At 65.6% G+C, this 54,252-nt stretch carries 64 protein-coding genes and 1 riboswitch (1 of these 65 only partly in view); of the genes, 40 read left to right on the forward strand and 24 right to left on the reverse strand.

The genetic code is table 11. The annotated features are described in order from the left end of the window. From FHT32_RS06195 to FHT32_RS06220, 6 genes are all read right to left on the reverse strand, one after another. A protein-coding gene (locus FHT32_RS06195) for a hypothetical protein (RefSeq protein ID WP_176663771.1) crosses the window boundary here: on the reverse strand, positions 1–215 show its 5' portion. The gene continues 28 nt to the left of window position 1, outside the view; only the first 215 of its 243 coding nucleotides appear in the window; the start codon lies at positions 213–215; the stop codon falls past the left edge of the window. Positions 216–223: 8 nt separating this feature from the next. Beyond that, a complete protein-coding gene (locus tag FHT32_RS06200) occupies positions 224–511 on the reverse strand; it encodes a hypothetical protein (RefSeq protein ID WP_176663772.1) in 288 nt (95 codons plus the stop codon). Further along, complete coding sequence (locus tag FHT32_RS06205; RefSeq protein WP_176663773.1) at positions 508–726, reverse strand: hypothetical protein; 219 nt, start codon at positions 724–726, stop codon at positions 508–510. Before FHT32_RS06205 ends, FHT32_RS06200 begins: the two co-directional genes overlap by 4 nt. Next, positions 723–998 carry a hypothetical protein gene (locus tag FHT32_RS06210; RefSeq protein WP_176663774.1) on the reverse strand — a complete coding sequence of 92 codons (276 nt, stop codon included), beginning with the start codon at positions 996–998 and terminating at the stop codon, positions 723–725. Before FHT32_RS06210 ends, FHT32_RS06205 begins: the two co-directional genes overlap by 4 nt. Before the next feature lie 26 nt (positions 999–1,024). Next, on the reverse strand, positions 1,025–1,420 hold the full coding sequence (locus FHT32_RS06215; RefSeq protein ID WP_176663775.1) for a hypothetical protein: 396 nt from the start codon (positions 1,418–1,420) through the stop codon (positions 1,025–1,027). A 116-nt stretch (positions 1,421–1,536) separates the two neighbouring features. Further along, positions 1,537–2,151: a hypothetical protein gene (locus tag FHT32_RS06220; protein ID WP_176663626.1), complete on the reverse strand. Its 615-nt coding sequence runs from the start codon at positions 2,149–2,151 to the stop codon at positions 1,537–1,539. Here FHT32_RS06220 and FHT32_RS35390 point away from each other — a divergent pair. From FHT32_RS35390 to FHT32_RS06245, 5 genes are all read left to right on the forward strand, one after another. Then, positions 2,144–2,338, forward strand: a complete 195-nt coding sequence (locus FHT32_RS35390; RefSeq protein ID WP_371132153.1) for a helix-turn-helix domain-containing protein — start codon at positions 2,144–2,146, stop codon at positions 2,336–2,338. The two genes, FHT32_RS06220 and FHT32_RS35390, sit on opposite strands and share 8 nt — an antisense overlap. 201 nt (positions 2,339–2,539) lie before the next feature. Continuing rightward, positions 2,540–3,010: a phage regulatory CII family protein gene (locus tag FHT32_RS06230; protein ID WP_256098898.1), complete on the forward strand. Its 471-nt coding sequence runs from the start codon at positions 2,540–2,542 to the stop codon at positions 3,008–3,010. A 302-nt stretch (positions 3,011–3,312) separates the two neighbouring features. After that, positions 3,313–5,976 carry a VapE domain-containing protein gene (locus tag FHT32_RS06235; protein ID WP_176663777.1) on the forward strand — a complete coding sequence of 888 codons (2,664 nt, stop codon included), beginning with the start codon at positions 3,313–3,315 and terminating at the stop codon, positions 5,974–5,976. Positions 5,977–6,395: 419 nt separating this feature from the next. Further along, complete coding sequence (locus FHT32_RS06240) at positions 6,396–6,860, forward strand: hypothetical protein (RefSeq protein WP_176663778.1); 465 nt, start codon at positions 6,396–6,398, stop codon at positions 6,858–6,860. Then, the gene (locus tag FHT32_RS06245) at positions 6,847–7,251 is read left to right on the forward strand and encodes an antiterminator Q family protein (RefSeq protein WP_176663779.1); all 405 of its coding nucleotides are present in this window, start codon (positions 6,847–6,849) and stop codon (positions 7,249–7,251) included. The genes FHT32_RS06240 and FHT32_RS06245 overlap by 14 nt, the downstream gene beginning before the upstream one ends. A 114-nt stretch (positions 7,252–7,365) precedes the next feature. Here the strand turns inward: FHT32_RS06245 and FHT32_RS06250 are convergent, their stop codons facing one another. Continuing rightward, positions 7,366–7,536: a hypothetical protein gene (locus FHT32_RS06250; protein WP_176663780.1), complete on the reverse strand. Its 171-nt coding sequence runs from the start codon at positions 7,534–7,536 to the stop codon at positions 7,366–7,368. On the opposite strand from FHT32_RS06250, the gene FHT32_RS06255 reads away from it, so the two are divergent. The 30 genes from FHT32_RS06255 to FHT32_RS06400 all read left to right on the forward strand — a co-directional run bounded on the left by FHT32_RS06255 (position 7,535) and on the right by FHT32_RS06400 (position 32,246). Continuing rightward, positions 7,535–8,098 (forward strand): phage tail protein, encoded by a 564-nt coding sequence (locus FHT32_RS06255; protein ID WP_176663781.1) that lies wholly within the window; start codon positions 7,535–7,537, stop codon positions 8,096–8,098. The genes FHT32_RS06250 and FHT32_RS06255 overlap by 2 nt on opposite strands. 151 nt (positions 8,099–8,249) lie before the next feature. Then, on the forward strand, positions 8,250–8,876 hold the full coding sequence (locus FHT32_RS06260; protein ID WP_176663782.1) for a DUF1441 family protein: 627 nt from the start codon (positions 8,250–8,252) through the stop codon (positions 8,874–8,876). A 2-nt stretch (positions 8,877–8,878) separates the two neighbouring features. Further along, positions 8,879–10,885, forward strand: coding sequence for a phage terminase large subunit family protein (locus FHT32_RS06265; protein WP_176663783.1), 2,007 nt, complete (start codon positions 8,879–8,881; stop codon positions 10,883–10,885). A gap of 12 nt (positions 10,886–10,897) precedes the next feature. Beyond that, positions 10,898–11,218 (forward strand): gpW family head-tail joining protein, encoded by a 321-nt coding sequence (gene gpW, locus FHT32_RS06270; protein ID WP_176663784.1) that lies wholly within the window; start codon positions 10,898–10,900, stop codon positions 11,216–11,218. Positions 11,219–11,225: 7 nt separating this feature from the next. Continuing rightward, positions 11,226–12,893, forward strand: coding sequence for a phage portal protein (locus tag FHT32_RS06275; protein ID WP_176663785.1), 1,668 nt, complete (start codon positions 11,226–11,228; stop codon positions 12,891–12,893). Positions 12,894–12,895: 2 nt separating this feature from the next. Continuing rightward, positions 12,896–14,227: a S49 family peptidase gene (locus tag FHT32_RS06280; protein ID WP_176663786.1), complete on the forward strand. Its 1,332-nt coding sequence runs from the start codon at positions 12,896–12,898 to the stop codon at positions 14,225–14,227. Positions 14,228–14,267: 40 nt separating this feature from the next. Then, positions 14,268–14,654, forward strand: a complete 387-nt coding sequence (locus FHT32_RS06285) for a hypothetical protein (RefSeq protein ID WP_176663787.1) — start codon at positions 14,268–14,270, stop codon at positions 14,652–14,654. A gap of 111 nt (positions 14,655–14,765) precedes the next feature. After that, on the forward strand, positions 14,766–15,791 hold the full coding sequence (locus FHT32_RS06290) for a major capsid protein (protein ID WP_176663788.1): 1,026 nt from the start codon (positions 14,766–14,768) through the stop codon (positions 15,789–15,791). A 3-nt stretch (positions 15,792–15,794) separates the two neighbouring features. Next, positions 15,795–16,160: a hypothetical protein gene (locus FHT32_RS06295; protein WP_176663789.1), complete on the forward strand. Its 366-nt coding sequence runs from the start codon at positions 15,795–15,797 to the stop codon at positions 16,158–16,160. A gap of 8 nt (positions 16,161–16,168) precedes the next feature. Beyond that, complete coding sequence (locus tag FHT32_RS06300) at positions 16,169–16,561, forward strand: hypothetical protein (RefSeq protein ID WP_176663790.1); 393 nt, start codon at positions 16,169–16,171, stop codon at positions 16,559–16,561. Continuing rightward, complete coding sequence (locus tag FHT32_RS06305) at positions 16,558–16,908, forward strand: hypothetical protein (RefSeq protein WP_176663791.1); 351 nt, start codon at positions 16,558–16,560, stop codon at positions 16,906–16,908. The genes FHT32_RS06300 and FHT32_RS06305 overlap by 4 nt, the downstream gene beginning before the upstream one ends. Beyond that, entirely contained in the window at positions 16,905–17,537 is a 633-nt protein-coding gene (locus FHT32_RS06310; RefSeq protein ID WP_176663792.1) for a hypothetical protein, read from the forward strand. The genes FHT32_RS06305 and FHT32_RS06310 overlap by 4 nt, the downstream gene beginning before the upstream one ends. A 9-nt stretch (positions 17,538–17,546) precedes the next feature. Next, positions 17,547–17,708, forward strand: coding sequence for a hypothetical protein (locus FHT32_RS06315; RefSeq protein ID WP_176663793.1), 162 nt, complete (start codon positions 17,547–17,549; stop codon positions 17,706–17,708). A gap of 37 nt (positions 17,709–17,745) precedes the next feature. After that, positions 17,746–18,018, forward strand: a complete 273-nt coding sequence (locus FHT32_RS06320; RefSeq protein ID WP_176663794.1) for a hypothetical protein — start codon at positions 17,746–17,748, stop codon at positions 18,016–18,018. A 93-nt stretch (positions 18,019–18,111) separates the two neighbouring features. Further along, positions 18,112–19,677, forward strand: coding sequence for a phage tail sheath C-terminal domain-containing protein (locus FHT32_RS06325; protein WP_176663795.1), 1,566 nt, complete (start codon positions 18,112–18,114; stop codon positions 19,675–19,677). A 40-nt stretch (positions 19,678–19,717) separates the two neighbouring features. Continuing rightward, positions 19,718–20,086, forward strand: a complete 369-nt coding sequence (locus FHT32_RS06330; RefSeq protein WP_176663796.1) for a phage tail tube protein — start codon at positions 19,718–19,720, stop codon at positions 20,084–20,086. Positions 20,087–20,099: 13 nt separating this feature from the next. Further along, entirely contained in the window at positions 20,100–20,564 is a 465-nt protein-coding gene (locus FHT32_RS06335) for a hypothetical protein (RefSeq protein ID WP_176663797.1), read from the forward strand. Between the two features lie 154 nt (positions 20,565–20,718). Then, the gene (locus tag FHT32_RS06340) at positions 20,719–22,716 is read left to right on the forward strand and encodes a hypothetical protein (protein WP_176663798.1); all 1,998 of its coding nucleotides are present in this window, start codon (positions 20,719–20,721) and stop codon (positions 22,714–22,716) included. Beyond that, complete coding sequence (locus tag FHT32_RS06345; protein ID WP_176663799.1) at positions 22,713–23,966, forward strand: DNA circularization protein; 1,254 nt, start codon at positions 22,713–22,715, stop codon at positions 23,964–23,966. The genes FHT32_RS06340 and FHT32_RS06345 overlap by 4 nt, the downstream gene beginning before the upstream one ends. Further along, entirely contained in the window at positions 23,963–25,204 is a 1,242-nt protein-coding gene (locus FHT32_RS06350) for a phage baseplate assembly protein (protein ID WP_176663800.1), read from the forward strand. Before FHT32_RS06345 ends, FHT32_RS06350 begins: the two co-directional genes overlap by 4 nt. Next, positions 25,204–25,947 carry a phage baseplate assembly protein gene (locus FHT32_RS06355; protein WP_176663801.1) on the forward strand — a complete coding sequence of 248 codons (744 nt, stop codon included), beginning with the start codon at positions 25,204–25,206 and terminating at the stop codon, positions 25,945–25,947. Before FHT32_RS06350 ends, FHT32_RS06355 begins: the two co-directional genes overlap by 1 nt. Next, on the forward strand, positions 25,947–26,444 hold the full coding sequence (locus tag FHT32_RS06360; RefSeq protein ID WP_176663802.1) for a phage GP46 family protein: 498 nt from the start codon (positions 25,947–25,949) through the stop codon (positions 26,442–26,444). The genes FHT32_RS06355 and FHT32_RS06360 overlap by 1 nt, the downstream gene beginning before the upstream one ends. A gap of 28 nt (positions 26,445–26,472) precedes the next feature. Further along, complete coding sequence (locus FHT32_RS06365) at positions 26,473–27,540, forward strand: baseplate J/gp47 family protein (RefSeq protein WP_176663803.1); 1,068 nt, start codon at positions 26,473–26,475, stop codon at positions 27,538–27,540. A gap of 2 nt (positions 27,541–27,542) precedes the next feature. Beyond that, positions 27,543–28,355, forward strand: coding sequence for a hypothetical protein (locus FHT32_RS06370; protein ID WP_176663804.1), 813 nt, complete (start codon positions 27,543–27,545; stop codon positions 28,353–28,355). Between the two features lie 63 nt (positions 28,356–28,418). Continuing rightward, on the forward strand, positions 28,419–29,651 hold the full coding sequence (locus FHT32_RS35295; protein ID WP_176663805.1) for a hypothetical protein: 1,233 nt from the start codon (positions 28,419–28,421) through the stop codon (positions 29,649–29,651). Between the two features lie 13 nt (positions 29,652–29,664). Next, on the forward strand, positions 29,665–30,240 hold the full coding sequence (locus FHT32_RS06380; protein WP_176663806.1) for a hypothetical protein: 576 nt from the start codon (positions 29,665–29,667) through the stop codon (positions 30,238–30,240). A gap of 62 nt (positions 30,241–30,302) precedes the next feature. Continuing rightward, on the forward strand, positions 30,303–30,722 hold the full coding sequence (locus FHT32_RS06385) for a hypothetical protein (RefSeq protein ID WP_176663807.1): 420 nt from the start codon (positions 30,303–30,305) through the stop codon (positions 30,720–30,722). After that, entirely contained in the window at positions 30,719–31,123 is a 405-nt protein-coding gene (locus FHT32_RS06390; RefSeq protein ID WP_176663808.1) for a hypothetical protein, read from the forward strand. The genes FHT32_RS06385 and FHT32_RS06390 overlap by 4 nt, the downstream gene beginning before the upstream one ends. Continuing rightward, positions 31,120–31,701, forward strand: coding sequence for a glycoside hydrolase family 19 protein (locus FHT32_RS06395; protein ID WP_176663809.1), 582 nt, complete (start codon positions 31,120–31,122; stop codon positions 31,699–31,701). The genes FHT32_RS06390 and FHT32_RS06395 overlap by 4 nt, the downstream gene beginning before the upstream one ends. After that, positions 31,698–32,246 (forward strand): hypothetical protein, encoded by a 549-nt coding sequence (locus FHT32_RS06400; protein ID WP_176663810.1) that lies wholly within the window; start codon positions 31,698–31,700, stop codon positions 32,244–32,246. Before FHT32_RS06395 ends, FHT32_RS06400 begins: the two co-directional genes overlap by 4 nt. A 62-nt stretch (positions 32,247–32,308) precedes the next feature. Here the strand turns inward: FHT32_RS06400 and FHT32_RS06405 are convergent, their stop codons facing one another. The 4 genes from FHT32_RS06405 to FHT32_RS06420 all read right to left on the reverse strand — a co-directional run bounded on the left by FHT32_RS06405 (position 32,309) and on the right by FHT32_RS06420 (position 35,095). Further along, the gene (locus FHT32_RS06405; protein ID WP_176663811.1) at positions 32,309–33,412 is read right to left on the reverse strand and encodes an acyltransferase; all 1,104 of its coding nucleotides are present in this window, start codon (positions 33,410–33,412) and stop codon (positions 32,309–32,311) included. Between the two features lie 12 nt (positions 33,413–33,424). Beyond that, positions 33,425–33,691 (reverse strand): hypothetical protein, encoded by a 267-nt coding sequence (locus FHT32_RS06410; RefSeq protein ID WP_176663812.1) that lies wholly within the window; start codon positions 33,689–33,691, stop codon positions 33,425–33,427. A 110-nt stretch (positions 33,692–33,801) separates the two neighbouring features. Next, complete coding sequence (locus FHT32_RS06415; protein ID WP_176663813.1) at positions 33,802–34,542, reverse strand: SOS response-associated peptidase; 741 nt, start codon at positions 34,540–34,542, stop codon at positions 33,802–33,804. A gap of 25 nt (positions 34,543–34,567) precedes the next feature. Further along, positions 34,568–35,095, reverse strand: a complete 528-nt coding sequence (locus FHT32_RS06420; protein ID WP_176663814.1) for a hypothetical protein — start codon at positions 35,093–35,095, stop codon at positions 34,568–34,570. Positions 35,096–35,123: 28 nt separating this feature from the next. Between FHT32_RS06420 and FHT32_RS06425 the strand changes: the two genes are divergently transcribed. Next, positions 35,124–35,324, forward strand: coding sequence for a hypothetical protein (locus FHT32_RS06425; RefSeq protein WP_176663815.1), 201 nt, complete (start codon positions 35,124–35,126; stop codon positions 35,322–35,324). A gap of 120 nt (positions 35,325–35,444) precedes the next feature. Continuing rightward, positions 35,445–35,924: a hypothetical protein gene (locus FHT32_RS06430; protein WP_176663816.1), complete on the forward strand. Its 480-nt coding sequence runs from the start codon at positions 35,445–35,447 to the stop codon at positions 35,922–35,924. A 28-nt stretch (positions 35,925–35,952) separates the two neighbouring features. Here the strand turns inward: FHT32_RS06430 and FHT32_RS06435 are convergent, their stop codons facing one another. Then, positions 35,953–37,560 (reverse strand): recombinase family protein, encoded by a 1,608-nt coding sequence (locus tag FHT32_RS06435; protein WP_176663817.1) that lies wholly within the window; start codon positions 37,558–37,560, stop codon positions 35,953–35,955. Next, a riboswitch (TPP riboswitch) is annotated at positions 37,559–37,662 on the reverse strand. (Overlaps the previous gene by 2 nt.) A gap of 627 nt (positions 37,663–38,289) precedes the next feature. Here FHT32_RS06435 and FHT32_RS06440 point away from each other — a divergent pair. Together FHT32_RS06440 and FHT32_RS06445 are read left to right on the forward strand one after the other, a co-directional pair. Further along, on the forward strand, positions 38,290–39,285 hold the full coding sequence (locus FHT32_RS06440) for a hypothetical protein (RefSeq protein ID WP_176663818.1): 996 nt from the start codon (positions 38,290–38,292) through the stop codon (positions 39,283–39,285). Between the two features lie 188 nt (positions 39,286–39,473). Next, the gene (locus FHT32_RS06445) at positions 39,474–41,372 is read left to right on the forward strand and encodes an adenylate/guanylate cyclase domain-containing protein (protein ID WP_256098899.1); all 1,899 of its coding nucleotides are present in this window, start codon (positions 39,474–39,476) and stop codon (positions 41,370–41,372) included. On the opposite strand, the gene FHT32_RS06450 is transcribed toward FHT32_RS06445, so the two are convergent. Then, positions 41,359–42,102, reverse strand: a complete 744-nt coding sequence (locus FHT32_RS06450; protein ID WP_256098900.1) for a TetR/AcrR family transcriptional regulator — start codon at positions 42,100–42,102, stop codon at positions 41,359–41,361. The genes FHT32_RS06445 and FHT32_RS06450 overlap by 14 nt on opposite strands. A 112-nt stretch (positions 42,103–42,214) precedes the next feature. On the opposite strand from FHT32_RS06450, the gene FHT32_RS06455 reads away from it, so the two are divergent. Next, positions 42,215–43,522: an aspartate aminotransferase family protein gene (locus FHT32_RS06455; RefSeq protein WP_176663820.1), complete on the forward strand. Its 1,308-nt coding sequence runs from the start codon at positions 42,215–42,217 to the stop codon at positions 43,520–43,522. Here the strand turns inward: FHT32_RS06455 and FHT32_RS06460 are convergent, their stop codons facing one another. The 11 genes from FHT32_RS06460 to gsiC all read right to left on the reverse strand — a co-directional run bounded on the left by FHT32_RS06460 (position 43,523) and on the right by gsiC (position 54,196). Next, complete coding sequence (locus FHT32_RS06460; protein WP_371132138.1) at positions 43,523–44,605, reverse strand: NAD(P)/FAD-dependent oxidoreductase; 1,083 nt, start codon at positions 44,603–44,605, stop codon at positions 43,523–43,525. After that, positions 44,563–44,892 (reverse strand): ferredoxin FdxA, encoded by a 330-nt coding sequence (fdxA, locus tag FHT32_RS06465; protein WP_176663821.1) that lies wholly within the window; start codon positions 44,890–44,892, stop codon positions 44,563–44,565. Before fdxA ends, FHT32_RS06460 begins: the two co-directional genes overlap by 43 nt. A gap of 44 nt (positions 44,893–44,936) precedes the next feature. Beyond that, complete coding sequence (locus FHT32_RS06470; protein ID WP_176663822.1) at positions 44,937–46,274, reverse strand: sulfate adenylyltransferase subunit 1; 1,338 nt, start codon at positions 46,272–46,274, stop codon at positions 44,937–44,939. Further along, on the reverse strand, positions 46,274–47,215 hold the full coding sequence (gene cysD, locus FHT32_RS06475; protein ID WP_176663823.1) for a sulfate adenylyltransferase subunit CysD: 942 nt from the start codon (positions 47,213–47,215) through the stop codon (positions 46,274–46,276). Before cysD ends, FHT32_RS06470 begins: the two co-directional genes overlap by 1 nt. Positions 47,216–47,261: 46 nt before the next feature. Next, complete coding sequence (locus FHT32_RS06480; protein WP_176663824.1) at positions 47,262–47,882, reverse strand: phosphoadenosine phosphosulfate reductase family protein; 621 nt, start codon at positions 47,880–47,882, stop codon at positions 47,262–47,264. A gap of 10 nt (positions 47,883–47,892) precedes the next feature. Next, positions 47,893–48,297 (reverse strand): DUF934 domain-containing protein, encoded by a 405-nt coding sequence (locus FHT32_RS06485; RefSeq protein ID WP_019652940.1) that lies wholly within the window; start codon positions 48,295–48,297, stop codon positions 47,893–47,895. Continuing rightward, positions 48,294–50,072 carry a nitrite/sulfite reductase gene (locus tag FHT32_RS06490; RefSeq protein ID WP_176663825.1) on the reverse strand — a complete coding sequence of 593 codons (1,779 nt, stop codon included), beginning with the start codon at positions 50,070–50,072 and terminating at the stop codon, positions 48,294–48,296. The genes FHT32_RS06485 and FHT32_RS06490 overlap by 4 nt, the downstream gene beginning before the upstream one ends. A 277-nt stretch (positions 50,073–50,349) precedes the next feature. Then, positions 50,350–51,168 (reverse strand): M55 family metallopeptidase, encoded by an 819-nt coding sequence (locus FHT32_RS06495; RefSeq protein ID WP_176663826.1) that lies wholly within the window; start codon positions 51,166–51,168, stop codon positions 50,350–50,352. An 18-nt stretch (positions 51,169–51,186) separates the two neighbouring features. Further along, entirely contained in the window at positions 51,187–52,314 is a 1,128-nt protein-coding gene (locus FHT32_RS06500) for a P1 family peptidase (protein ID WP_176663827.1), read from the reverse strand. Positions 52,315–52,332: 18 nt separating this feature from the next. Beyond that, the gene (gene gsiD, locus FHT32_RS06505) at positions 52,333–53,208 is read right to left on the reverse strand and encodes a glutathione ABC transporter permease GsiD (protein WP_371132154.1); all 876 of its coding nucleotides are present in this window, start codon (positions 53,206–53,208) and stop codon (positions 52,333–52,335) included. Between the two features lie 67 nt (positions 53,209–53,275). Then, positions 53,276–54,196 (reverse strand): glutathione ABC transporter permease GsiC, encoded by a 921-nt coding sequence (gsiC, locus tag FHT32_RS06510; protein WP_176663829.1) that lies wholly within the window; start codon positions 54,194–54,196, stop codon positions 53,276–53,278. Positions 54,197–54,252: the final 56 nt, after the last annotated feature.

Below are 54,252 nucleotides of genomic sequence, written 5' to 3' on the forward strand. Positions count from 1 at the left end.
CAGACGATCAGCCCGATGAGAATGAGCTCGACCACAAAGACCATCAGGAAGGTGATGCGTGTCCGGGTGCGGTCGGCGCGGTCCTCCTGCCCTTCGGCATAGGCGCGCCTTGCGATCCGGTCCCCCTCGCTTCCCGGGTAGGACTGGCCGCAATAGCCTGCGTGCCACGCGCGGGCGAGTGCCTGGACCGTGTAGCCGCCGCTGGGCTTCGGCACGTGCCCTATCACGTTGCACCGCCTTCCTGGGCCTTGGCGAGGGCGGCCAACAAGTCTTCGCGCCTGATCCATCCTGCATCGTTCGGCGTCACGTCGCGGTGCATGGTCACGCCGAACGCAAGACAGACGGGGCGATAAGTCGGCAGGCTCTGAAGCGCGGCCAGTAGCCCAAACGAAGCGGGCGTGCAATGTGGGCAGTCTTCAGTTTCGAAGATGCCGTGCCAGAACTGCTGGCACTTGAGGCACTGGATCAGATCCACCTTCGCCCCCGGCGTGTGCTGAGCGGCGGCGGTCATGCTGCGGCTCCGTTCCTCTTCGCAGCGATCAGGGCGCGAAGACGCTTGGCTTCGGCCTGGCCGGCCTTGATCAAGGCTTCACAGGCCTGGAGACGGCCTTGGTGCGTGTACGCAACGGCCAGCGCGGTGTTTGCCTCGTCGATGGTGGCGAGACGAAGGCAAAAGCCCTCGCACTCGTCGCACTGGCGGCCCGGGGTGTGATTTGTGACGCTCACGGCGCATCGCCTCCGAAGCCGCTGAGGGTGGCGCGGGCTTCTTCCACGAGTGATGCCAGCATGCCTGCGCCGATCGCTCCCGCCATCGGGTTGAGCCGCGCTACGCGTCGAGCGAGGGCCAGTGCGCGCGCCGCTGCACTGGCCTCGAGCTCGCGGAGTTTCGTGGTGTCGACCTGGACGGTGGTGTAGTCGGACGCATAAGGACGGCGGACACGCACCGAGGTCGTGGACTGGCCAACGCTGGGCCTCTTGACCTCGATGGAGAGCAGCACGTCTCGGCTCAGGAGCGTGGTGCTTCTCATACAAGCACCTCAACCAGGTTGCCGAAGTCGTCCACGACCCCGAGTCCGGATGTGCGCCAAAGGCGCCCGGTGTCGTCGTAGCGGCGAGCGCTCCAGTAGTAGCGGCCCTTTACATCTTCGCCGTGCCGTCGATCGGTGAGGAAAGCGAGCTCATCGCTGTGGCCGTGATACGCGATCGTGTATTCGCCGTGCGGGTGGGCAAAGACCCGGCCGATGTTCGGCACGAGCAGCACCTGCAGGCCATCCGCATTGGCACGGCGCAGTTGTCCGAGCAACGGCTTGACGCATTGCTCGGGATCGTCCTCGAAAGCTTCGAGGAAGCCGATGCACCTGGCGAGCAGAGTGCCGATCGGCACGGGCGCCGCTGGTGCGGCGGGGAAGGGAATGACCATTTCGGCCTCCGTCTGTGATGACGGGGCCGATTATGCAAAGATGCCTAAGTCAAGTCAAAGCAAATTTGCATAAGATCAGTCGTTGCATCGGTTCAACGACGCGGCATCGTAGAAATTTAGCCTCCGCTGGAACTGGAGGATCGTGGCTGAAGGTCGTTTCCCGGCTCTCCCAGCAGGCGATCAATGCGATCGGCTGCGCGCGGGGCGTCTTCTGGCGTCATGGCCATGTCTGCCAAGAGGGAGGCGACAGCTTTTCGTGCAGGAAGGTCGAAGGGTGTCAATGCCTTGCCGAGCTGAAGCACCAGCTCGTGGACAGATAGAGGGCGGGCAGTCGTTCGTATGGGCGTCGGGGCGGGCGATGCTGCTCCTACTCCCCCTTGGCCCGACTCCGCGTTCAAGAATCCGCGAGCAATAGCAACGGCTTCCGCGGCCTCGTCATCGAGGAACGCCTCGACCTTGACGCCGTAGTGCTTGGCCACAGGCTCTAGGGTGGCCCAGCGCGGGTTCTGGGTGCGTCCGTCGATGAAGCGAGCAATTTGCGACTGCAGAGTCCGAGCGCCGAGCGTGTCCGCGAGAGAGTTCGGATTCTCTCCCGCTGCACTCATCAACGCCTTCAGAAGCTGCCTGCCGTTCATGAAACGACTATGCAGCATTGAGTAATGCGAAATCGCGTCAGTGGTTAGGCAAACATGCATAATGCTGGCCATGAGCAAGACCACGGAAATGATCAAGCGGCTTCGGCACCGAGGGCTTTCCGGTTCCGAGATTGCCCGTAGGGCTGGCGTCTCCCAGTCGCGAATCTCGCGCTGGGAGAACGGAGCAGTTCCTGCAGCTGCCGACGATGTCTGGAAGCTGCAGGAGCTCGAGAGGTCTTTGGAGGCGTCCTCTTCGGACGAGAGGGCAGAGGCGACAACGTGAGCCGACGCGCCTCCCAGTTTTCCCCCGCCGCCGCAGACGTCGGCGCGCTTTCCCTTTCGGCAATCCCTCCTCCTTCGCCGCGCGCGGGAAGGCGCGCGGTGTTGGGTGCGCCGAGGCGGCGGGGTCTTTGTGTTTTTGTCATGGCGGCAGTCTCCCGCGCCGCAGCATGACTGTCAGTAACTACGAAAGAGAGCCGTCGTAATGGCCATGGATGTGAAGGTCGCCGCGTTCAACGTGGCGCATGACTACGAAGGCGGCGTGGTGCAGCTTGCACCCCTGATCGGGAAGAATCACAACACGCTCAATGCCGAGGTGGCGGGCGTCGGAAGCGCCAAGCTCGGCCTGCTCGACGCAGTGAAGATAACGCTGCGCACCCGGGACTTCCGCATCCTGGACGCATTCAATGCGACCTGCGGACGCATGTCGATCCCGCTACCGGAGATGCTGGACGTCGAGGGTGACGACTGCATGCGCGCGCTGGCCGACTCGTCGCGGGAGTACAGCGAGCTCGTGTCGACCACCTGCTCGTCCCTGGCGGATGACGGATGGGTCTCCGACAACGAGCTGAAGAAGCTGCAGACAGAAGCGGGGCAGGCGATCAGCGCCATCAACGCGCTTATGGCCGCGGCGACCAGGCGCAACCAGGCGGGGAAACCGCGGAGTGCGACATGAGGCCAGTGGGGGAAGTCCGTGAGGCCCTTTGGAATGCGGCGGTCGTCCTGACGACGCCCGAGCGCGCACCAACGCTCCTCGAGCTGGCTCATCACGCACGTGTCGGTTATTCGGCCGCGCGTCGCACGGTTGACAACATGCGCAGGGCAGGGGTGCTTGAGCCCGTGCGTGATCGAGAGGTCGACTACCGGCACAAGCCGGTGAAGGAATACAGCCCGTGCGGTCGGCACGCTGCGGCCTCCCGCTCATCGTGCTCTTTGCGCGACGCGATCGCATCCTGGCCAGCGGCGGCGGTCTAGAAGATGGCCGACCAATCGAAGAAGCTGCCTGATATCAATTTCGGGGCGCTGGGTAGGGCGCTGCTCGCCCGCGCGGCAGATCTGGTTGCACAGTGGCTGCCGGGTGGCACTCGCAAAGGCGATGAGTACGTCTGTGGTTCGCTCGCGGGGGGAAGTGGCAACAGCTGCTCGGTCAACCTGACGACCGGCGCGTGGGCCGACTTTGCCGGCGATGACCGCGACCGAGGCGGGGATCTGATCAGCCTGTATGCAGCGATCCACATGCTCGACAACGGGCAGGCTGCGCTGCAGCTCGCGCGATCCGAAGGACTTGAGGACGTGGCCGGCATCGTCGCGCGCAGAGGGGGCGAAGCGCCTCCGCCGCCACCTCGGCCGCCGGCGCCGGCGCCGCGGCCAAAAGAGTCCGAGAAATGGACCACGGTCATTCCCGTGCCGGCCGTCGCGCCGCAACCGACGTTCTGGCATTACGAGCGCAAGGTGGAGGACATCATCCACAAGGCGGCGTACTACGTCGGCGAGCACCTGCTGGGTTTCGTCGTTCGCTTTCGCACAAGCGGCGGCGGCAAAGAGACCCTGCCGTATACCTGGTGCACGAGCTCGCGCGATGGCGGGTCGAAGTGGCACTGGCGCCAGTGGGATGTACCTCGACCGCTGTACTACCCTGGCCGTCAGCATCCCGAAGGGCGCACCGTCATCTTGGTCGAGGGGGAGATAAAGGCCGAAGTGCTGCAGGCGCTGCTCGATCGACATGCCCCCGGTGTGTACTGCGTCGTCAGTTGGCCGGGCGGTAGCAAGGCCTGGAAAAAGGCGTCGTGGGTATATCTCAAGGGCTGCACGGTCGTGCTGTGGCCCGACTGTGATGCGAAGCGCGAGTTGCCGACACCGAAGGAGCGCCAGGCCTGCGCCGACGATGCGGCCCTGGAGGAGCTCAAGGCGTCCAAGCCGCTGCTGCCGGCAAGAAAGCAGCCGGGCATGTCTGCGATGCTGGGTATCGGCGTCCACCTGCGCGATGCCCATCAGGCGGCGGTTTCCATCCTTCCCATTCCGGAGCCTGGCGAGGTGGAGGATGGCTGGGACTGTCGCGATGCCATCGAGGTCGACGGCTGGGACGGAACCCGCGTGCTCGAGTTCTTCGCGCGTGCGCAGCCGTTGCCGGACCTGGTCGACGACACGCCCTCGCCGACGTCCCCGCCGATCGACGAGAAGGCGTCGGCAAGTGGCGGGCGCGATGAAGAAGCTGCAGAAGACCAGGGCGAAGACGCATTCCAGGGCTACCTGGACTTCATCTGCAAGCAGGCCAAGTGCAAGACGTGGGAGCTGGGCGTCAACCGCCATATGGTGATCGCCGCGCTGAGAAAAGCGCCGGCATTGGCCGGCGTCGTGGGATACGACGATCTCCGCAGCACGCCGAGCACGCAGCGGCCGTGGCCTTGGCGCCAGGATGCCGCGCCGATGACCGATGCCGATGATCTTCGGCTCGGCGACTGGTTGACGCAGAAGTACAGGATCAAGGCGGCCTCGCGTGGGGCGCTGTCCGAAGCGATCGAGACGGTCGCCGACGAGAACCACTTCCACCCGTTTCGCGACTGGGTGCAGACGCAAAAGTGGGACGAGAAGCCGCGCACCCGGAAGTGGTTGATCCATGTTCTCGGGCGCGATGTCGCCGCGCTGCCGGAGAGGGAGCGGATCTACCTCGAGATGGTCGGTCACTTCATCCTACTGGGTCATGTGGCCCGGGTGATGCGGCCTGGCTGCAAGTTCGACTATTCGATCGTGCTCGAGGGCAAGACCGGCATGGGCAAGTCGACCTTGCCGGAGACGCTGGTGGGCGAGGCCTTCTTCAGCGACACCCATTTCGACATCGGCGCCGGCAAGGATGGCTTCGAGCAGCTGAGCGGGATCATCGCCTACGAGCTCTCCGAGATGACCGCATTTCGGCGGGCTGACAGCGAGTCGGTGAAGCAGTTCTTCAGCACGCGCAAGGACCGGTACCGCGGCGCCTACGGGCGCTACGTCACCGACCACCCTCGCCAGTGCGTGATCTGGTGTACGACGAACAAGAGGCAATACCTCTACGACTTGACCGGCAACCGACGCTTCTGGCCCGTGTGGGTCTATCAGCCGCTGAACATCGAGTGGCTGCGAAAGTGGCGAGGCCAACTCTTTGCGGAAGCCCTGGTCATGCTGCAGGCCGGCGAGCGAATCTTCCCGACGCACGAGGAGGAGCGGCTGTACTTCAAGCCCGAGCAGGAAAAGCGCCTGGTGGAAACCTCGGTGCAGTCCAAGCTCTACGACTTGCTGACACGCGAGGGCGCCGCGCGCACGGAAGGACGCTTGACGAGCGAGCTCAGCCAGCACACCACCTTCGTGACCATCGCGCAGATGACCGCGGCCCTGGGCGCAGACCCGGCGAAGTCGACGGCGCTGCTGGAGACCCAGATCCGCGACTGGCTCGTGGAAAACGGTTGGCAGCGCGCGCGTGCGGGCAAGCCTGCAGTGCCGGGCGGATCTCGCCCTTGGGGGTACGCAAGGCCGGAGGTCTGGCCACCGGTCGACGAGGACGAAGAGTCGGGGGGCAATGGTCCCTCTGGCAATGACGATGAACGGGGAGATCCGCCTGCACCGGCGGACGATCCCTATGGAGGCCGTGACGATGCGCCTTTCTGACCAGCGATCGCTGTGGGCAACAGCGGAAAAGGTCATGGCGCAAGAAACACGCCGTGAGGCACCAGCTGCGGGAGGCGAGATTCGCGGCAGCAGGTGCGCAGCGGTAGTGGGGAAGTCACTGCATGCGCCGATGACGTAGTCCTGCTCATCTGAAGCGTGGCCGGAGGCTGGGCGATCGCGCTGCACGTGTGCAGCGACGTCCACGCGTCCAGCCTTCGCATGGAGCGCATGGTGCTGCCGGTTCCTGGGGAACTGCCAGTTCAGGCCGCTGCATTGTCTTTCGGGTCTCGCGCGCCCTCAATGCGGCGCGCAGGCAGGTGTGCACACGTCTGCACGCTCGCGCGCGGGGCCTTGTGTGTGTGTTTCTCTCAGTAGAAATCAATGGACGGATGGACGTCCGGTGAAATGGAGAGCCAGCCATGACCACAGAAAAGCAGATTGATCCGGCGGTGGAACAGATCCGGACCATCAAGCGTCAGATGCCCTCGGTCTATGCCGCGATCCAGGCAAAGGCGGCAGAGATCGGCGGCCTCGCCTATGAGTTGGTCCGTCGTGGCGCTCGTGGAGAGCTGGGTTGCTTCTATGCGTGCGAGAAGGACATCAAGGTCGGCACGTACTGGCATGTAGCGCTGACCACCGACGTAGCGCTGCTGGTCGAGCGATACGGCATGTCATTCGTCTGCATGTGGGGCGAGTCGGCGATAGCGCCGCGCTTGCCCGAGGACCCTCCGACTGTCCAGGTCCAGAACGCCGAAGTGGTCGGGGCGTCAATCCCGCGGCGCAATGCCGAGTTCCGAGTTTTCATCGACGGTGTTCATGCGGAAGACCGCGCGCAGGGAGGTCCGCGAATGAAAGGGCGTGAGGTTGCCGATGGCGCGGATTGAATGGGTGAAGGCCCGGTTGGAGAACTGGGCGATGTGGAAGGCGCGAGGGGAGGCTGGCGGCCTCGGCTGGTCATCGCAGTCAGCGTTCCTCAACGAGCCCGCCGGCGGCTACCGGCAATCCAGGATACCGATCGACGAGGTCGACGCATCCGTGACCGACCAGGCCGTCGAGTCGTTGAAGGATGCCAGGCCGAGCCTGTACCAGGTCCTTCAATGTGTCCATGCGCGTGGCATCGGAGTCAAGGCGACGGCACGAGCGCTCGAGTGCAGCGAGTCGAATGTAAAAGCGCTGCTCGATGCGGCCGATCGGGAGCTCGGTGTGTGGTTCACCGAGCGTGCGGCCAGGCAGGCGGCGGCGCGCGATGCCCTGCGAGGGGGTTTTACGACATGACTCTTTTTGATAGATTTCTGTCAGGTCCTAAAAATGGGTCACGCGATGGCATTCCAAGGTTTCTCGCAGCGTTTGACGTTGGCCCGCAAGGTCTCCAGTGCAAAGTCCGCACGGTCATCGCCGCTCACGCAAGAACAGAAGGACCGAAAAAAGCGGCTGGATCGTGAGCGTGCTGATCGATTGCTTGCCGAGAATCTTGCACAGCGTGCACTGATCGAGTCCAAGCGCTCGTAAGGCTGATGCCACCACCAACCCGCCGCAGGCAACTGAGGCGGGTTTTTTCATGCTCAAGATCGACATCGACACCAAGCAGTTCGCTGTCCTCGGGAGCAAGCTGGCACGGTTCGGCGAGCAGGCACGAGCCAAGGCCATCGGGCGCGGGCTTTCCAAGGTGATGAAGCAGGCGCAGACGCAGGCCAAGCGTGAGATCACGTCGGAGTACAACGTGAGGTCGGGCGAGGTTGGCAAGCGGCTCGGTGTCCGGCTGCAGGCTAAGGGTCTGCAGGCGGTGTTGTTCGCGAAGGCCCGTGCGCGCAACCGCATTCCGCTGATGGAATTCGCGGCCAAGGCAACGAAGAAGAACGGCGTGCGGTTCAAGGTTCGCAAGACGGCAGGTCGTGGTCAGTTGCGCCACGCCTTCATCGCCACGATGAAGAGCGGGAAGACAGGCGTCTTCATGCGCGTGCCTGGTACGCGGAAGATCAAGCAGGTTGTCGGCGTCGACATCACGCACATGTTCGCCGGTAAGCGCGTCCGGCCGGCGGTGATGAAGAGCATCAACGACAACGTGGCCCGGGTCGTGACCCATGAGATGGAGTTCGAACTCCGACGCCTCGGGTTCCGGTGACGTTGCACCCCCGCAACGTTGTGAAAAAGGTACTCCCGGGCCCCCTCCGAAAACTGCGGGCACGAAAACGACCCGCGAAAAAAACGAAATTATCTGTGGCGCCTGAAGCGGGTTTCGTTTCGGGCTGTTGGCCTGTGGGCCGGAGGTTGTGATGGAAGAACTGCTCGGCACTGCGGACTGGCGCGTGTCGGTGGCGCAGCTCGCGTTGTTCCTCGAGCTCACCGAGCGGCGCGTGCAGCAGCTGGCCGCCGACGGCGTGATCCCGCCAGGTGAGGACGGGCAGTATCTTTTCCTTGCGAGCGTGAAGGGCTACCTGCAACTCATCCAGCAGGCCGCCGCCGGCAAGGCCGTCAGCGATGAGGCCAAGGAGAAGCAGCGTGCGCAGATCGACCTGCTGCAGACGCAACGGGACTCGGCGCAGCTGGTGCTCGATGAGAAGCGCGGTGCGCTGATTCCTGTCGAGTCGGTGCGCGCCGCGACAGTGAAGCTGGTGAAGGTGCTGACTGAAGGCGCTGACACGCTACCGGATCTGCTCGAGCGTAAGAGCGGCATTCCCGGGAACGTCGTCGTCGCGGTCGGCGAAGTCGTCGATCAATGGCGCACCCGGCTCTTCAAGCGCGCGACGGAAGTGCTTGGAGGCGAAGTCATTGCGGATCAACTGCCTGCCGTGCAGACGTCTGCAGATCGGCCCGATGAGCTCGAGGCGGAGCCGCCGAAGAAGAAGATCGGCCGGCCTCGCAAGAAGCGGGGCGACGCCTTCACGCCGCCATTGCTCTGATCATGGCGAAGGGGTTTGCCAGCGCAGAGGAGGTGATGCGCGACGCGGTCGCGTTGCTGCAGCCGCCTCGGCGCATCAAGGTGAGCGAGAGCGCAGCGCAGTTCCTGCACGTGGGAGCGGCCGGTGGCGACGACGCGCTGTGGGATCCCGCGCTGACGCCGTACATGCCGGCGCCGATGGACCGGCTCGCGGATCGTAGTGTGGAAGCCGTTGTGTTCGCCGGGCCTGCGCAGTCGGGAAAGACGGACGGGCTGCTGCTGGGCTGGATGGCTCACAGCATCGTGTCCGATCCGTGCGACATGATGATCGTGCAGACCACGCGAGAGCAGGCGCGCGACTTCAGCAAGCGTCGGGTCGAGCGTTCGCTGAGGGCCTCGCCGAACCTGCGCGCGCAGGTAGGAGCGGGCCACCAGGACAACGTGCTCGACAAGCAATTCCGCAACGGCGCGATGCTGAACATTGGCTGGCCGACCGCGAACCAGCTCTCGGGTAAGCCGATTCGGCATGTGGCTGCGACGGACTACGACCGCATCCCGCTGAACATCGACAAGCAAGGCGACTGCTTCGGGCTCCTGAAGACTCGGACGAAGAGCTTCATGAGCCGTGGCAGGACGTTGATCGAGTCCTCGCCCGGCCACGAGGTGCTTGACCCGGAATGGAAGCCGCGGGGCCATGGCGCGCCGCCGACCCATGGGGTCCTCGGGCTTTACAACCTGGGCGACCGGCATCGCTGGTATTGGCCATGCCTGCACTGCGGGGCAGAGTTTTTGGCCGAGTGGGACAACCTCAAATGGGACACCACGATCGATGATCCGGTCGTGGCCAGCCGGACGGCGCACATGCGTTGCCCGGAGTGCGAGGGCGTGATGGGGCCCGAGCACAAGGAGACGATGAACCGGCGCGGGCGGTGGCGCAGTGAAGCGGAGGTATTCGGCGACAGCTACCAAAGCAAGATCGCCAGCTACTGGATGCAAGGGCCGGCCGCCGCTTTCCAGAGCTGGGAGAGTCTGGTCTACAACTACCTGGCTGCCCTGAAGGACTTCGAGCTCACGGGCAACCAGGAGAAGCTGAAGGCGACGACCAACACCGACCAGGGGCGGCCTTACACGGTGCTGAGCGCCAAGGGCGACGGGCTGGATGCGGTGCTGCTCAAGCAACGGGCCGACAACTATGCGCCGCAGCGCCACGTACCGGCCGAGGCGCGCTTCGTGACCACGGCGGTCGACGTGCAGAAGCACCGGTTCGTGGTCCAGGTGCATGCGTGGGGCGTCGAGGGGCAGTGCTGGATCATCGATCGCTTCAACCTGACGTCGAGCGATCGCATCGGTGATGGCGGCGAGCGGTTGAAGATCTCGCCGTTCACGCACGCCGAGGACTGGGCCGCGCTCGACAAGCTGCTGGACGACGAGTATCCAGTGGCCGGCAACGAGGACATCAAGGTCCAGAGCCGGATGATCGTCTGCGACTCCGGTGGCCAGGACCAGGCGACCAACAACGCGTACGCGTACGCGCTGCGGCTCAAGCGCCAGTCTCGTGCTGACCGGTTCGCGCTCATCAAGGGGGCGAGCTCGCGTACTGCGCAACGGATCGTCAAGGGCAAGCCCGGTGATGACCGGATCAAGGTGCCGCTGTACATCATCAATCCGAACATCTTCAAGGATGAAGTGGCGGCGAGTCTGGCGCGCGAAGAGCCGGGCCCGAATTCCATCAACTTGCCTGATTGGGTCGGCGAATGGTTCTTCCGCGAGCTGACGGCGGAGACGCGGACCGCGACGGGCTGGGTGAAGAAGCGCAAGGGCGACAACAACGAGGGCTTCGACCTGTGCGGCTACAACCGCGTCGCTTACACGCTGGTGGGCGGCGAAAAGATCAACTGGGCCAAGCCTCCCGAGTGGGCCGGGCGTGCTCTCGGCGAGCGGATGGCGGAGAAGGACACCGTCGGCAAGACCGGCAATGACAAGTACCTGCAATGGCTGCGCGAGCGTGGCCGACGCATCAACGGCGAGTAACCACGAAAGACCATGACGAACTGCAACCCCTGTGATCAGGCTGCGGCCGCGCCCTCGGCCTCGCCGTGCGTGACGCCGACGTGTGCGGAGATGCTGTGCGCGGCCGTGAACGCCTACAACGCGCTGATGTCCGGGCGCGAGGTGGTCGAGGTCCAGTTCGGCGAGGAGCGGGTCAAGTACAACCCGAAGTCGATGCCGAACCTGCTAGACCACATCCGGCGTCTGAACATCGCCTGCCCGAGCGCTGCGGCGTCTGCGGTGCTGGGCCTGGGCGGTGGCGGCCCGCTGTCCGTGTCCTTCGGCCCGCGAAACCGTCGCTGCTGCGGCTGCTGAGATCGCCATGCTCGACACGCAAAGCGGCATCCGGATCCTGGACGCCGAAGGGAGACCCATGCCCAGCGCGGCCAGCTACAAGGCCAGCGACAGCATCAGCCGCGAGCTCGGTTCCTGGCAGCCGCCGCTGCAGAGCGCCGACCGGTCGATGCTGCCGGAGAAGGCGAGGGCTGAAGGTCGTGCGAAGGACCTTGTGCGCAACAACGGCTACGCGCGCGGTGCGGTCCAGAACCAGAAGGACCGCATCGTCGGTGCCAGCTACAAGCTCCAGCTGCAGCCGGTCTACAAGCTGCTGGGCATCACTGCGAAAGTCGCTGCCGCGTGGGCCAGCCAGGTCGAGGTTGCTTTCCATGCGTGGGCCGACGATCCGGATTGCTGGATCGATGCTCAGCGCAAGCGCACCTTCAGCCAGTTTGTGCGGGAGATGTCCGGGACCGAGATGGTGCAGGGCGAGGGCTTCCTCGTGCGCCAATGGCGGCCGTCCCCGTCGGGCTACGCCACTTGTTTCACCACGGTGGAGCCGGAGCGGGTGTCCACGCCTGGCGTCCAGGGGCTCCTGAACAACCAGGAAGAGGTGCTGCCCAACGGCAACCGCGTGCGCGCCGGTGTGGAGCTCGATGCCTGGGGCGCCGCTGTGGCGTACCACATCCGCACGAAGCACCAGCAGGACTTCGGCTACCTCGCGTCGACCGCGGTCGGGCAGTGGGATCGCGTGACCAAGCTGAACGAGTTCGGTTGGCGCCAGGTCATCCACCTCTTCGAGGTCGAGCAGGCCGATCAGACTCGTGGCTTCAGCGCGATGGCCAGCACGCTACAGAAGCTCAAGATGATGGACATGCAGGAGGATCTGGAGCTGCAGCTGTCCCAGCTCGGCACGGCCTTCGCCATGTACATCAAGACGCCGCTCGGCCGTCAGCGCGCCAAGGAAATCATGGGCGCCGACGACGAAGAGGGGATGATGAAGTTCACCCAGATGTGCATGGCGGCGCAGGAGGCTTTCTACGGCAGCGCTGGCGTGAACATCAACGGCGTGAAGCTGCCGACCCTCTATCCCGACGACGAGATCGGCGTGCTGCAGCCGCACAACCAGGCGGCAAACCACGAGCAGTTCAAGGAAGGCCTGATGCGCCAGAACGCGCGCGGCTGGGGCATGAGCTTCGAAGAGGCCAGCGGCGACTTCAGCAAGACCAGCTACAGCAGCGCTCGTGCCGCGATGCAGATCGCCTGGGCGTACGTCCTGGCCAAACGCGCCGCCATCGCCGACAAGGCCGCGACGCTGATGTTCCGGCTGTGGTTCGACGAAGCCATCGTGCGCGGCACGATCGCGCCGCCGCCGGGCGTGAAGTACTGGCCGGACAACAGCACGCAGATGGGCCAGATCTTCGCGTGGCTCACGAGCTGCACCTGGATCGGCGCCGGCAAGATCGTGCTGGACGAGTTCAAGCAGGCGAAGGCCAACGAGGTCGGCCTAGCCACTCACCAGGTCGCGCTGGATGACATCCTCGCCGAGAACGGCAACGACCTCGAGCGGCTGCTCGACGGCCATGTCCGTACACGCGAGATGTTCGAAGAGCGTGGCTTGCCGCTGCCCGAATACCTCGGGGGCGCACCGAAGACCGCTCGCACGCCCGAGCAGAACGCGGCCGACGACGCAGCGGCGGCACAACAGGACTGACCATGAAGCATGCCCATATCGCGGCCCGCGCGCTCAATCGCCCGCTGCTGCTGGAGCCCGGCTATGCCCGGATCTTCTTCTCGGCCCTCGGCGGCCGCCTCAACTTCGCCGGCCTCGTCGACGCGAAGGGGGAGGCCCTCGATCAGAAGGGGATGGCCGCCCTGTGCGAGAGCTACCTGCCGCGTGCCGTCGATCCCTGGAGCGGGGCAGACGTCACCGACCAGAGCTATGCGGTGGTCGACGGCGTGGCGGTGATCCCGGTGCAGGGCTCCCTGATGCACAAGAGCGGCTACATCGGCACCCGCTCGGGCGCCATGGGCTATGACGGCATCCAGGCGCAGATCGTGAGCGCGCTCGCAAACCCGCGCGTCAAGGGGATTCTGCTGGACATCGACAGCCCCGGTGGCGAGGTCGCTGGCGTGCGAGATCTCGCTCGGCTCATCAACGCGGCGTGGAAGCCGATCTGGGCCCACGCGAACGAGACCGCCGCGAGCGCTGCGTACTGGCTCGGCAGTGCGGCCCAGCGGCTGATCCTGTCCGAAACGGCGGAGGTCGGCAGCATTGGCGTGCTGATGGCGCATGCCGACTACAGCGCCATGCTCGACGAAGAGGGCATCAAGGTCACGCTTCTGTACGCCGGAGCGCACAAGGTCGATGGCAACCCGTACGAGGCGCTGCCGGAGTCGGTCCGTAACGCGTTCCAGGCGGATATCGAAGAACTTCGCTCCCAGTTTGCAGAGGCAGTCGCCGGCAACCGGGGCATCTCCACAGCGCAGGTGCTTTCCACCGAAGCCCAGCTGTACCGCGGCCGCGACGCCGTCGAGATCGGACTGGCCGACGAGGTCATGTCGTTCGACGACGCGCTCGGCGCATTTTCCGCAACCCTCGCCAAACAAGGCGGATTCTCGAAAGGCAAATCCATGTCGAATGGCTCGAACGCCTCGCCCAGTGCTGGCGAGATCTCCAACGAACAGCTCGCCCAGGCGCGCGAAGCCGGCCGTGCCGAAGGCCACGCTGCAGGCCTGCGTGAAGGCGCGACCGCGGAGCGCACGCGAATCGGCGCGATCCTCGGCTGCGACGCGGCAAAGGGCCGCGAGGCCACCGCGCGCGAGTTCGCCCTCGGCACCGACATGGCTGCCGATACGGCCGCGAAGCTGTTGGCTACGGTCCCCGCAGTCGATCCTGCCGCGGCGGCTGCTGCCGCCACGCTCGAACAGATGGGCAATGTCCAGCTCGTGCGCCCCGACGCCTCCGGCCAGGGCGGCGGTGGCGGTGACAAGCCGACGCTCGCCCAGCGCGTCGCGAGCGCCCGCCAAGCGCAGACCCTGGCCTGATCCGACAGGTCCACCCTCCCACAACTTCAGGAGCACTACCATGCAATCTTGCTGCAATGCCGCGGGCGTGACCCGCGACGTCTTCACGCCGGACGACCTCATCGTCGGCGACCATGTGCAAACCACCGAGGCGCTGCTGACGGGCGGCGTTGCGTACGCGCGTGGTGACCTGCTCGGCGTCGACGCCACCAACACCGTCAGCCTGGTGGCGGATCCGGCCAACGCCAAGTACATCATGCCGTTCACGCTCACGGCAGCCGAGGCCACCGCTCACGCGGCGACCGGCAACCAGCTGCAGTTCTACAGCCAAGGCGAGTTCGCGCAAGACCGCGTGAAGCTCGCCGGCGTGGCGCTGACCGCCCCGCAGATCGTCGCCGCCAAGGCCGCGCTCGGCCCGCAGAAGATCGAGCTGCGCCGCGTGCTGTAAGGCGCGCTTCTCCTTCGTCATCGCTCGCTCGTCGAGCTCGGGGCCCGCCAGAGAGCGGGCTTTTTCATTTTCGGCTTGCTAACCCGCAGGCCATTCACTTTGGACTGAGCCATGGACATCTATACCCCCCAGGAGCTGCTGGACGTCATTGACCTGACCTATCGGCCGACCACGTTCCTCACGAACACCTTCTTCCCGGAAGTGCAGACCTTCGATACCCCCGCCATCAGTTTCGATCGTCTCAGCGGGGCGCGCCGCCTCGCGCCGTTCGTGTCTCCCTGCGTAGAAGGTCGCCCCATCCGTCGTCGCGGCTTTTCGACCGATAGCTTCTCGCCGGCCTACGTGAAGCCCAAGATGGCGCTGACCCCGTGCAACGTCACCACGCGGCGGCCTGGCGAGCGCATCGGCGGATCGCTGTCGCTCGCTCAGCGCCGAGACCTCCAGCTTGCCGCAGACCTGCAGGAGCTGATCGACATCATCGACAACCGCCTCGAGTGGATGGCAGCGCAGGCGCTCGTCTACGGATACGTCGACGTGGCGGGCGATGACTATCCGCTGGTGCGAGTCGACTTTCAGCGCAGCGCTGGCCACAGCGTGGTGCTGGCTGGCGCAAATCTGTGGAGTGCTGCCACCGGCAAGCCGGTCAGCAATCTCGACAGCTGGTCGGGCACGGTGGCGCAGGACCAAGGTGGTTCCGTCACGGACGTGCTGCTCGGCGCCAATGTGTGGGCGCCGCTGTCCCAGAACCCCGAATTCAAGGACCTGTACAAGAACGTCCAGCCCATCGGCGGCCCGCTGCCGAGTCTGCTGCCTGGCGTGCTGGACAACGACCAGAAGGTCTACCGTGGCATGTTCGGCCAATACCGTCTGTGGTCCTACAACGCGACCTACACCGATCCGAACGGCGTGACGCAGTTCTACCTCCCGCCGGATGAAGTTCAGCTCGTTGCGAAGCAGACGATGCGCGGTGTACAGGCCTTCGGGGCAATTCAGGACCTGCAAAGCCTGGCGGCCGTGAAGTACTTCGCCAAGATGTGGCCGCAGGAAGACCCCAGCGTCATCTACACGATGGTCCAGTCGGCGCCCCTGCTGGTGCCGCGGGTCACGAACTCCACTTTCCGTGCAAAGGTGCTGTAAGCCATGACCGATACCACCAACAACACCACGGGCGCCGGTGAGGGCGCAGACGAAGCCGGTGCCGGCACCGGCGCTGGCGGCAGCGCGGGAGCAGCCGCGACCAACGCAACCGCGATTCCCACGGGTGCCGGTGCTGGCGCTGGTGGCAGCGCCGGCGCCAAGGAGCCCGGCCGCGGCCGCGGCGGCGCGCGGGCGAAGCGGGGGCAGCGGGCCAAGGCCCTCGGCGTCGTGCAACTCGAGCGCAACGGCAAGGTCGTCGAGATCCCGCCTGGCGAGGAGTTCGACGCCTCCGCCGAGGAGCTCGATCCGTTGGTCGACGCGCGGTTCGCCGTGCGCGTCGGCGCCGACGACGACGAAGCCGCAGAGTAGGCGCGGCCATGAGCGACAGCTACCTGCGAAACCTGCACCTCGAGCTGGTGCAGGGCGACGACTACCTCGCGGCCGATGGTCGCGCGTTGCAGTTCGTCGGCGCGGGCGTCTGCTGGCCGGCGGCTGTGACCGACGTGCTGCTCAGCGTGTGGAACCCCGTTGCCGACTGCGGTCTGGTCGGCAACGGGAGTGCTCCGCTGGCGGTGGTCTCGGTGGCTGGCGTCTTCACGCCGGCAGGCACCAGCGCCGCCATCGTCGCGGTCGATCTGCCCCGCGCGGAAACGCTCAAGCTGTCGGCTGGCGTGCGCCGCTACACCTTCGAGGTGGTGGGGAAGCCGCCGAGCAACAGCATGCGCACGCTGGCCCGCGGCTTCGTCACCGTGCTTGCGAGCCAGTCATGAACTGGGAGCAGATCAAGCAGGAGGCGGCCGCCGTCGTCCAGGCGGAGTTCGGCGAGCCGATCCGTTTCCAGTACTTGGAGGGCCATTTGGTCGACATCTGCGCGAAGTTCACGATGGCGACCACCGACGTCAGCATGGGCGGGCAGGTGCCGATCTCCAGCCGGCAGCCCATGTGCAACATTCGCAAGGGCGTGCTGGAGCGCAAGCCGCGCCAGGGGGACCTGGTCATCCGGCGCAACGTCACGTACGAGGTGAAGGCCGCCGAGGTGAAGCTCGACGCCTCCTTTGACGTGCTGCTGCTGGCCGTCGACGCACGGCACGCTGCGCGCATGAGGGATCGCACGTGACGCACCCGCGCACACTCATTCGCGAGCACATGGCCCGCGAGCTCGTGCGCCGGGGCGCCTGGGCCGACTCGGTGTTCGTCAGCCGTTCAACGCCGTTTTCCGACGAGGACCACTTCCCGAACGTGTGCGTCTACACGGACGGCGAGCGCACGCGCAACGCGCTCGGGCAGCAGCTGCTCGAGCAGGAGCTCGCGCTGCTGATCGAGGTCCGGATCGCGCGCACGCCTGATGCGCATCAGCCCTGGCGCCACGTCGACGGGCTGCCTTCGCACCCGGCCCAGACCACTGCGGCCGATCGCGAGCTCGACGAGTGCTGTGAGGCGATCGAATCGATCGTCTTCGGCCAGTTCAGCAACACGTCTGTCGTGGTCGAAGGTCAGAAGATCACGATCGACGAGATCTCCGAGGTCAACACCGAGATCGCGCGAAGCTCAGAGGGCGAGGTGCCCTATGTGCTTGCGCAGATCGAGTTCAAGCTGGTCTATCGCGCCTGCTACCCGGTGCCCAACGTGAACACCTGCCCGCTCGAGAAGGTTCTGGGCGAGCTGCGGCATCGCGTGTGCGGCGTCGAAGGGCAGGGCATTCACGCGAACGCGTATACCCCCCAACCGCCGCAAGGCGCCTGCTGAAAGAAGCTCATGGCCTGTTCTACCTGCACTGCCGTCCGCCAGCTCGTCAACGTGCCGCTGCGCCGTTTCGGACTGCCGACCTTCAACACGCCGGCGCCGGCGCCCGCACCACGCGTGCAGACGTCTGCACAGCGTCCGGCCAACCCGGCCTGGCCAACGCGCAAGGACTGACCTGGCGCCGATCTTTCGTCCACTTCAAGGAAATGCCATGTACCTGCTGAAAGCCCTGCGACCCGGCGTCAAGGACGCCCTGACCGGAGATCCGATTCCCGAGGACGGCGTCCGTCGCGAAGTGCTGCTGCCGCCCGATCACTACGCCGAGCGCACCGGAGATCTCTCGATCGAGGAGCTCGCGCCCGAGTCTGCGGCGTCTGCCGCCCCCGAGTCGGCCGCGGCCGAGGTGCCCTCGAGCACGTCCCAGGATGCGCCCGAAGCGCGCTCCGGCCGCGCTGGCAGGGCTGCGGCTGCATCTGTCGGCTAGTCCCGATCTCGCCTCGTTCCAGGCCCGCCTCTGAGCGGGCCTTTTTGTTTCCACCCGCCCGCGCACCGTGGGCTTTGAGCCAAGGAAGGCCCTATGTCCCTCACTCTCCAGCAAATCCCGAGCACGGTCGGTGTGCCCGGCACCTACGTCGAGTTCGACGGTACCGGCGCCCGCACCACGCAGGCCGGTAAGCCCTACCGGATCTTCGTCTATGGCCAGATGGACAAGGCCAAGACCGTCCCGTATCCGAACGGGTCGACCGCACAGCCGAACGTCCCGATCCAGGTCAACAGTGCGCCGCAAGCGAGCCAGCTCTTCGGGCCCGGCTCGATCCTGTCGCATATGGCGCGCGACCTGTTCAAGACCAACAGCATCAACGAGGTCTGGTTCTGCCCGCAGTACGACGATGCGGCAGGCGTCGCCAGGGTCGTGACGGCCGACTATGCGGTGCCGTACGCGACGCCTGCGGCTCAGGCGGGCGTCGAGCGGATCTACATCGGCGACCTGGAGTACCGGGTGCCCGTGGCCGTCGGCGCGACGGCGGCGTCGATCGCTGCAGCTCTCGCGGCGGTCATCAACGCAGACCAGGCCGCGCTCTTCACGGCGACCGCGCCGGCGGCCGTTCTGACGCTCACGGCAAAGAACAAGGGCGAGCTGGCCAACGACGTGCAGATCGTGGCGCAGTACAACCCGGGCGACGTCAGCCCTGCCGGCACCTTCGTCACTTTCACCACGGCGACGGCGGGCGTGCAGAACCCCAGCATCGCTGCCGGCATCGCCAGTGCATCGACCATGTACATGACGCACGTGACGGTGCCGTACAACGACGCGACAAACGCTGCTCTGATCCTCGCCGAAGCGCAGGACCGTTGGGCTCCGCTTCCCGGGCCCACCAGCCTCGGCAACGGTCAAGACGACTTCGAGATCTTCGGCGCGTTTCGCGGGACCGAGGCGCAGATCGGCACCTTCATGGCAACTCGCAACAGCGAGTACCGCACGACGATGGCGGTCGAACCTGGCCAGGTGATCAATGGCATCCAGTACGGTGGCCTCATGTCCAGTGCATGGCAAGTTGCCGTCGTGTACTGCGCTATCAGCGCTGCGCTGGCCAGCGCAGTCGCAAACAACCCGCACCAGAACGTGGTGCTGAACTGCCTCAAGCCTGCGCCTATGCCGTGCCGGTTCATGTGGAATGTGCGCAATCGGCTCATCCTGAACACGGGCAACGCCACCTACAAGTGCAACGATGCCGACCAGGTGATGCTGGAGACCGCCATCACCGAACGCACCACCACCGATACGGGCGTGGCCACCGATGCCGAGCGTCGCGTCGAAACGCAGCTCGCCAAGAGCTACCTACGCTGGAGTGTGCGCACCATGCTCGACACCACGTATCCGCGCAACCGTCTGGCCGACGACGGCACGGCAGGCCTGCCGCCTGACGTGGCCACCCCCAAGATGATCAAGGGCTCGATCCTGGCCCTGTGCCAGAACGTCTGGGTGCCGCTGGGCATCGTCGAGAACTTCGATCAGTTCAAGGCCACGCTCGTCGTCGAGCGAAGCATCGAGGACTGCAACACGATCAAGTTCCAGGCCATGCCGGACATCGTGAACATCCTGACGGTCAAGGCCGGCAGGCTGTCCTACATCGTCTGCTGAGCGCGGTCATCAATTCCCCTGAAACCAAGGAGCATTCAACATGGCTTGCGCATCGCAGACGATCCGTGTGTCGACCGTTGTCTTCAACGGCATCAACCACACGCCGGTCAACAAGACCGCCCTCATCAAGCTGGGCGGGGAGGTCGCGTCCGACGGCGTGACCGACAACAAGGGCCGATGGTTCGGCACGACGACCGTCGAGCCCGCGGAGATCGAATTCGAATTTCCGCTCACGGTCGATTTCAACCCCGACAACTACCGCGGCCAGTGCGGCGACCTGATGTTCCTCACGGTCGAAGGCATGAGCTACCTGTCCACGAATGCACAGCTCTCGGCGGGCATCGAGGTCAAGGACTCCGAAGGCAAGGTCAAGCTGACCTTCAAGGGCGACGCGGCGGTCGTCTACTGAGCATTTGAGCACCATGTACCAACTCAAGACCCCCTTCAAGGCGCGCCGCGACGGTGCCGACATCGAGTTCACGGAGCTTGCGTTTCCCGACGTCATCACCGTGAAGATGATGCGCAAGGTGCCGATGGCTCAAACGCTGCTGGCCGCGCATGTGCTTGCCGAGCAGTGCGCCGGCTTGAATCAGATCGAGGCGTCCAAGCTCACGACGCCCGATGCGCTGGACTATGCCAACGAGCTGCAGGCGCTGGGATTGCTGACGCCGTGCGACGAGCCGGGCTTCAAGGTGCCGGAGATCAAGCCGGTCAAGGCGTTGATCGCCCGGATCTCGGCAGATCCGCATGCGCAGCGCGTCGATTTCGCGGCCCAGGTGCTGCAGCTCAGCGGCATGTCCCGTGAGGAGATCGACGAGATGGACTACCGGGCTTTCGAGCCGGCCATCGCGGCCATCACTGCGATCTTCATCGGCCCAAACAAATAAGGGACTCCGCGGCCGCGCTTCTGGCGCGCGGAGTCCAACCCTCTGAAATCGAAGAGATGACTCTCGGGCGCCTCGCCTTCTGGGTTGAGGTGTCCGAGGTCATCGCCGAAGCTGAGCGCGAGGCGGCAGCTGCAAAGACAGGCAGGTAAATCACATGGCAGTCATTCAAGAGTCCAAGGTTGTTCTGAACGGCCAGGACAATTCTGGCTCGGCCTTCCAGTCGCTGCAGCAGCGTTTCCAGGGCATCACCTCTGCGGCCGACGCGCTGAAAAACCGCCTCGTGGGCGGCCTCGGCGCGACTTCCTTCGGGCGCCTGCAGACGCATCTCGGGAACCTGCGCGGGCAGATGGCGGCGCTGGGCATCGCCGGCGGCGCCGGCCTGGCCATCGGCGGGATCGCTGCGATCAAGACGGGCTTCGACGCCGTCGCCGAGACGGCCGAGAAGGCGGGACGGATCCACGACCTCGGCGGCCGCCTGCGCCTCAATGCCGAGGAGTTCCAGGTCTTCGAGAAGATCTCCAAGGACGCAGGGGCCAGTATCGAGGAGACGGGCGGCGCCTTCCTGAAGTTCAAGCTGAACATTCAGTCGGCAGTCTCCGAGGGAGGCAAGAAGCTGCAGAAACTCGACGGCGATCTCCGCGCCTTTGGCCTGACGGCCGCGCAGGCACAGCAGATGAAGCCGCTGGATCTGATGAAGACAATGGGCCTGGTCTCGAGCAAGAGCACGACCGAGGCCGACGAGATGCTCAAGATCGAGAAGTTCCGCGCCCTCGCTGGCAAAACCGGCGCGACGTTGATCCCGATCTTCGAGGCGATCGGCACGGACTACGACACGCTGGCAAAGAAGATGCGCGCGTCGGGCACGCTGATGACCGACGAGATGGCTGCGATCGGCGACTCCGCCGATGAGGCCTACCAGCGATCGAAGAGCGCGATGAACGGCCTGAAGCTGGCCTTCGGCGTGCAGATGCTGCCGGTCTTCGAGCAGTTCTCGAACATCATGGAAGCGCGGATGAAGGCGAACCGCAGCGCGATGATGCCGGGCGTGAAGGCCTTGGCCGATGTGCTGAGCCAGAACCTCAAGCCCTTCATGGACGACATGGACCGGATGGCCGACAAGACCAGCGGTCTCTTCAAGATCCTCAACAGGGTGGCCGGCCTGGTCGGCTGGGACAACCTGGTCTTCGGCGGCCTGATCGCGATCGCATCGCCCTTCATCCTGAGCGCCGGTGGCATTGCGCTCGCGCTGGGCCGCATGACCATCAGCGCGGTCACGGCGGCGGGGAGTTTTGCCGCCATGAACTTCGCGCCGGCGCTGCGCAGCCTGGTGCTGTTCCAGATCGGGCTGCGTTCGTTCGGCCTGTCGGCCGCCGCCTCGTGGGCGCTGGCCCTGGCGCCGGTCACGCTGGTGGTTGCCGCGGTCGGCGCTGTGGCTGCGCTGGGGTACCTGATCTATCAGAAGTGGGACGGCATCAAGGCCTTCTTCGTTGGCGTGTGGGATGGCTTCATGCGCGGGATTGCGCCCGTGGCCGACGCGCTCGCGCCGCTCTCGGGAATCGCCTCGGTCGTGGGTTCCGCTTTCAGCGTGATGGGCAGCCTGATCGGCGGTGCCATCGACTGGGTGATGCAGCTGTTTGCACCGGTCGACAAGACGAAGGAAAGCTTCGCGGCATGGGGCCTGGCGGGGCAGAGCGCCGGTGACATGATCGCGACCACCTTCAAGATGCTGCTTACGCCGATCACCGCGGTGATCGATGCAGTGAAGCTGTTCGGCTCGGTGATGGACTGGGCGATGGGCAAGGAGTTCAAATTCGACTCGTCGACGGCGAAGCTGTTCCAGGAACAACAGGCCCAGACAGCCGAAGTCCAGCGGCTGCAGACCGTTCTGCCCGTGCAAACCGCGGCGGCGGCCTCGGCTGCAATCGACGCTTCTCCTGGCCCGGCAGGGGCATCGAGCTCGAGTTCGAGCTCGATCTCCCGATTCGGGGCCGGCGCGCCGTCGATCAGCATTCCGACTCCGAAAGTCGACGTGAGCGGACGCTTGGATGTCCGCGTGACGGCCGAAGGAAAGCCGGAGATCACGCGCGTGGAATCCCGCAACCCCAACTTCAACATCGACGCCCGCTCGGGCGGCATGTTCTCGACGCCATGACCACGAACAGCTGGCGGCAGCTCCTGCGTCCGGCCTCGTGGCGGGGCGTTCCTTTTGAGGTGGTGGGCGACGAGGTGGAGTTCGGCCGCAACGTGGCCATCCATGAGTTTGTCCAGCGCGACAAACCGCAGGTCGAGGATCTGGGCCGCAAGACCCGCAAATTCCGCATCGATGGCTGGATCTGCGCCGGCGCGCAGAACGGTTTTAACCCGTGGCCCCAGCGCGATGCTCTGGTCGCCGCGGTTGAGCAGGGCGGTGTGGGCACGCTGGTGCACCCGTTCTACGGCACCCTGCGTGGCCACATCACCACGATGGGCGTCAAGCAGACCAGCAGTGAGCTGGGCGGCTTCATCTCGCTGTCGATGGACTTCGTCGAGGCCGGCGAGGTCGAGTTCCGGGCCGACGTGGTCGACGACACCGGAGGGACCGTCCTGGCCGCGGCCGATGACAGCTACGAGGCGCTGGCCGATGAATTTTCGATGGCCTTCAGCGTCGAGGACCTGCCCGGCTTCGTGTTGGCCGATGCCGTTGACATGGTCGATCAGTTCCTGGGCGTCCTCGCCCAGTGGCGCCGTCCGGAAAGCCTAGCGGCGCAGGTTGCCGAACTCAACCTGGCGTCGATCGGCATCTACTCGCAACCGCTGGCGCTCGCGCAACAGGTGATGACGATCATGCGCGACGTCGCGCAGCCGCAAGCCTTCCACGAGTTCCTTCGTCCCCAGACGCCGAACATCCCGACGAGAGGGCGCGCAGCCCAGCGGACGAACAGCGTGGCGTTCACGCACCTCGTGCAGTCGGCCAGCCTGATCAGAGCGGCCGAGCTCAGCGTGGATTTCGCGAGCTCGAGCAATCGCTTCGCGGCCGACAGCACGGTCCTCCGCAGCACGCCGAAGCTCATCACCTACAACGAGATGCAGGCGCAGCGCTCCGCGATCACGCAGGCTTTCACCGCCGAGCTGCTGGATCTGTCCGGGCTGCAGATGTTCCCCAACACACAGCAGCTGCTCGTGGCGCTGCGCACGGCGGCGGTGCAGCACATGACGTCGACCGGGGAGCACCTGGCGCGAACCTTCGTCACCACGTGCTGCGACGGCACGGGGTGGAATGGCTTCATGCCCACGCTGGTGCTTGCCTATCGCCACTACGGGGTTCTTTCGGACGACGTGATCAACGAGCGCAACGAGATCCCAAATCCGCTCTTCGTGCCGCCGCGCGCCGCGATCGAGCTCCTACACGAGGTGACCGAATGATCTCCGAGAGGCTCAGTCCGATCGACGCGAACAACCGCGTGAGCCTGGAGGTGAACGGCGTGAGGTACGAGGGCTGGAAGGGCATACGCATCTCGCAAGGGATCGAGCAGCTCGCCGGCACGTTCTCTCTCGACGTCACGCAGAAGTGGCCCGACCAGGCTGTGGATTTTCCGATCGAGCCCGGCGAGGCCTGCACGCTCAAGATCGGTGAGGACGTGATGATCACGGGCTACATCGACGTCGTCTCGGAGGTCGAAGGCGTCGAGGACCACACCATTCGCGTGGAAGGGCGGGACCGCACCGGCGACCTGGTCGACTGCAGCGCGCCCACCACCGAGTGGACGGGCCTGACGTTCGAGTACATAGCGTCGGAGCTGATCAAGCCCTACGGCATCGAGCTCTTGACGCAGGTCGAGACCTCTGCCGGCGGCTATGTGGCGAAGAAGCCGGGAAAGCACAAGGCTCCTGCCGCGAAGGCGGGCAAGGGCGGCGGCAGGCTGCCCAGGAAGGCCGGCAACAGCGGCGAGACGGTGCACAGGCTGCTGGAGAAGCTCGCCAAGATTCAGGGCGTCCTGCTGGTCAGTGACCGTAAGGGCGGCCTGGTGGTGACGCGTGCAGGCCTCAACGGACGGACCACCGACAAGCTCGAGCTGGGGCGTAACCTGAAATCGCCCATCAACTACGAGCGCAGCTTCGCCAACCTGTTTTCGGAGATCACCGTCAAGGGACAGGCGCACGGTGCCACGAGCGCGGGCGTGCCCGTGCTGAGCGGGGCGGCATCGGTCAAGCCTGTGGCCACCGTCAAGCGCAGCGGGGCCTCAGCGGCCGGCGCGGTGACGGTCGGCAACAAGTCGATCCAGCGGTATCGCCCGCTCGTCATCAACGCGGAGGACCAGGCCGACGCGAAACGCTGTCGAGATCGCGCCGAGTGGGAGGCGGGTACTCGCGAAGCCCGCAGTCGCAAATTCGTGGTCCAGGTCCAGGGCTGGCGTCAGAGCGACGGAAGCATCTGGGAGATCAACACGCTCACGAACCTGCTGAAGCATCGCAGGGTAGGGGAGAACGAGGACATGCTGATCAGCAACATCGAATACACGCTGGATCTCAGTGGCGGCACGGTCTGCATCATGACGCTCTACAGCCCCGAGGCCTTCGACGTGCTCAAGGAGATCCCGAAGGTTGAAGCCGGTGCGGGTGCCGGCTCTCGGCAGCTCAGCGGCGTGAGCAGGGGACGCTGATGTCGGTCGATCGCATCTTTGGCCTGGTGCGGCGCGTGATGCGCCTGACCACCGACACTGCCACACCGAGCGTACAGGTTCAGATGGAAAGCGCTGCCGACGACCTGCACAACGACGTGGAGGTGCTGGAAACCTATGGCTTCACGGCGCATCCGCCGGAATCGGTACCGGAAGGCCTCGCCGTCTTCCCGAATGGCGAAAGCGACCATGGCATCGTCATCGGCTGGTTCGACAAGGCGCATCGTCCCGCCGGCTTGAAGGCTGGTGAAACCCAGCAATACAGCGTGCACGGGCAGAACCAGCTCTTCGACGAGGACGGCCAGATCACGCTCGAGGCGACGCAGCACGGGCAGCGGCTGTTCTTCAACAAGGATGGCGAGGTCGAGATCCGCGCGCAGCAGGGCCAGACGGTGCTGCTCGACAAGACGGGCCAGGTGGTGATCACCGACAAGGCCGGCAGCACTTTCCGGATGCTTGCGAACGGGGACATGGACGTGACGCCGGCATCCACCCAGTTCCGGGTGAATGGCTACCTGACCGCCTCGTACGGCGGCAGCAGCATCGGCATGAACCCGAACGGGGACATCGTCATGCATCCTGCCAGCGGGGTGGTGCAGGTGATCGGCAACGCCAAGGCCACGGAGGACGTGATCGCCGACAGCGATGGCACTGCGATCAGCTCTTTGCACCATCGGCACCCCGGCGGCAGCATCGGGGCCGGCACATCACTGGAGCCGATCTGATGGACGTCGAGCTCTTCTACGGATGCGGCCCCGATGCCTGTGCAGACGTGCGCACGGCGTGCGGCGACCTGGTCGCGATCAACGAACTGTCGACCTCGATCCTCATCAGCCTGTTCACCGACCGCCGCGCGAACGAGGACGACGTGCTGCCGGACGGCAGCGACCCCCGCGGCTGGTGGTGCGACGCGATGGATGGCACGCGCATCGGCTCACGGCTCTGGCTCCTCGAGCGAGCTCGCAATCTGCCAGAGGTGCTGCGCCTGGCCGAGGAGTACGCGCTCGAGGCGCTGGCCTGGCTGATCGAAGACCGCGTGGCGCGCAAGGTGACGGCGACGGCGGTCGTGGTCGGCGGATGCCACAACGTGCTCATGCTGACCGTGCAGATCTTCAAGCCTGACGGTCGAAGCCTGCGGTGGAAGTTCCGCTACGCGTGGGACCTGAGGGCCGTGCAGGACTGGGAAGCACTGGATTGCGCCAGTGCGCTGGCGATGGCCTGACATACAACGAACTTCGAACAGGGTACCCATGGCATTCAACCGACCAACGCTCGGCCAGCTGATCAGCACGGCCGAGGCCGAGATCAACGCGCTTATCCAGAACGCCGATGCGCGCCTGCGCTTCTCGATGCTCAACGTGTTCGCGCGCGTATGGGCAGCTCTGACCGACGGTCTCTACAGCGCGCTGGTGTTCCTCAGTCGCCAGCTATTCGTGATGACGGCAACGCGGCGCTTCCTGGAACTGATCGCCGAGAGCTACGGGATCTATCGCCTGCCGGCAAAAGCTGCGCAGGGGAGCATCGCTTTTCAGGGCGTGCCCAACAGCCCGATCGTCGCGGGCACCATCTTCCAGCGCACGGATGGCGTGCAGTATCAGGTGACGGGCGGCGGCTTTATCTCGGGGGCGGGGTACCTCGAGCTGCCGGCTGTCGCACTCACAGCGGGGACGTTGGGCAATGCGCCGGCATTGGTGCAGCTCCAGTCCACGAGCCCTGTGGCAGGCCTCCAGAGCGCGGTTGTGGCGAGCGGTGCCATTGCTGGCGGGGCTGACGAAGAGACAGACGATGGACTCCGCGTGCGTACTCTGAAGCGAATTCGCAATCCTCCAGGGGCCGGCACGGTGGCCGACTGGGAGCGTTGGGCAGGGGAGCTCAGCACGGCGGTGACGCGTGTATGGGTCGTGCCGACGGTCTACGGTAACGGTACGGTGGCCGTGGTCTTCGCGCAGGACAACGACGGGATCGTGCCGCCGCCAGCAGTGGTGCAGCAGATGCGCGATCACCTTGCGCAGTTCACGCCAGAGGGCACGGCTCTCTACGTCTACCCGCCCACGCTGAAGCCCGTACCTTTCACGATCCACGAGATCCCGAACAGTGACCCGGCTGTACGGCAGAACATCTCCGACGAGCTCCAGGACCTGCTCTACCGTGAGGCCGGGCCCGGTAGCACCATCCCGCTGACACACATTTCGGAAGCGATCAGCGGCGCGCAGGGCGAGTACGACCATTCAATGTCGGTGCCGAGCGGACCGCTGGTGTTCAGTGCCTTCGCGCCGCTCTTCGAGGTGGGCGTATTGGGCGCCATCACCTGGAACTGACCGTGGACGCAGTCAACACGTCATGCGCGGCCGAGCCGGCGCCCCTTTGCGAGGTGCAGTCCGTTGCGGCGGAGGCGCCGCTGTGCGGCCATACGCCCGAGCAGTTCGCGGAGGTCGCGCTCGCGCTCGAGCCGCGAGGTGCGGCCTGGTGCAAGCTCTACACCACCACGAAAGCCGCGCTCTACCGTGCGTTCGGGAGGTTGCTGGCGGACTTCGAGCAGCGGCTTTGCGACCTGTTCACGGAATCGCTAGCGTGCAATTCGGTGGAGCTGCTGGCCGAGTGGGAGCTGGAGTACGGCTTGCCTGGTGAGTGCGCGGCAGGGGCCTATCCGACAGATCTGCCGGGCCGCCAGGCGCAGGTTTGTGCTGCGCGCCGCAGCACAGGCATCAGCACTCGAGAGCAGCTGCAGGCGCTCCTGCGGATCGCGCTTGACTGCCCGCTGCTGACGCTCGAGCATATCTTCGTGCATAGCTGGATGAACAGCACCATGGGCCAGCCGCTCACGGTCTACGGCGGGATCTGCGTGGGCGGCATCGGCCCGGCAGATCTGCCGACGATGGTTCACAACGTCGTGGGCGGGTGGGGCGTGATCAGCGACGGGGCCGGCTCCAGTGTTGGCCAGCCGCTGACGCTTAACGATCCCGACTTTGTACAGCCTCCGATGTGCCCGGTGATCTACCACAGCACGATGGGCGGCTGGACCGGCGGTGTCGGTGTGCCATTGATGGTGGCCGACCCCATCAAGTGGGGCCTGCTCGTGTGCCTGATGAAGAAGCATTTGCCGGCGCACGTCGCCTGGACGGTCTGCGCCTGACCCTCTAACCCATCCCCCTCAAGGACTGCCTCGGCAGTCCTTTTTTTTGCCTGAAAGGAAACCATGGACCTGATCACCTACATCCCGGGAATCGCGAATTCCGGGCTCTTCACGCCGGGGCCGAACACGCCCTCGCCGTGGAACGTACCAATCATTGGCGCGGTCGACGGCATCAGCCCGGCAACGGCAACCCGCAACATGGCGGAGATCTACAACCGCTTGCTGTTCGCACATGCTGCGCTGGTGGAGGCTGCTGGCCTGGCCATCGACCACGACGACTGGGCCCAGCTCGTGCACGCGTTCCGCAGCAACGGGCTGGTGTATGCGGCAGGCGCGGGGACGGCGAATGCGCAGACGGTCGCGTATACGCCCGCGCTCAAGGCATTGGTCGACGGCATGGTCCTTTGGTACAAGGCGGCCGTGGCCAATACGGGGCCTGCCACGCTCAACGTGAACGGGCTGGGCGCCGTCCCCATCATGGGAGGAGCGCACGGCGCGCTACAAGGCGGCGAGATCGTCGCGAACGGTCGCTGCAGGCTGCTCTACAACGCGACGTTGGGCGCCTTCATCTTGCTCGAGTGCACGGGCGCGCCTCTGCAGGTGGGCCTGGCGACCCAGAGCCAGCATGCGATGCAATTGGGCCAAGCCACCGGGCGCTGGATCAATCGCCAGATCATCACTGCGACTGGCCCCTACGCGCCGACGGCGGGCACGAACTATGGCGACGTCACGGTGATCGCTGGCGGGGGCGGGGGTGGCGGCTGCCAGGCGACCGGATCGGGGCAGATGGCCGCCGGCGCCGGCGGTGGCGGTGGTGGCTGGGCGCGTCGCCGTCTCACGATCGCCCAAATGACAGGTCAGACGATGACGGTTGGCGGGGCCGGCACTGCTGGTGTGATCGGCTCGGGCGCGGGGGGGAATGGTGGTGCCTCCTCGTTCGGGGCGTTGGTTTCAGCCACCGGTGGGATAGGCGGCTCGTTCGGTGTGGCCGTCACTGCCAGCAACGTCACATTCGTTGGCGTTGGCGCGGCTGGTCTCGGCTCCAACGGCGACGTCAATGGCTTCGGCGGGAACGGCCGGTTCGCGACCTACTCGCCCGGCGGCGGCATCGGCGGAGACGGCGGGTTCTCTCTTCTGGGTGGGGGCGCCGCCTGGGCTTCGGGGACAAGTGGAGGCACTGGCGCCTCGGTGCGTGGCGCGGGCGGCGGCGGTGGCGTGGTGCAAGGCAGCAACGCCACGGGCGCACAGGGCGGGATCGGCGGTGCTGGTCTCATCATCATCGACGAGTTTGCATAAGGACCGCAGGACCATGAAATACGCTCTTTACTACACGACCACAGGACAGGTGGTTCAATGGCAGGACGACGAGGTCTATGGCTATAACGAGCCGGAGGGAAATTTCGCGCGGATCGAGCTCAACGATCCGCTGCCGGTGGATTTCGACGTCAACGCCCAGCCTTCGGGCTACTGGGTCATAGATGGTGTATTGACTCAGACGGCGCCGCCCGCGCCACTCTCCGACGTTGCAATGCGGGCTGGCTGGGCCGTGACCGCGAAGCGAGCCGACTTGCTCGCGGAGGGTGTAGCCCTCGCGGGCGGGCGCCGGTTCCGTCCTACGGACGCGGACCTGGCCCGCCTCGCACCGATCGCACTCAACCACGCGGCTCTCGGGATCGCGGCCGTCGACGTGCTGCTCGATCAGCCGCCGGTCTGGTATGGCATCGCCGCGGTGGACCTCGCTGTTGCGTATTCGGCATTCATCGTGAAACGCGAGGCGTGCTACTCGAATGAGAGACTTCATCTCGAGGCCATAGCCGCGTTGCTCGCGGCCGAGGATCGCGCCGGACTGGAGGAATACGACGCGACCACTGGCTGGCCGACCTGAGCTCGTTCTGCCTTCACAACCAACCCGCTTCGGCGGGTTTTTCTTTTGCCTGAAAGGCCGGCATGAACTCTCAACCTTCCGTAACCGATGCAGTCGGTTTCGGCGTTTTTCTCGCTGGTCTGGTGTACGCGCCCAACGTCGCCGAAGTAGTGGGGCCATACATCGTGATCGTGCTGGCATCGATCATCGGCGCGTCATTCGCACTGAAGCGACGCGAGAAGACAGCGCGCCTCGCGGCGCTCTGGTACTTCTTGCGCGTGGCTGGATTGGCGGTGCTTATCACAGTGAGCCTGGCAGGCATCGGCAGCAGCTACTACAGCTCGCTGACCGAGCGCGTGCTGATCACACCCGTGGCGCTGGTCATCGGCGCGATTGGCGACGACTGGCCCAAGCTGTTGCGCGCCATTGTTCGATTCATCTTCCGTGCGGTCGACCTGGCCCGCGGCAATCCACCCAAGGACAACAAGGAAGAAACGCCATGAATTGGGACCAGCAACGCGTGCTTGCGGTGGCCCTCTGGCCAGCCTGCGCCGCAATCTTCTTCATCGCCTCGTGTCGCCTTAACGCCATGCCGAGAAACACCCGTTGGGCTGTCGTCGTGGAGTACGCCATCTGGGCGGGGATCGGTTTCACGGTGCCGTTTTTGCCCCTGGTTGGCGAGTGGCCCGGCCCGGGGATGGTGTTGCTTACATACGGTCTCGTTCTGGTGCTGCTCTGCAGTGCCCGGGCTTGGGCCGGAGACATCGCGCCGGACGAAGCGACGGATGCGTCTCCGCTGCAGGCGCTGACTTGGCGTCAAGCAATAGAACTCAGGTGGATGCGCCTGCGCGCGCGGCTTGAGGTGCTATGGCAGCGCGCGCAATTCTGGAAGGTCCAATCATGAACTCGGTCACTCTCTCGCTCTGCACCGGCGCGCAGCTCAGCCGCGCCCAGCTGTTTGCCGACTTCCTGTCGGCCGGCATGGCGTTCTACATGATCGATACGCCGCAGAGGCAGGCGATGTTCCTGGCCAACGTGGGCCACGAGTCCAGCCGGCTGCAGTACACGACCGAGCTGTGGGGGCCGACGGCAGCCCAGAAGGGCTACGAGGGCCGGAAGGATCTCGGCAACACCCAGCCTGGAGACGGATCTCGATTTCGTGGCCACGGCCTGATCCAGATCACCGGCAGGGCCAACCATGCAGCCGCACGCGATCGCCTGCGCGCACGCTTCCCGGATGTGCCCGACTTCGTCGAGCACCCCGAGCAACTGGCCGATCCGCGGTGGGCTGCGCTCTCGGCCTGCGACTACTGGGACATGCGCCGGCTCAACACCTGGGCTGACGCCGGCAGCTTCGACAACGTCTGCGACATCATCAACCGCGGCAAGGCTACGCCGGCCGTGGGCGATTCGAACGGCTGGGCGGACCGCCTGGCGCTCTATAAAGGCGCCCGCTCTGCTCTAGGGCTTGAGCCGCTATGACTGTGCTCACCGACCTCAAAGCGCTCCTGATCTACATCTTGAGCGCTTTCGTGCTGGTGTTGGGCTTGGCAACGTGGCATTACCGCGCGCTGGCCAGGACCTCCAGCTTGGCGCTGCAGGTCCAGAACGCAGCCGTGGTGGCCACGAATGCCGCCGCACAGCAGCTGCTCGAGCAGCGCACGAAGGAACGCGACGCCAAGCAGGCCGAGCTCAACAAACGCGCCGAGGCGCAGGAGAAGACTGATGAAAAAGCTGTTACCCAGATCTCTGCTGACGATCAGCGCCAGCGCAGCGCTCCTGTGGTTGTCCGGGTGCTCGACTGCACCCGCGATGCCGGGCGCAGTGGTGGAGGCGCCGCAGGTCCAACTGCCGCCCGTGCCGACCCTGGTACAGCAGACACCGGCGCGGCCAGTGGGGTACTTCCGGCAGCTGGTGCTCGACGCCTTGCAGACGCCCTGACTGAGATCGAGAAGACGAGCGCAGCGTATAGCTCGTGCCGAGCAGACGCCTACAGCGTCCGCGGGCAGGCGCCTCCTGCCGAATGAAATTTCCAACGTGATCCCCCGCTCTGGCTTAGCCTGGAGCGGGGGTGGTTCTGCGTTTGAGGTCAGGCGTTCAGCGCGGCCTGCCGGGGGCGAGTAAGCCTCATGATCGTCTGCGACACCTTGCGGCCTACCACGATGCCAAGGCGTTCGACAGGGTAAAACAGCACCGCCGAGAGCATGATCAACACCATGCTGGAGAGAAAAAGGATCAGCAAACTGAGTGCAGATATGCCGTGCCCGCTGTACAGGGCCATGAATCCCCACGCCGTGAAGCTGCACATCACTGGAATCTGCACCAGGTAGATCGAGAAAGACAGACGTCCCACCCATTGCGACAACGGGGTGGAGAGCGCTCGTCGGGCACGCTGGCTGAGCATGACGCCGAAGATGAGCGCGAGGCTGGCGAACGAGAGCGTCAGCGGCTCGTTGTCTTCCCAGCGCCAGGCTGCCAGCATCAAGCCGCAGGCGATCATCAGGCCGGATAGAAGCCGGCGCTTCTCGGAGACTTCGAACTGGTGGAAGTGCCGGCTGTGGCGGAAGTCAGCAAGGGCGCAGCCGAGAGCAAGTGCGAAGATCGAAGAATCGAGCCACCAGGTCATGCCGAGCAGGGCCGCGTGGCCCACGAGCCGCGCGGCGCGCGAGGTGCCTACGACCAGCAGAACTGCGAACACCGCGATCGATCCTTGCATTTCGACCGGCATCGTCCACAGCGACGAGTTGTACGAGGTCATTGCGTTCGGGTCCACGTAGACGCGATACAGCGAGAAATTGAGCACGTCAGCGACGCTGGGGTCGAATTGATAGAACGCGGACCACCAGAACCAGCTGCCTGCAGCGTAACCGGCGTGACCATTGAGCATCCAGCCCGCCACCATCATCGCTGCCGCGATCGCCGAGATCACCAGGATCGGGATGGTCAGTCGAAAGTAGCGGCGCAAGGCGAGGTCTACAACTACGGCGCGTTCGCCGGTCCTGAAGAAGCCAGCGCTGAGCACATAGCCAGAGAGAACAAAGAAAACGAACACGGCGAAGGTGCCGTCAGCGAAGAAAGGAATTCCCGGGAGGTAGTTCCGCCAACCGGGAAAAATGGTGATGTGCAAAAGGTGATGCAGCACCACGGCAATAGCGGCCCAGCCGCGCAGGCCGTCCAAATATGGTTCGCGCATCCGAGGATCAGCTCAGGAGTTGAGCGAGCTTGAGCTCGCATCGGCTGGTTTCGATGGGAGTGCCGCCACAAACTTTTCGATGGCGAAAGCGCACAGCGCGCAGAGTCCCAGCGCTGGCAGTGCGATGTACATGCCAATGTCGAACGGTAGGAAGTATCCGCCGGTCGCCAGCACTGCCAGCCAGAAAACGCCGTTGATTGCGCTGAGCCAAAAGAGCAGCGCGTCTTGGCGAAGAGTTAGCCCGTTCTGCGGCTTGTAAGGCGGAGGGCGCTTGAACATGGGAGAAACCTTGTCATTGTTGTGACGCATTGTAGAACTGCGACTCTCAATGTGGCCTGTGAGTCGTTGGTACTCATTGCGACGGTTTCACTCCTAGCGAGCACGCTCGCCTAGAACAGGTCGAGTTGGGGCGGCGGTGGCGTCGGAGTGCCCTGTGCGGCGCGCTTCGGCCCGCGCTCGCCTGCCGGCCGTTCCTTTTTTGGTCGTGGTGCAAGCGGCGCGGGATACGTGTCGAGCTGACCCATCCATTGCTGGAAGAACCGCGGCGCCTCGTGCACGGGACACGTCAACCAGTCGTCGTAGTCTTCGGGGTCAAGGATCACGACCATTCGCTTTTCGTCGCCCGGCCGGTGAAATCGCGACATCACCGGGTGGCCATCGGCGTTGATGGTGATCATCGCGAAGCTGAACATCTCATCGTTGGTTTCCGGGTTCGTCCACTTCTCCCAGATGCCGGCGAGGCCCATGGGCACCTCGCCGGGCTGCTGGATGCGGTAGCGCACTGCGGGCCCCTCGTCCGTCTCGTAGAAGGGCTCAAAGATCGCCTCGGCAGGGATGATGCAGCGCTGCCCCATGCGCCAGGCGCTGCGATAGCTGGGTTTCGTGGCGATGGTTTCCGACTTCGCGTTGTAGGTCTTCTTTCCGTAAACCAACTCCTTTGCGAAGCCTGGCAGCAAGCCGAACGCGCCGTCGTCGACGCGGCGATTGCCAGAGCCGTCTTCGGCAAGCCTGATGAACGGGGCCATGCCAGTGGGCCAAGTGACGACCGGCCGCTCATCGTCCTCACGGATGACGCCGAAGAAGGACAGGAGCCTGTCACGGCGCGTCACGGCTTCGTAGTTGCTGCACATCGCTCGGCTCCATCGATCATGAGGCTCAAAAGTACCCCGGGCTGCGACCCGAGGCCGTTTCAGGGTTATGGGGCACTCGCCGATCCGCCCGCTTCGTCATCGTCTCGCCAATCTTTCTCGCCGCCAGCGATTCCTCGAGCTCGCGTTCGCGCGCCAAGCGCCGCGCCTCGGCCGGGTTGCCGAAGCGGTCCTCGTCGTCGTCAAAGCCGCCTCGAGGGATCGCAATCGGGCGGCAGAACCACGTCTGAGGGTAGTCGTCCGACTTGATGCGCTTCATGCCGATCCCGCGCGTGATGACCTCCATGCCCGAGATCAGGATGCCGCCCTTGATCCTGCGCAGCCTGGCGCGATCGAGGGGAGGGATCACGTACGTCTCCCCGTCCGGCTGCAGGAGCGATGCCAGAAAGATGCTCCGGCCTGGCCTAGGGTCGAAGATGCGTTCCATGTAGGTCAGGTCGCCCACGCGACGGGTGTGCTTCACCGCCTCCACGTTCGGGAGCTTCTCACCCTCGTATCGGGTGCGGAAGACTTCGTAGAAGACGGGAATTGACACTGTTTAAATATACAGTAGTATCCAGTGCATGGACAGCGACGAGATCCCGACAGACATGTGGATCTACTACTGCGCCAAGCGGCTCAAGCAGCACTGGCGCACGGTCGATCCTGCGCAGCTCGACGAGCTGGCTACTGACCTGGCTGGTGATGTGAACCTCCGCGCGATGTCGCCGATCGCGGCTGCTGCGCTCTTCCTTGAGCCGGTGTTGCGGCCTGACGAGGCTTAATCGTGGATCCGCGGCCACCGTTTTGGCTGCCCCTGTACAGTCGGCGCCTTCGCAACAAGCCGGCAGGCAAAAGGACTGATCGTGCCCGTAGAGCCCCACTGGACAGCCTATTTGACTCCTGTGATCCAGTTCTTCGCTGCGGCCGCAGCGGTCTTCGTAGCGTACAAGTTCGGCAAGATCCAGGCAGGCATAGCGAAACAGCAGGCCGACACGGCCATCTTGGCGGCGAAGACGGCGCGTAATAAGCTCAAGTTCGAGTTGTTCGAGCGGCGTCTTGTTATGTACGACCGTGTCTATGCATACATCGACACTGTGATCGGTCAAGGGAAAATAGTCGCTGAATCCGACAGCGAGTTTTTGACTTCTGTGCGCGCGATGGGCTGGATCACTGATAGATCAGTGGTCGACTATGTTCATAAAGAGCTCCGAGACAAGATGATCGCGCTCTCGATGTTGACCACCGAGATTGAGAACATGCCTGTCCCAAACCAAGCACGTGCGGAGCTCGGCATCAAAAAGTCTGTTTTGCAGGCGACTCTCTACCAGGAGCACGACGCGCTTGCACGCGTCTTCGAGCCGTTTCTTAAGCTCGAGCATTAGCCGGGTCGCGGGGCAGTCAGTTGATGTGCTAGGAGCTCTCGGCGTCTTCTGCCGCGACGAGCTCACCCGGGCCCTCGATGCGCAGCCAGCGTGCGGTGCCGCCTTTGGCGTGGAGGATCACGTCGATGCCCGGCTTTGCCGAAGCGTCCGGCTGCATGCCCTTGTGATAGATCACAATGCGCTCGAACGTATCGGCCACGAGCTGGCGGGCCCGCATTCGCGCTTCGTAGTCGAGAGCTTCCACCCCGTCGACCAGGACCTTCCAGCGTTCGTCTGCGCCGGTTAGATCTGCGCGCGCCGCTTCCGCGAGTGCGCGCTCGGCGGCTTTGACCTGGTCGCGTGCTGTGTCCCTTTCGAGCTCGAGTTCGCGGGCTCGCCTGATGAACGTGGCGGGCGCTGCGTCCTCGCTTTCGAGCAGCGCCTCGGTGATGCGCTCGAGCTTGACCTCGATGTCCCGTAGCTGCGCGTTTGCCGCAGCAAGCTCAACGCGGGGCAGGGCGGCCCGATCGCCGGCATAGAGGGCCTGCAGGTTCACCATGTCGGAGCAGTAGCGCATCAGCGCTCGCTCGATCGGTGCGGCAGAGCATGAGCCTCTCACCAGGCACCCAGTGCCGCTGTTGACCTTGACGCACTGGAGGCGCCGGTGGCCGTCGGCCAGGCTGCCATCGGCGCGCCGCTTGTTGGCCATGGTTTGGCTCTTGAGGGGCGAGCCGCAGTAGCCGCACAGGGCGACGCCGAAGCCGGTCAGGAGTGACGGGATCTCGCCCTTGACATGCCGCCTGCTTCGCAGGCCGACGAGCTCCTGCAGGTCCGTCCATGCGTCTGCATCGATGACTGCAGGGTAGTAGTTCTCGAGGACGAAGGTCTCCGGCTCGAGAACCAGGTGCTTCTCGCCCTTCAAGGCTGGGTTGGCCAGCAGCCGTACCAGGTGCCCGGAGGAGGGCGGTGCGGCACTGCTGGAGAGGCCAGCCGCGTGCAGGGCCTTCGCGATGTGGCCAGTGCCCAGGCCTCGGCGGAACATGTCGACGGCCGCGCGCACGGCCTCGGCGCGCTCAGGGATCAGCTGCCACTTGCCGCCGACCACGTGGAGCCAGCCAGGCGTCTTCCCGTAGCGGATGAGTCCGCGGTACGTGCCGTCAATCCACCCGACGCACTGGCGGCGAATCGCGTCGCGCACACGCTTGCTCTTCGTGTCCGATTCTTCATGAGCCCGGATCATCACCAGCACGCTGTAGACCAGGTCCATCGGGTTCGCCTTGAGGCGATCGCGGCTATAGACCTTGCCGTCGCTGGCCGTGACGACCGAGATCCCCGCGGAGATGATGGCTGTGAGCTGGGCTTGGGCTTGAATGGGCTCAGCGCGGGAGAGTCGATCAAGGCCCTCGACAACGAGGAACGAGCCGGCAGGGACCTGGCCATCTTCTACGGCCTTCAGGAACACGCCGAGGGCGCCTTTCTTCACGTGACGCTGATGGAAGGCCGAGAGGCCTTCGTCGCGCATCGAGAGAGTCTCGTCCAGCTGAAGGGAGTGCTCTTTCGCCCATGCTGCAGCGTAGGCGCCCTGACGTTCGGAGCTTGCGCCGCCGGCTTGGCGAGCGTCGCTGAAGCGCATGTAGCTGTAAACCTTGGCCGTCATGCGGCGCAGTTTACTTTCCGTGCGTGAGGTTTACCTCAATCAGGTTCAAAGGGACTTTCTCAGCGAAGTCGGCAAACCGACTTGGCACCCCTAGCGAGCAGCAATTTTACGCTTTCTATGTCCAGAGCCCGGTGGCAAGAGCTTTTTCGCTCAAGCGCCTATTCGGAGAGATGTGTTTTTTTGGGTGCTGCGATGCAGCAGTGCGTTCCGAATACGGCCGCGAGAGCACGCGCTTGGCGTTTAGCGGATGCTTCACCCATTGACAGGAAAGTACGCGTTTTTTGAGGTCCATCGTGCAGAATACGCGGCATCAACGATGGGCCGCACGATCGCTTCGGCGTATTTGGAGTCACCGTCGACAAGAATTTTCACAATGAATGCGAGGGGTGTGTAATGGGAGAACCTATCTGGAGGGGGAGCCTGGCGTTGCTGGCAGCTGCGTTGGTCTCTTGTGGGGGAGGCGGAGGAGGAGGTTCTGCGGGGTTGCCGAGTGGCTCGTCACCATCGTCGCCGTCGATCAGCGCTCTCGCTACGACTCAGGGCGCAAACTCGAAGGCGGACTCGGAGTCAGAAGGACTGGAGATCGCCCTATCGGACTCCCAGGGCGGGATCGCCGCTCTGCAAGCGCGAGGCGCAGACGTCGCCGCAGTTTTCGAACAGGCGATGCGTGGCGGTGACGCTCGGCCCTACGCAACGCTGGACACCAGTGCCTTTGGTATTCCCAGAACCATGGTGTATGACGCCGTTCATGGCGACATCTACGCCTCGTATCCCAGCACTTTTTGGGCAGCCGGACTGAGTGCCATCGTCCGGTTTCGCTCTAATGGCGTCTCCTGGTCGAGTTCTTCGCTTTCCATTCCCGGCTTGCGTGACATCGCATTGGCACCGGATTCGAGCGTTCTCGCCGCAACGGATGCCAGCAATCACGTTCATCTGATCGATCTGGCGGCTTTCAGTGTGAAGAGCACCCACTTGTCCACCTTTGGCGTGGGGGACGAAGGTAACGTCACGGAAGGGAGCCTCGCCATTACCAAAGACGGCAAGCTATGGATGCCCACGGGAGGTACGACATGGCATGGCCTGGGATTCTTCGACCTGAATACGCTCAAGTTCGGAGAAGCCCTACCCAGCTGCTGCTACAGCGGGCCGTACTTGGCAGTGTCTCGCGATGGCGTGCGGCTGATGGTGGCACCGTCGGCCGCCATCACGCCCACACCAGCCATGCTCTACATGGATGCGGAAGATGGAGTCTTCCGGACAAATCCGATAGGGCTGACATTCTTCTATTACCTGACGAGCGTGAGCGACAACGGAAACCGCTTCCTCATGGGGGGAAACGCGGTCTATGATAGGGCATTCGGAACGGTGGGCAGGGTGCCTCAGCCCGTGACCGGCGTCAGGGCTGCACAGTTGTCCGCAGACGGACGCCGCGCGTACATACTGGAATATGCCGTTGAACCCGGCTCCTCGGCGTTGCCGCTCGTTCGAGCCCTCGATACCAGCATGAAGGCTGGTACGCAACTGACGTTGCCTGAGATCGGAAGCTTCACCTTGCCCGAGGTGCCGGGTTGTCAGACCGCCAACTATCCCGACTACGAGTGCTATCGCCCTCGAATGCGTGTGACTCCAGACGGCAAGAACTTGCTGATCCTTGGCAGCAAGAAGCTGGTCGTGGTGCCTATTCCCCTCGCACTGCGTTCGTTAAGACTGCCCCCTGCAACGTGATCGTTGCGGCCTTCGTTGTCGAAGGCAATTTTTGACAGCGAAAGTCGCGGTTGTCATTGGCCGTGAAGTCGTGATTGGCATTGCTGATGCGGTCGGCCGCAGCGGGCAAGAATCGCTGCCGTGACCGCGCATTCGGCCGTGCTACGAGAATTTCAAAGATGAAAGATGATCTCCGGCGTTCGGGTCGGATGGATATGCCGTCTGCGCCGCACAACCACACCCGCCTGCGGCGCTTCAGGGTCGACGTAGGCACCATCATCTGTGCCGTGGCGCTGGTGCAGTCGCTGCTGCTCGTGGCCTTCGGCTACTGGGCGGCCGAGAAGCTGGTGTCGAAGGTGGGCACCGCGGCGCACAAGATCAACCACGACAGGGTCGAGGACAACGTGCTCGCCTTCCTCGCCAAGACGGAAGGCGTCATCCGCTCCATCGCGGATTCGCCCAGCGTCCATGTCTGCGGCGAAGACGGCGAGCAGACCGCCGAGATGCTCTGGACCATGCTGGAGCAGACCCCCGAGATCGACAGCATCAACGTGGCTACCGACCATGGCCACGTGCTGATGGCGGTGCGCTACCCGGTGCCGGCCATCCGCCAGGTGCTGCGCGGCCCGGATTTCAGCACCGAGACCTGGCAGTACAAGAGTTCGCCCGATCTCGACGGCGGCGACGCGAAGCAGCGTTTCGCGACGACGGCCATCTCGGCCTATCGCAGCGACTTCGATCCCGAGAAACGCACCTGGTACCTGGAAGCCATGAAGGCAAAGGGGCCGGTGTGGACCCAGCCCTTCCTGATGAGCGACGCGCAGGAACTCGCCGTCGGCCATGCGCGGCCGTCCGCGCGCGTCGACGACGAGGGCCACAGACGCGGGCTCGTGGTCGACGGCAACGTGTCGCTCGCGCATCTGGCGAGGCTGGTGCGCGTCTCCGGTGCGACGGGCAGCGGGGAGAGCGCCTTGCTGAGTTCGGACCATCACGTGATCGCGCGCAGCGACCATCCCGACCCGGTGCGCGAGCTGGAGTCGCCCGACACCGGCGTGCTCGGCGCCATCCATTCGCACATGCTGGCCGCCGGCACCGCGGGCGGCGCCGATGACCTGGCCTTCTCCATCGAGCACGAGGGGCGCCGCTATCTCGTGCAGACCTCGCACCTTCCGCACACCCGCTGGCAACTCGTCAGCTGGGAGCCTGAAGAACAACTGCTCGGCGGCCTGCAGCGCTCGGTGCTGTGGTCGCTGCTGCTGACGGTGAGCTTTCTCGGGCTGGCGCTGTTCATTTCGCTGCGCTTGTCGAAGCTGGTGACCGGGCCCATCGAGAACCTCTCGCGCGTCGCACGCCGCATCGGGCGGCTGGAGCTGGACAACCTGCCCATCGAGCCCAGCCGGGTGCTGGAGATCCAGCACCTCAACCAGGCGCTGGACGAGTCGGCGCGCAGCCTCAAGGCCTTCAGCAAGTTCGTGCCGGTGGACATCATCCGGCAGCTCGTCGCCGAAGGGCACGCGCTGGGGCCCAGCGGGTCGCCGCGCCGCATCACCGCGATGTTCACCGACGTCGAGGGCTTCACCAGCATCTCGGAGTCGATGCCGGCCGACGTGCTCGTGCGGCAGCTGACCGAGTACTTCAGCCTCGCCGCAGGCATCTTCGCGCGGCATGGCGGCGTGATCGACAAGTTCATGGGCGACGGCATCATGGTGCTGTGGGGGGCGCCCACCGATCTGGAGGAAGCGGAGTACCGGGCCTGCCAGGCGGCGCTCGAACTGCACGCGCAGATGAATGCGCTGAACGACAAATGGCGCGGCGAAGGCCTGCCCGAGTTCCGCACGCGCGTCGGGATCCACACCGGCCATGTGATCGCGGGCGTGCTCGGGTCGAGCGACCGTCTCTCCTACACGGCTATCGGCGACGCGATCAACGCCGCGAGCCGCATCGAAAGCGTCAACAAAGAACTGGGCACGCGCACGCTGATCTCGCAAGCCACCTTCGAGGGGCTGGGCGGACGGCTCGCCACGCGCCGCATCGAAGAACTTGCCGAGCTGCGCGGCCGGCAGACGCGCATGGTGCTGTACGAGCTGCTGGGGCCTACGCCGACCTGAGCCTGCGCGCGAAGGCCTCCAGCCCGTCGACGGTGATCTGGATGTGCCGCTCGAAACTGCTGTCCAGCGGCACCGTCGTGCCGTTGTCCCAGCGCAGGATGAAGGCCTTGTTGGCCAGTTGCGCGAGGTTGCGCGTGAGCACCGGGTGGTCGAGCGGTCGGATCGTGTGCACGCGCTCGCGCAGCTCCTCGGCCCAGGCCTGGGTGTTGTCGGCGGGCAGGGGCGAGAACTCCATCGTCAGGAAGCCCAGCATCGCGGCTACCACGCAGTTGTAGGCCTCCAGCAGCGGCTCGCCCTCGAATCCGGCCTCGGTCAGCGCGGCCAGGATGCCTTCGACCAGCTCCATCGGCAGGCTGCCGTTCGACACCAGCTGCGCGCCCAGCAGTTGCGCCACGTTGGGGTGCCGCCGCACGGCGGCCCGGCAGCGGCGGAACAGCTCGGCGATCCAGTCCTGCCATGCGAGCTTGCCGGGTGGCGGCAACACTTCGGCCATGACGAGGGCCGCAACTTCCGCCAGCAGTGCCTCGCGCGTGCTCACGTGCCAGTGCACCGTGGCCGGATACACGCCGAGCCGTGCCGCCACCTCGCGCATGCTGAACGCACCGAGGCCGAATTCATCGATCTGCGCCAGGGCTTCCTCGGCGATGCGCTGCTTTGTCAGGCCGCCGCCGCCGGCGGGGCGGCCGGCCGTGCGGGGTTTCTGGGCCTTGGGGGGCGATTTCTTCGTCATGGTCGGGGCCATTGTGCTGCAGTCGGGTTGACTGTATAAACAAATTAAATTGAGCATCGATCAATAAATCGCGCTGCGAGCGACGGGCGCGCAACCTTCGAAGGACATCGCCATGGCCCATGCCGACATCGACCAAGCCCTTGCAGCCGCGCACCGCCGCTTCACCGAAGCCAACCCCGCCAGCCTGCGCCAGTTCGAGGAACAGGCGCGCTACATGCCCGGCGCCAACAGCCGCTCCGTGCTGTTCTACGCACCGTTCCCGCTGACCATCGCCAGGGGCGAGGGCGCCGCGCTCTGGGACGCCGACGGCCATCGCTATGCCGACTTCATCGCCGAGTACACGGCCGGCGTCTACGGCCACTCGGCGCCCGAGATCCGCGAGGCCGTTGCCGAAGCGATGAAGGGCGGCATCAACCTCACCGGCCACAACCTGCTCGAAGGCCGGCTCGCCAGGCTCATCTGCGAGCGCTTTCCGCAGATCGAGCAGCTGCGCTTCACCAACTCGGGCACCGAGGCGAACCTGATGGCGATCACCGCGGCACTGCACTTCACGGGCCGCCGCAAGATCGTCGTGTTCTCGGGCGGCTACCACGGCGGCGTGCTGGGCTTCGGCGCCAAGCCGCTGCCGACGACCGTGCCCTTCGACTTCCTGGTGCTGCCTTACAACGACGAGCAGACCGCGCGCGAGCAGATCGACAGGCACGGCCCCGAGATCGCCGCCGTCCTGCTGGAGCCGATGCAGGGCGCGAGCGGCTGCATTCCGGGCCGCCTGGAGTTCCTGCAGGCGCTGCGCGAATCGGCCACGCGCGTGGGCGCGCTGCTGATCTTCGACGAGGTGATGACTTCGCGCCTGGCGCCGCACGGGCTGGCGAACAAGCTGGCCATCCGCTCGGATCTGACCACGCTGGGCAAGTACATCGGCGGCGGCATGTCCTTCGGCGCCTTCGGCGGCCGCGCCGACGTGATGGCGCTGTTCGATCCGCGCACCGGACCGCTGGCCCACTCGGGCACCTTCAACAACAACGTGCTGACGATGGCGGCCGGCCACGCGGGGCTCACGAAGCTCTTCACGCCGGAGGCGGCAGGGGCACTGGCTGATCGAGGCGATGCGATGCGCGTGCGGCTCAATGCGCTGTGCGCCGCCGAGGGCGTCGCGATGCAGTTCACGGGCATCGGCTCGCTGATGAACGCGCATTTCGTCGGTGGCGAGGTGCGCAGTACCGACGACCTTGCGCCCGTCGATGCCCGGCTGCGCCAACTGCTTTTCTTCCACCTGCTGAGCGAGGGCATCTACACCTCGCCGCGCGGCTTCGTCGTGCTGTCGCTGCCGTTGACCGATGCGGACGTCGACCGCTACGTGGCAGCCATCGGCAGCTTCATCGGCGAATACCGGGCGCTGCTGCCCGGTGCCGCGAACTAGCTAGCGGGAGCCGGCCACGCCCAGGAGCTCGTGCAGGCGGGTACTTGTGGTCGTGTACTGCAGCGGCACGGCCTTGCCCGGGAACACGATGGCCGTGGCGCCCCAGGCCGCCAGCGTAGCCTCGTGGAAGCCGCAGACGATGAGCTTCTTCTTGCCCGGATAGGTGTTGATGTCGCCCACCGCGAACACGCCGCGCTCGCGGGTTTCGTACTTCTCGGTGTCGACCGGCACCTGCTTGCGTTCCAGCTCCAGGCCCCAGTCGGCGATGGGGCCGAGGCGCGGCGAGATGCCGAGGCAGGCGACCAGTGCATCGAGCGGCAGGTCGACGGTGGTCGCGTCTGGCGTGGTGATCTGCAACTGCTTGCCGTCGAAGGCGCTGGGCTGGCCGACCTTGAAGGCCAGCTTGCCGGCGCCCACGAGGGCGCGCATGGCCGAGACGGTGGCTTCTTCGGCCTGGAAACCGTCGCGCCGGTGCACCAGCGTGACCTGCTTCGCAATCGCCGTGAGCGCGATGGCGGTCTCGAGCGCGATGTCGTCGCCGCCGTTGACCACCACCGTCTGCCCGGCGAAGCGATCCAGCGAATCGGGGTGATAGAAGAGCGAGGAGCCCTCGAACTGCGCAATGCCCTCGACGGCGATGCGCTTGGGCACGAAGGCGCCGACACCGGCCGCGATGAACACCGTCTTTGCAAGGAACGCCTTGCCCGCCGAGGTGGTCAGCAGTAGCCGCCCATCAGCCTCGCGCGCCAGGGTGGAAACCTGCTCGCCGAAATGGAACTGCGGCTTGAACGGCGCCACCTGCTGCAGCAGCGACTGCGCCAGGTCGCGCCCGCTGGTCACGGGCGTACCGGGAATGTCGTAGATGGGCTTGTCGCCATACAGCGCCACGCACTGGCCGCCGGCGGCGGGCAGTGCATCGACGATGTGGCAGGAGATTTCGAGCAGGCCCAGCTGGAAGGCCTGGAACAGCCCCACGGGGCCGGCGCCGACGATCAGAGCGTCGGTCTCGATGGGAAGAGCGGCAGGAACGGCGGGCTGGTTCAGCGCACCAGCTCCCCGACCTTGTCCGTCTTGTCCTTCCACTCATCGGCGTCGGGCAGGGCGGGCTTGCGCTTGGTGATGCTCTTCCAGCCGTCGGCCTGGGCCAGCTCGGCGTTGATCTTGATGAAGGCGATCTGGTTGGCCGGCAGGTCTTCCTCGGCGTAGATCGCGTTGACCGGGCACTCGGGGATGCAGACTGCGCAGTCGATGCATTCGTCCGGGTCGATCACCAGCATGTTGGGACCTTCGCGGAAGCAGTCGACGGGGCAGACGTCCACGCAGTCGGTGTATTTGCAACGGATGCAGGCTTCGGAGACGACGTGGGTCATTTGTTTTCTGGCGTCAGTGGTGAGGTCGGGGAAAACCCGGGATTTTAGGCCTTTGCGGCGGAGGGCTGCACGAGAACGGCAGCGGCGGTCCTGTGGGAGGCCGTATCGACCAGCACCAGCGAGCCCAGTGCACGCGATTGCGTGAAGGGCAGCACCGCCAGCGGCTGCTGCAGCGCGAGCACCACGTCGCCGATGGCGTTGGCCTCGATCTGCGTCGCGGCTTCCGATTCGAGCGTGGTGATGTTCACGCGATCGACGATGCGCGCCACCTTGGCCTTCACCCAGCGGTGGCCCTGCAGCGCCCAGTAGACGCGGCCCGCGACCAGCGGCTCGTCGTCGAGCCAGGCCACGGTGGCGGTGATCTCGCGCACCGGCTCGAAGGCGCCGGGCGCCAGCAGCCAGTCGCCGCGCGACACGTCGACCTCGCGGTCGAGCACGATGCCGGCGCTGTGGCCCGCATGCACCGCCTTCGGCTGGCGCGTGTGGCTCAGCACCTGGGCGACGGTGGCGGTCTGGTTGCTCGGCAGCACGGTCACGCGCTGGCCCGGCTCCACGTGGCCCGATGCGACGCGGCCCCAGAACACGCGGCGGCCCTGCGAGGTGTCGGCCGACGACGAGAACTTCTCGACCCACTGCACCGGGAAGGCGAAGGGCACGGCCTCGTCCTGTGCCGTCACCGGCAGGTCTTCCAGCAGCTCGAGCAGGCTGGGGCCTTCGTAGCCGACCCAGTCGGCATGGCGCGTGGCCACGTTCCAGCCCTTGAGCGCGGAGATCGGCACGATGGCCGCCACCTTCACGCCGGCCGCTTCGGCGAAGGCGTTCAGCGCGGTCGAGATACGCTCGAAGGCCAGGCCGGCGTCGGCGATGGCATCGAGCTTGTTCACGGCGAACACGATCGACTGCACGCGCAGCAGGTGGCACAGCAGCGTGTGGCGGCGCGTCTGCGGCAGCAGCTCGCGCTTGACCACGGTGCCGTCCTCCACTTCGGCGGCCCAGGCCAGCTTGGTCGCGTCGACCAGCACCACGGCGGCGTCGGCGGCCGAAGCGGCAGTGACCATGTTGCGCGTGTACTGCTCATGGCCCGGCGCGTCGCCGATGATGAACTTGCGCTTGGCCGTCGAGAAGTAGCGGTACGCCACGTCGATGGTGATGCCCTGTTCGCGCTCGGCCGAGAGACCGTCGGTCAGCAGGGCCAGGTCGGTCTCGCCGCCGCGCTGCACGCCGGCCAGCTGGTCCTGCAGCACGGTCTTGCTGTCGACCAGCAGGCGGCCGATCAGCGTGCTCTTGCCGTCGTCGACCGAGCCGCAGGTGATGAAGCGCAGGGCGGTGCCGGTGTCGCCGTGGACGTCGTTGTTCACAGGGGTAGCAGTCGTCGCGCTCATTAGAAGTAACCGTCTTTCTTGCGTTTTTCCATGGATGCTTCAGACGTCATGTCGTCCATGCGGGTGGCACCGCGCTCGCTAACGTCGACCGACAGCGTCTCGAGCACCACGTCGCTCGCATCGGCCGCCAGGCTTTCCACCGGGCAGGTGGTGGTGATGTCGCCCACGGTGCGGAAGCGCACGTCGCGCACCTGCACCGTCTCGCCGTCGCGCGCCGGGGTCAGTTCGGTCACGGGCACCAGCAGGCCGCGGCGCTCGACCACTTCGCGCTTGTGCGTGTAGTAGATCGAGGGCAGGCCGACTTCCTCGCGGGCGATGTACTGCCACACGTCGAGCTCGGTCCAGTTCGAGATGGGGAACACGCGGAAGTGCTCGCCCGGAGCGAGGCGGGTGTTGAACAGCGTCCACAGCTCGGGGCGCTGGTCCTTGGGCTGCCACTGGCCGAAGCTGTCGCGGTGCGAAAAGATGCGCTCCTTGGCGCGCGCCTTTTCCTCGTCGCGGCGGGCGCCGCCGATCAGCGCGTCGAAGCGGAATTCTTCAATGGCTTCCAGCAGCGTCACCGACTGGTGCGCATTGCGCGACTCGCCCGGGTGCGCCAGGCGCACGGTGCCGCGCTTCATCGAGTCTTCGACACTGCGCACGATCAGCTCCGCGCCCAGTTCCTTCGCGCGGCGGTCGCGGTACTCCGTGACCTCGGGGAAGTTGTGGCCGGTGTCGATCATCAAGAGCGGATAGGGAATGCGGCCCACGCCGAAAGCCTTCTCCGCGCACTTCAGCAGCACCAGCGAATCCTTGCCGCCCGAAAACAGCAGGGTGGGGCGCTCGAAGGCGGCCGCCACTTCGCGCAGGATGAAGATGGTTTCTTCCTCCAGCGCATCGAGGTGCGTGTTGGACAGGTGTGCCGCCGGCAGCAGCAGTTCGGTTTCGGTTCGGGCGTTCATCGGAGGATGGGGTGCTGGATGCGGGAGGTCGATGCGGTGCAGGCGCTCAGTGCGCGAGGTGCAGGCCGCACTCGCGGTTGTCTTCGCCCTTGGTCGGGTCGACGTAGTCGAAGTTGTTGGGCAGGCCGTGCTTCACGCAGTACTCGTGCAGGTCCTTGGACGACCAGTGCAGCAGCGGCGCGACCTTGATCAGGCCGTCGGGGTTGATGCTGACCGGGTCCATCTGCGCGCGCACGGCCGTGTCGGTGGCGCGCAGCGCGGTGAACCACACCTTCGGTGCCGTCTCGCGCAGAGCGCGGGCAAAGGGCTCCAGCTTCACTTCTTCGGTGAAGGCGGCGTGGCGCGGGTCGTCGAGCGCGGGCGTCGGGCCTTCCACCGCCTCGCGATGGGCGCGCGAGCGGCGCGGCAGGTAGATGTGCAGGTCCAGGCCCAGCTGCTTCGTCACCTCGTCGGCGAAACGGTAGGTGGCCTCGGTGTTGTAGCCGTTGTCCATCCACACCACCGGCACGTCGCGCTTCACGCGCGTGACCATGTGCAGGATCACCGCCTCGAAGGGCCTGAAGTTGGTGGTGACGATGGCCGGCTGGCCCAGGCCGAGTGCCCAGTCCACCAGGCCTTCCGAGTTGCGGCCCAGCTCGGCGTTGATGCGGTCGATGTCGATGCTCATGTCGATGCCTTCACGCGCTCTCGGTCGCCGCCGCGAAGTGCGGAACGGTCTGCACCGCATCGCCCTGGTAGAAGGCGGCGAAGCGGTCGAACTGGCGCTGCGCGTCGGAGGCGTCCACGCCTTCCTTGAGCACCGCGCTCGAAAAACCGGTGCGCTCCATCTGCACGAGCTGGTCGATCAGCACGTCGCCCGTGGCACGGATGTCGCCGGTAAAGCCCAGGCGGCGGCGCAGCAGGAAGGCCTGGCTGTAGGCGCGGCCGTCGGTGAACTTCGGAAAGTGCAGGTCGATGCGCTCGATGTCGGCCAGGCACACCTCGATGGCGAGCGGGTCGGCGTCGTTGGGCAGCTGCAGCACCTTCGGGTCGCCGTCGTCGACGTGTTCTTCCGCCGAGAGAATGTTCAGGGTCTTCTTCATGCTGCTTCCTCCACCTTGAAACGCGCACCGTTGGCGGCGGCCTTGAACGGGTCGTGGCCGACGCGGCGCAGCGTGTCGATGAAGTTCTCGCCGTTCTCGCGGGTGTCGCGGTAGGTGTTGAGCACGGCCTCGATCACGCCGGGCACTTCTGCCGCCGAGAACGAGGGGCCGACCACCTTGCCGGCCTGCGGCGTGCCGCTGAGCGCGGAGCCGTCGGAGCCGCCGAGGGTGACCTGGTACCACTCCTTGCCGTCCTTGTCGACGCCCAGGATGCCGATGTGGCCGCTGTGGTGGTGGCCGCACGAGTTGATGCAGCCGCTGATGTGCAGGTCGATCTCGCCCAGGTCGTCGAGCTCGTCGAGGTCCTGGTAGCGCTCGGTGATGGCTTCTGCCACCGGAATGGAACGTGCGTTGGCCAGCGCGCAGAAGTCGCCGCCGGGGCAGGCGATCATGTCCGTCAGCAGGTGCACGTTGGCGCTGGCGAAGCCGGCGGCGCGGGCGGCGAGCCACAGCGCGTGCAGGTCTTCGGCATGCACCCAGGGCAGCACCACGTTCTGGTCGTGCGTCACGCGGGCTTCGCCGGCCGAGAAGCGGTCGGCCAGTTCGGCGATGGTGTCGAGCTGGTCGGCCGATGCATCGCCGGGCGCCTGCTTCAGGCGCTTGAACGACAGTGTCACGGCGCGCAGGGCCGGGTTCTTGTGCGGCGCCACGTTGCGCGCCAGCCAGCGTGCGAACTGCACGTCGTCGGCGGCGTGGTGGCGCAGCTCGGCGTCGGTCTTCTCGGCGCTCTGCAGCACGCGGGTGGCGAGCGCGGGCGGCACGAAGGATGCGGCCACGCGGTCGTACTCTTCCTGCGTGATGGTGTGCGGCGCGCCGTCGTGCTCGAGGATCTGCTTGTACTCGGCCTCGACGTCGTCGATGTAGCGCTGGCCCTCGGCCTTCACCAGGATCTTGATGCGCGCCTTGTAGATGTTGTCGCGCCGGCCGTAGCGGTTGTAGACGCGGATCACGGCCTCGAGGTAGTTCATGATCTGCTGCCACGGCAGGAACTCGCGCAGCACCGTGCCCACGATGGGCGTGCGGCCCATGCCGCCGCCCACCTGTACGCGGAAACCGATCTCTCCGGCTTCGTTCTTCACCACGTGCAGGCCCACGTCGTGCCAGCCGGTGGCGGCGCGGTCTTCGGAGGCGCCGGTGATGGCGATCTTGAACTTGCGCGGCAGGAACGCGAACTCGGGGTGCAGCGTGCTCCACTGGCGCATGATTTCCGCGAACGGGCGCGGATCGGCGACCTCGTCGACGGCGATGCCGGCGCGCTCGTCGCTCGTGATGTTGCGGATGCAGTTGCCGCTGGTCTGGATGCCATGCATGTCGACCGAGGCCAGCAGGTCCATCACGTCGGCCGACTTGGCCAGCGGAATCCAGTTGTACTGGACGTTCTGGCGGGTCGTGAAGTGGGCGTAGTGGGTGGGCAGCTTCTGGCTGCCGAGCAGGCCTTGCGTCTCGATGGCCTTCTTGTAGACCTCCGCCTCGGGCTCGTCGTACTCGCGGGCGATGCGGGCCAGCACGCGCAGCTGGCGGCTCGACAGCTCGCCGTACGGCACGGCCACGCGCAGCATCGGCGCGTAGCGCTGCACATACCAGCCGTTTTGCAGGCGCAGGGGGCGGAACTCGTCTTCGGCGAGCTTGCCCTTCTGCCAGCGCTCGAGCTGGTCGCGGAACTGGGCAGCTCGCTGATGGACGAACTGGCGGTCGAATTCTGTGTATTGGTACATCGTGCGTTTGTCTTGAAGGAAGTGCGGTGCCGCGCGTGTAGCGGGGTACCCCAGCAAGAAGGCGCGATTGTCCGAGCGCTCCTTATGGAACCAAACTATTTTTTGGTTCGCGCTTTATGCGGATAAGCTTATTTGCCAGCATCCATGCGGGTTTCCGGGCGGTTTGATGCTTATTCCGGATAAGGCCGGGCAGGGCGCCGGCGCGGTGCCCCGGGGTACGCCGGCACAGGGGGCGGCGGGATTTCTGGAGAGGGAGCCGGCCAGCCGGCCGCGCGCCTCAGCGCAGCATCGAGGACATCGCCGAGCAGCAGTTCAGCATGCGCACGGCCGCTTCCACCGTCGGTGCGGTGAAGCGCAGGGTGACGCCGTCGACGCGCTCGAAGCTCGGCCACTGGCAGAACAGGTCGGCCAGCGCGGAGGTCTGGGCGCGCAGCGTCACGGTCTGCGGGCCTTCGAAGACGAGCGGCCTGGCGTTGGCGCGCGCCGCCAATGCTTCTTCCACGCCAGCGCGGATCGCCCGGCGCGACTGCTCGGGCGAGAGCGACACGCCGCTGGTGCAGCCGGTGGCCTTCTTGGTCTCGACGAAGGTCGCGTGCGGGAAGAGCGGGCGGTTCTCGGCGATGAAGACGTCGTCGCCGCTGGCCATCACCACCGGCACACCGTATTCGCCGGCCAGCGCGCCATAGAGGCCGGCCTCGCCCAGCTCCTCGCCGCCGAGCGAGATGCCCGCGAACGCGAAGCTGTTGATGGTGTGCGCGAGGATGCCGCGCCCCTGCGCGCGCGAGTGGTAGCCGACCATGCAGACGGCGTCCAGGCCTTCCTCCACGCCCGCCACCATGCTCAGGTAGCGCGGCTTGCCCTGGATCACGCGGGCGCGCGAGTCGAGCAGGTCGGCCGGCATGTTGCGAAAGCCCCCGTGCGAATCGTTCACCAGCACCTCGGTGGCGCCCGCGTCGAAGGCGCCGGCGATGGCTGCGTTGGCTTCGTGCGTCATCAGCAGCCGCGCGCGCTCGTACTCGGGGTTGCCCGCGCGCACCTGCTCGGATTGAAAGACGCCGGCAACGCCTTCGATGTCGGTGGAGATCAGGACTTTCATTGGGCGGCTCGTTCGTGTTCAGGCGTGGGTTGAAAAGAGGGCGGAGGCGGGCAGCACGTCGGCCAGCGCCGCGCGGTGGTTGCCGTCGCGCCCGGTCACTGGCGTGGCGCGCCACAGGGCGTGGATGATCGCCTGCTCCGTGCTGTCGGCCGCGGCCTGGAAGAGGCCGTCGAGCAGCCCGTCGTGCAGCATCGCCACGGCGGGCATCGGCCGCTCGACGCTGTCGGGCACGGTGTAGGCGGTGGAAAAGGCCAGCACGATGTCGCCGCTGCCGTGCCCGAAGACCGAGCCCGTGCGGGCCAGCCCGGCACCGGCGCGCAGCGCGAGGCGGCGCAGCTGGCGTGCGTCGAGCGGCGCGTCGGTGGCCACCACGATGATGATCGAGCCCTTCTCGGCCTCGTTCACCGCCGGCAGGCTGCGCTCGGCCTGCTGCGCTGCGAGCCGTTCGCCCACCGCGTGACCGGCCAGCAGCAGCTGCGGCTGGCGCCCGTAGTTCGCCAGCACCAGTGCGCCCACTGTGTGCAGGCCGCCGGTGCCGACGTTCTTTTCGCCACCCAGGCCACCGCTGGTGCCGTCGTTGCGCGCCGACACCCGCCGCGAGGCGCTGCCGATGCCGCCCTTGAGCTGGAAGCTAGACATGCCGCGCCCCGCGCCGACCGAGCCCTGCTCGAAGTCGACGCCGGTGTCGGCCAGCGCATGCAGGTAGTCGGCCTCGCTCACGGCCATGCGCTGGATGTCGTTGAGAAAGCCGTCGTTGCACTCGAACACCAGCGGATTGACCGTCGGCAGGGTGCGCCCGCATTCGGGGTTGTCGGCCACGCAGCGGCGGATCTGCGCCGCAGCCACCGTGCCGACCGAGAAGGTGTTGGTCAGCGCGATGGGCGTCTCGAGCACGCCGAGTTCTTCCACCTGCAGCAGGCCCACGCTCTTGCCGAAGCCGTTGAGCACCACGGCGGCGGCGGGCACCTTGTCGCGGAAGAGGTCGCCCGCGTGCGGACGAATGACGGTCACGCCCGTCTGCACGGGCCCGTCGGCCAGCGTGCGGTGGCCGACGGTGACGCCCGCGACGTCGGTGATGGCGTTGCGTTCGCCCTGGAGCAGATTGCCGATGAAGGGGAGGGAGGCCTGCTGCTTGCTGGAAGACATGAAGAAAGAGAACCGGATTTACTGGCGGTCGATCTTCGGATCGAGCGCGTCGCGCAGTGCATCGCCCAGCAGGTTGAAGGCGAGCACGGTGAAGAAGATGGCCAGGCTGGGGAACAGCGCCACATGCGGCGAGGTCACCATGTCGGCGCGGGCCTCGCTGAGCATCGCGCCCCATTCGGGCGTCGGCGGCTGAGCGCCCATGCCCAGGAACGAAAGGCTGGCGGCCGTGATGATCGACGTGCCCACGCGCATCGAGAAATACACCACGATCGACGAGATGGTGCCCGGCAGGATGTGCCGCACGATGATGGTCCAGTCCGAAGCGCCGATGCTGCGCTCGGCCTCGATGTAGGTCTGCTGCTTGAGCACCAGCGTGTTGCCGCGCACCAGGCGCGCGAAGGCCGGCACGCTGAACACCGACACCGCCACCACCACGTTGGTCATGCTGCTGCCCAGGATGGCCACCACGCCCAGCGCCAGCAGGATGCCGGGGAAGGCGAAGAGCACGTCCGAGACGCGCATCACGATGCGGTCCCACCAGCCTTCGTAGTAGCCCGCCAGCAGGCCGAAGGCGGTGCCGATGATGCCGCCCAGCACCACCGACAGGAAGCCCGCCATCAGCGAGATGCGCGCACCCGCCAGAATGCGGCTGAAGATGTCGCGGCCCAGCGGATCGACGCCGAACCAGTGCGCGGCCGAAGGGCCGGTGTTCAGCATGTCGTAGTCGAAGAAGTTCTCCGGATCGAAAGGCACGATCCACGGCGCGAACACCGCGACGAACACCAGCAGCAGCACGAAGAGCGCGGCGACGATGCCCACCGGCTGCTTCTTGAAGCGGCGCCAGCATTCGCCCCAGGGCGTGCGGACCTTGCCGGCGGTTTGAACGGCCGCCATGGCCGGCGCCGGAGATGGAATGGTTTCGGCAGGCACGCCGGAAGCTTGTTGCGTCATGGCTGCTTGCTCACTTGTATCGAATGGTCGGGTTGATGTAGCCGTACAGCACATCGACCACCAGGTTGATCAGGATGAATTCGAGCGAGAACAGCAGCACCAGCGTCTGGATGACGGGGTAGTCGCGCATCTGCACGGCGTCGACCAGCAGGCGGCCGAGGCCGGGCCAGTTGAATACCGCCTCCACGAGGATTGAGCCGCCCAGCAAAAAGCCGAACTGCAGCCCCATCATGGTGACCACCGGAATGAGCGCGTTGCGCAGGGTGTGCTTGAACACCACGCTCGACTCGCGCACGCCCTTGGCGCGTGCGGTGCGCACGAAGTCTTCCTGGATCACCTCGACGAAGGAGGCCCGCGTGAAGCGCGCCATCACGGCCGCCACGGCCGCGCCCAGGGTGATCGAGGGAAGGATGTAGTGCTTCCAGCTGCTGGCGCCCACCGTGGGCAGCCAGCCTAGCTGGACCGAGAAGATCTGCATCAGCAGCATGCCGAGTGCAAATGCGGGAAAAGAGATGCCCGACACCGCGAGCGTCATGCCCAGCCGGTCGGGCCACCTGTTGCGGTAAACGGCCGAGACGATGCCGATGGCCATGCCGAAGATCACCGCCCACACCATGCTGGTGATGGTCAGCATCACCGTCGGGAAGAAGCGCTCGCCGATCTCGGTCGCCACCGGCCGCCGCGTGCGGATGGAGGTGCCGAAGTCGCCCTGCAGCATGTGGGAGAAGAAGCTCACGAACTGCTGCGGCAGCGGCTTGTCCAGCCCGAGCTCCGCGCGGACCATGGCCACGGTCTGCTCGTCGGCGTCCTGGCCGGCGGCGAGACGCGCCGGATCGCCGGGCAGCATGTGGACGAACAGGAACACCAGCACCGCCACGATGAGCAGCGTGGGGATCAGGCCCAGCAGTCGTTTGAGAAAGTAATTCAGCATGGCATCAGAAAACAGTCACCCTCATCAGGGGGACACCGCGGAACCGGCTTGGCCGG

The sequence above is a fragment of the Variovorax sp. SG517 genome (assembly GCF_013376045.1).
Classification (GTDB): domain Bacteria; phylum Pseudomonadota; class Gammaproteobacteria; order Burkholderiales; family Burkholderiaceae_C; genus Variovorax.

Bases quoted from the DNA above. Each gene is read 5' to 3' on its own strand.
- cysD (WP_176663823.1), bottom strand. From the start codon at position 47,215: ATGAACGCCCGAACCGAAACCGAACTGCTGCTGCCGGCGGCACACCTG.
- FHT32_RS06445 (WP_256098899.1), top strand. From the start codon at position 39,474: ATGGATATGCCGTCTGCGCCGCACAACCACACCCGCCTGCGGCGCTTC.
- FHT32_RS06215 (WP_176663775.1), bottom strand. From the start codon at position 1,420: ATGGTCATTCCCTTCCCCGCCGCACCAGCGGCGCCCGTGCCGATCGGC.
- FHT32_RS35295 (WP_176663805.1), top strand. From the start codon at position 28,419: ATGGACCTGATCACCTACATCCCGGGAATCGCGAATTCCGGGCTCTTC.
- FHT32_RS06300 (WP_176663790.1), top strand. From the start codon at position 16,169: ATGAGCGACAGCTACCTGCGAAACCTGCACCTCGAGCTGGTGCAGGGC.
- FHT32_RS06290 (WP_176663788.1), top strand. From the start codon at position 14,766: ATGGACATCTATACCCCCCAGGAGCTGCTGGACGTCATTGACCTGACC.
- FHT32_RS06485 (WP_019652940.1), bottom strand. From the start codon at position 48,297: ATGAAGAAGACCCTGAACATTCTCTCGGCGGAAGAACACGTCGACGAC.
- FHT32_RS06450 (WP_256098900.1), bottom strand. From the start codon at position 42,102: ATGACGAAGAAATCGCCCCCCAAGGCCCAGAAACCCCGCACGGCCGGC.
- FHT32_RS06315 (WP_176663793.1), top strand. From the start codon at position 17,547: ATGGCCTGTTCTACCTGCACTGCCGTCCGCCAGCTCGTCAACGTGCCG.
- FHT32_RS06400 (WP_176663810.1), top strand. From the start codon at position 31,698: ATGACTGTGCTCACCGACCTCAAAGCGCTCCTGATCTACATCTTGAGC.
- FHT32_RS06360 (WP_176663802.1), top strand. From the start codon at position 25,947: ATGGACGTCGAGCTCTTCTACGGATGCGGCCCCGATGCCTGTGCAGAC.
- FHT32_RS06405 (WP_176663811.1), bottom strand. From the start codon at position 33,412: ATGCGCGAACCATATTTGGACGGCCTGCGCGGCTGGGCCGCTATTGCC.
- FHT32_RS06275 (WP_176663785.1), top strand. From the start codon at position 11,226: ATGCTCGACACGCAAAGCGGCATCCGGATCCTGGACGCCGAAGGGAGA.
- FHT32_RS06435 (WP_176663817.1), bottom strand. From the start codon at position 37,560: ATGACGGCCAAGGTTTACAGCTACATGCGCTTCAGCGACGCTCGCCAA.
- FHT32_RS06240 (WP_176663778.1), top strand. From the start codon at position 6,396: ATGACCACAGAAAAGCAGATTGATCCGGCGGTGGAACAGATCCGGACC.
- FHT32_RS06345 (WP_176663799.1), top strand. From the start codon at position 22,713: ATGACCACGAACAGCTGGCGGCAGCTCCTGCGTCCGGCCTCGTGGCGG.
- FHT32_RS06500 (WP_176663827.1), bottom strand. From the start codon at position 52,314: ATGTCTTCCAGCAAGCAGCAGGCCTCCCTCCCCTTCATCGGCAATCTG.
- FHT32_RS06340 (WP_176663798.1), top strand. From the start codon at position 20,719: ATGGCAGTCATTCAAGAGTCCAAGGTTGTTCTGAACGGCCAGGACAAT.
- FHT32_RS06320 (WP_176663794.1), top strand. From the start codon at position 17,746: ATGTACCTGCTGAAAGCCCTGCGACCCGGCGTCAAGGACGCCCTGACC.
- FHT32_RS06480 (WP_176663824.1), bottom strand. From the start codon at position 47,882: ATGAGCATCGACATCGACCGCATCAACGCCGAGCTGGGCCGCAACTCG.
- FHT32_RS06295 (WP_176663789.1), top strand. From the start codon at position 15,795: ATGACCGATACCACCAACAACACCACGGGCGCCGGTGAGGGCGCAGAC.
- gpW (WP_176663784.1), top strand. From the start codon at position 10,898: ATGACGAACTGCAACCCCTGTGATCAGGCTGCGGCCGCGCCCTCGGCC.
- FHT32_RS06425 (WP_176663815.1), top strand. From the start codon at position 35,124: ATGGACAGCGACGAGATCCCGACAGACATGTGGATCTACTACTGCGCC.
- FHT32_RS06265 (WP_176663783.1), top strand. From the start codon at position 8,879: ATGGCGAAGGGGTTTGCCAGCGCAGAGGAGGTGATGCGCGACGCGGTC.
- FHT32_RS06470 (WP_176663822.1), bottom strand. From the start codon at position 46,274: ATGAGCGCGACGACTGCTACCCCTGTGAACAACGACGTCCACGGCGAC.
- FHT32_RS06245 (WP_176663779.1), top strand. From the start codon at position 6,847: ATGGCGCGGATTGAATGGGTGAAGGCCCGGTTGGAGAACTGGGCGATG.
- FHT32_RS06255 (WP_176663781.1), top strand. From the start codon at position 7,535: ATGCTCAAGATCGACATCGACACCAAGCAGTTCGCTGTCCTCGGGAGC.
- FHT32_RS06495 (WP_176663826.1), bottom strand. From the start codon at position 51,168: ATGAAAGTCCTGATCTCCACCGACATCGAAGGCGTTGCCGGCGTCTTT.
- FHT32_RS06230 (WP_256098898.1), top strand. From the start codon at position 2,540: ATGGCCATGGATGTGAAGGTCGCCGCGTTCAACGTGGCGCATGACTAC.
- FHT32_RS06305 (WP_176663791.1), top strand. From the start codon at position 16,558: ATGAACTGGGAGCAGATCAAGCAGGAGGCGGCCGCCGTCGTCCAGGCG.
- FHT32_RS06365 (WP_176663803.1), top strand. From the start codon at position 26,473: ATGGCATTCAACCGACCAACGCTCGGCCAGCTGATCAGCACGGCCGAG.
- FHT32_RS06335 (WP_176663797.1), top strand. From the start codon at position 20,100: ATGTACCAACTCAAGACCCCCTTCAAGGCGCGCCGCGACGGTGCCGAC.
- FHT32_RS06415 (WP_176663813.1), bottom strand. From the start codon at position 34,542: ATGTGCAGCAACTACGAAGCCGTGACGCGCCGTGACAGGCTCCTGTCC.
- FHT32_RS06380 (WP_176663806.1), top strand. From the start codon at position 29,665: ATGAAATACGCTCTTTACTACACGACCACAGGACAGGTGGTTCAATGG.
- gsiD (WP_371132154.1), bottom strand. From the start codon at position 53,208: ATGGCGGCCGTTCAAACCGCCGGCAAGGTCCGCACGCCCTGGGGCGAA.
- FHT32_RS06490 (WP_176663825.1), bottom strand. From the start codon at position 50,072: ATGTACCAATACACAGAATTCGACCGCCAGTTCGTCCATCAGCGAGCT.
- FHT32_RS06390 (WP_176663808.1), top strand. From the start codon at position 30,719: ATGAATTGGGACCAGCAACGCGTGCTTGCGGTGGCCCTCTGGCCAGCC.
- FHT32_RS06200 (WP_176663772.1), bottom strand. From the start codon at position 511: ATGACCGCCGCCGCTCAGCACACGCCGGGGGCGAAGGTGGATCTGATC.
- FHT32_RS06455 (WP_176663820.1), top strand. From the start codon at position 42,215: ATGGCCCATGCCGACATCGACCAAGCCCTTGCAGCCGCGCACCGCCGC.
- FHT32_RS06385 (WP_176663807.1), top strand. From the start codon at position 30,303: ATGAACTCTCAACCTTCCGTAACCGATGCAGTCGGTTTCGGCGTTTTT.
- fdxA (WP_176663821.1), bottom strand. From the start codon at position 44,892: ATGACCCACGTCGTCTCCGAAGCCTGCATCCGTTGCAAATACACCGAC.
- FHT32_RS06260 (WP_176663782.1), top strand. From the start codon at position 8,250: ATGGAAGAACTGCTCGGCACTGCGGACTGGCGCGTGTCGGTGGCGCAG.
- FHT32_RS06235 (WP_176663777.1), top strand. From the start codon at position 3,313: ATGGCCGACCAATCGAAGAAGCTGCCTGATATCAATTTCGGGGCGCTG.
- FHT32_RS06355 (WP_176663801.1), top strand. From the start codon at position 25,204: ATGTCGGTCGATCGCATCTTTGGCCTGGTGCGGCGCGTGATGCGCCTG.
- FHT32_RS06330 (WP_176663796.1), top strand. From the start codon at position 19,718: ATGGCTTGCGCATCGCAGACGATCCGTGTGTCGACCGTTGTCTTCAAC.
- FHT32_RS06440 (WP_176663818.1), top strand. From the start codon at position 38,290: ATGGTGTATGACGCCGTTCATGGCGACATCTACGCCTCGTATCCCAGC.
- FHT32_RS06410 (WP_176663812.1), bottom strand. From the start codon at position 33,691: ATGTTCAAGCGCCCTCCGCCTTACAAGCCGCAGAACGGGCTAACTCTT.
- FHT32_RS06285 (WP_176663787.1), top strand. From the start codon at position 14,268: ATGCAATCTTGCTGCAATGCCGCGGGCGTGACCCGCGACGTCTTCACG.
- gsiC (WP_176663829.1), bottom strand. From the start codon at position 54,196: ATGCTGAATTACTTTCTCAAACGACTGCTGGGCCTGATCCCCACGCTG.
- FHT32_RS06395 (WP_176663809.1), top strand. From the start codon at position 31,120: ATGAACTCGGTCACTCTCTCGCTCTGCACCGGCGCGCAGCTCAGCCGC.
- FHT32_RS35390 (WP_371132153.1), top strand. From the start codon at position 2,144: ATGATCAAGCGGCTTCGGCACCGAGGGCTTTCCGGTTCCGAGATTGCC.
- FHT32_RS06280 (WP_176663786.1), top strand. From the start codon at position 12,896: ATGAAGCATGCCCATATCGCGGCCCGCGCGCTCAATCGCCCGCTGCTG.
- FHT32_RS06325 (WP_176663795.1), top strand. From the start codon at position 18,112: ATGTCCCTCACTCTCCAGCAAATCCCGAGCACGGTCGGTGTGCCCGGC.
- FHT32_RS06350 (WP_176663800.1), top strand. From the start codon at position 23,963: ATGATCTCCGAGAGGCTCAGTCCGATCGACGCGAACAACCGCGTGAGC.
- FHT32_RS06250 (WP_176663780.1), bottom strand. From the start codon at position 7,536: ATGAAAAAACCCGCCTCAGTTGCCTGCGGCGGGTTGGTGGTGGCATCA.